Below are 57,671 nucleotides of genomic sequence, written 5' to 3'. Positions count from 1 at the left end.
TGGAGATGAAAAATTGGGCTCGTTACAGGAATTTGTAGATGCTACGCAGGATGCGCAGGGAATGATTTTCCAATATGGAGTCGAATATTTAAGAAGACATAAGCCTAACTTAAGTGGCATTTCACTTTGCCACTGGATTACTTACTGGCCCGATATGAAGTGGGGCATTATCGATAACTATCAACAGCCTAAGCGTTCGTATGAGTTTGTGAAACGTTCGTACCAGCCATTATTGGTGAACCTGAACTTCGAAAAACGACGTTGGCACAAAGAGGAATCCTTTCAAGCTGAGATTTGGGTGGTAAATGATTTGTATAAAACTTTCGATAAGAGTACGGTTGAGTTAGAAATCAATGATGAAAAGGGGAATGTTATCAAGTCATCAAAATATGATGTTAGTGAAGTAACTGAAAACAGTGCTAAAAAGTTCTTTGATGTGGAGGCTGATGTATTGTCGAAAGTGGAGAAGCAGTTTATGGTTCATTTAAAAATGAAAGATAAGTCAGGAAAAACCATTTCTGCCAACGAGTATCTGTTTTTAATTGGCGACCAGAAAAAAGCATCGGCTCAATTCAAAGAAATGGGCGAAGAGTCACGTAAGCGAACTGGTGAATTTACCTATGGTAACTACTTCCGCTTCTTCGAAGATATGGGACGCAAAAATGGGAAAGATTACGAAAGTGATACAGAACACCCAAGAGCGACGGAGTATGAGAAAAAGTAGTTTCTAAAAGAATATGTTAAATTAAAAGCACCCATGAAGTAAATACCTTATGGGTGCTTATTTGTATGGCACTATATCTTTTCTGTAACTTGTGATATGCGTTTATAGTAAGTGCCTTCAATGCTTTGTTATGTATATTTCATGCTTACTTATTTTTAATTTCATGCGTTAAACCCATGAGTTGATGACAGCTACATATGAAGCTGTTCTTTTGTGAATCGCTAATTCAGCAATACATATTTTTCCAAATGAAAAGAAACTAAAATTTACAGATATTCATTTAACTGTGTTGGTTTCCTGTTAGATGGACGTTTGGGTTATCGGATGGCACCATATAGAATCCATTTTGCCCCCTGTAATAGTATTTATGATTGTATAGTTTTATAACGCAAATTTTAAGCGAGATAATACTTCAGGGAGGAAATGATCATGATAAAAACTACATTAAAAAAAATTACTGTTGGCTTAATGTTTATTTGTTTTTCGGGTATAACCTTAGCCCAGGATTGGAACGATATCCCGGTGCCTGCAGATGCCGGAGAAGGTAACCGGTGGCAGGTTCAGGATGAAGTTTCCGATGATTTTAACTACACTTTTGAGGCAGCAAGTTCCCTAACTACCATCAATAACAAGTGGACCAACTTCTATCATAACAGCTGGGATGGTCCAGGGACAACCTACTGGCAATACGACCATGTTTCGGTGGATGGCAGTGACCTCGTGGTTCGGGCATCCAGAAACCCAAGCACTGCCAAGATGGGAGTTCCTGGAATAAACGCAGCTTGTATCACCTCAACCAACCGGGTAAAATATCCTGTTTTTGTAGAGGCCAGTATTAGCGTGGCAGATATCGTGTTGGCTTCGGATGTTTGGTTGCTAAGTGCCGATGATACACAGGAAATAGATATTATAGAATGTTATGGTGGTGCCGATGAGGGTAATGGTTTCTTTGCTAAATTTATTCATATGAGCCATCATTCTTTTATCCGAAATCCTTTCACGGATTATCAACCCACCGATAACAACAGTTGGTGGCAAAAAGATGGAGTTACCAGTTGGGGCGAATACTGTTGGAACAGCGGTACAAGAAAATATGTACGGGTTGGGGTTAACTGGATCAGTCCGTTCCATTTTGAGTATTATGTGGATGGTGAACTGCAAAGGGTATTATACGATAAGGCCTTTGCTACAAAAAAAGCAGGCACTTGGTATTATACCTATCCAACCATGACCAACGGGGTATTGGATAAAGATGGAGGGTATCAAAAAGTCATTCAGCATTCAACCAGCACAAACTATGAGTTTAGCAGATTAGAAGCTGCCAGTAACACATCGTCAGTTAGTGTCATTGATCCATATGAGTACCAAAACGGTAACGGTTTCACCAAGGAGTTGGATATTATCATTAACGTAGAATCGCAGGACTGGCATGTAAATGCCGGCAGAACACCCACAGATGCGCAATTGAACAACCCGGCCAAAAATACCATGAAAGTGGATTGGATTCGGGTCTGCAAACCTGTACAGAAAACAGGGGTAAAACTTACCAAAAAGAACAGCCTGCGTTTATTTCCCAATCCGGTAAAAAACGATTTATTTATAGAGAAAGAGAGCGGTGACAAATTTGAGAAAGTTCAGGTTTTATCAATGACAGGAACAGTTTTGTATGAAGAAGCAGTAAACCCTGATCAAAACAATTACCGGATTGATGTTAGCTTTCTATTGCCGGGTATGTATATTATCAATCTGGAAGGTAAGATAAGGGCAACGCAGGTTTTTGTGAAGGTTTGAGTGTGTTTTGGGAAATGAAAATACCTGAAATTCTTGTGGGTTTCATACTTTCACCGATATTAATACGTGTGCAATCATGGTAATTAAAGCTGAACAATTTGATTGGCATAATGCAGTACATTTTGTTTTCGTGAAACCATAAAAACGATATCAACTTTATTTTTACTTTTGGCGATAATATATTTGATATCTTCTTCATCTAATGAAGAGAAAACTTCATCCAGGATTAAAATTTTAGGTTGGTAGATAAAAGCTCTCAGGAAAGCTACTTTTTGTTTCTGCCCATCAGAAAGGTTGATGCCGTCTTTACCAATAACCCAGTCCAGGTGCGATGTATCTTTTAAGCCAATAAACTGAATAAATTCTTTCTCTAAATTCGGGGAAATTGTGCAGCCGCTGTATTCTATGTTTTGACGGATACTGCCGTTAACCATTAAGCTGTCGGTACCCAGGTACAAACAAAGTTTCCTTTTTTGCGCAAGGTTCAAATCGCTCTTGCCATTAAATAGTATTTGCCCTTGGGTAGGCGCATAAAACTGGGGAATAAGGTTTAATAAGCTTGTTTTCCCCGAACCCGTTTTCCCTCTGACGCCAACGATATCACCTTTTTTAAATTCGTAGTTTAAGTTTTTAAATACCGACCTTTCGTCATCGGGGTATGAAAAACTTACGTTTTGAAAGCTGACATTTTCTATTTGATCAGCCTTATCTTTTATCTCCTGTTCTGATCCAACTTCTTCATCTTCATCAAGCAAATGGAATATTTTTTTAGTGCTCACCAAAGCAACATGCAGTTGCCCCCAAGCCTGAGCTACCTTTTTTACAGGTTTGTATGCGGTTTTAACCAGGTATAAAAAGAATACGATGTCGCCTAAAGTACTATCGCCCTGCGCTAATTTATAGGTGTAAAAAATGTAAACCACGGACAAAACAATCATACCCAGAAAATCGCTGCCGGGATTCAAGGCAAACTTTAGTTTAATAAGCTTAAGGTTGTGTTTGTAATTTTCTACTACCAAATTATTAAAGGCTTCCACTTCCTTGTCTTCCTTTTTATAAGACTTGACTAGTTTTATTCTGTTAATTTTTTCTTCTAAGTAAGCCGTATAATCACCAACGTTATCTGTTATTTTCTTACTTACCTTTTTTATATGTTTTGTTATTCTGTCTATCAGGATTAGTGAAAGCGGGAAATAAATGATGGTGAACAACGACAATTCCCAGCTCATATAAAACATAACCGGAATAAATATGAGCAGGTATATGGATACCCGGGCTACTTCAATCAATAAATCAATAATTTCGTTTAATGTTGCAACATCATAGGTTATTCTGGAGACAACATCGCCTGTTTTATTTTTATGAAAGAAAAAATAGGGTAGACGTACTACTTTAGCATAGATATCGGACTTAAAATGAAGAAGTATTTTCTGTGTGGCAGCATTCATAAATACCCTTCGCAAATAGTTAAACAAAGACAATAAAAAATACAGCCCTACAAATATCAGGCATAACATTAACATGCCCTCTAATATTTCATCCTGACCTTTAAGAGTTTTATTAAATATTTTTATTTTTTCATCGGTAATTGGGTTTTTAATACTGTATTTTGCCGGTAGTTTCATGTTTTTAAGAACACCATCAGCAAACGTTCCCGAGAATTTGTCAATCAAATCAATCAGGAATTTAAGCATCGAACCAGTAAACAATTCCACAATTCCCATTAAAAGCGTAGCAAGTACCCCAAGGGAAATAAGTTTTTTTTGTTTTGCTATATATTTAAATAGTCTTCGAGAATTGCTTTGCATTTTTTAGTTATTTGTAAATACCGATTCTTGTTGCACAAATGTATATTCTTTTTTGATAGAGATAGTTTGCCAGGTTTCGTTACCTGAAGCCATTACAGGAACAACTAGTCTCCTTGCCCATAAATGAGGGCGTAACGAATTTTGATTGTCAATTTTATGGTCATCAGGGATGAATTCAGCATGCCGGTTGACCGACATTATATGGATGCCTCTTTCGCGTAATTCACCAACCGTGGTTATTTGCGGTAAGTCCCTGATATCGGCATAATCGACTATTCTGCCCGACTCTCCCAAATGGGTTAAGCCTACTGCTGCTACAGCGCCAATTATTCCGTCATTGGTTCCTCCATGTCCGGAGAGATGAATGCCTTTGGCGGCTACCTTGGCTTCTGCCTGCGTGGTTTTTACTCCCGTACATTTTATGCCAAAACGAATTAAAGCACTTAAATCATCATCTTCAGAAGCCACACAGAAACCCGGGTCGCTGCCTTCAAAAAAATGATTAAGGATATGTGCTATTCCTCTTTGAATCAAAGTTTCCCGATACGTTTCATCTGGCGCTTCAATTACACAACATAGAGATGAGTTATGCGAAGTCATAGGTACATCTGGCGAATGCAATAACTGCTGTCGAACCACCATTTTTTGATTGCATTCGGAAGGTATTACATCGGCAAACCAGCGAGCCAGTTTGCCCGTTCCACGTCCACAATCTAAAGTATCTGTATCATCAAAAGCTACGTAAAATATCATGTTTTTTAGTATCAATTATTAAGATATAAGACTATCCCAAGCTGTATGTTACTTCATAAATATTGTGATCAAGATTCTATATTTTTAAAAATCCCATCCCTTCACTTTTGTCTCAGGACTAAAGGGAAGGGCCTTAGCCTCTTTGCTTGGGCCATGCCCTGGACTATGTTCTTTTCGGTCTACAGCCTGATTAAACAGGCTGTATAAAAACTGCCTACTGCCTGTACGCTAAAGAATGCCAACTAATTCTGAAGCTGTAAATCACCTTCTCCTTTTTATAAGGTAAAATTTAAACCAACTCTTATGTTACGTCCTACTATCTCCGATTCTTTAACCGCACCTTGTTTAATTACTACCTTTTCGTTAAACAAATTAACTGTGTTTACAAAAACACTTCCCCAAGGTTTAAAGAAGTATTTTAAGCGGGCATCCCATTGTGTATAGGGTTGGTACACCTGTCGGGCAACTAGAGTGCCTTCGTCGGTGCCTCCTGCAATATATCTATTACCAATGTGGTTAACCCCAACAGATACCTGCAATTTTAATTCGGAGTTGAAATAATCCAGAGATGAATTTGTTGTGTATTCTGGTTGTTCGTTAAGTCTGCGATGCTCACCAGTGCTGGCATCCCTAACCTCAGAACCTAACCAGGAAACATTACTGTTGAGGGTAAGCTCATTTTTTTTATAACGCAAAAGCCTTAAATGAAAATCTACATCAAAGCCCCATATTAAACCGCTATCTACATTCACCGATTGAATTACCTGGTAACCATAGTTGTCATCTATTCCCACGTTTTTCATTTCAATCACATCGCGCATGATACTGTAAAAACCGCGTAAGGTGATATAATTATTGTTTTTCGAATATTGTTCAATACCAGCGCTTATTGTATAAGCATCAGATGGTTGCAGGTCTTTGTTTCCTCTTTCAATAGTTGATTTTTTGTGTTTGATTTTGTCGATGGGTACCTGGGCATTAAATGGAGGTCGTGAAATTTGACGGGCGATGTCCGCTTTAAAAAAGAGCCTGTCGTTGCAATGGTATTTGGCATGTATAGAAGGGTTCAGTGATGTATAATTAAAATCTCCTTCTTCATCTAATGTTTTGTATGAACGTTTGTCGTAGTCTACACGAACAGAAGGAACAACCTGGAATTTGTTCCAACTTATTTCGTCTGTGGCGTACATACTGCCTCGGTACTCGTTCATCTTGTAGGAGCCATCCGTTATTTCGTCCCAGAATTTACGTTCGTATATTCTGGTGTAAACAAGTCTGGAATAATCGCGCCATAAACCTGACGCTCTTATTCCAAATTTAAGGGTATGGTTATTACGTGTGTTTTGGAAATCACTCTTAAAGATGGATTCTGTATTTTCCTGGTTCTCATCTTCCAGGCTTTCTGTAAGGCCTGAAGTTTTAGCGGTTAATCTCCAGCGTTCTTTTTCGTCATTATTCTGGGAGAAATTTAAGGAGTTGGCCCATTTCCAGTTTTCCCCTTTGGTTTCAAAACGTAAGGTTTGGGTATGTAACCTTCGTAACTTGCTGTCGGAAGCTGTATCCGATGTGAAGTTCAATGTTCCATCTGAACGGTGTTTGATGTCTGCCACAAAGTCAAGCGACTCGTCGTAATTACTGAAAAAGGTCTCGAACTTTAGTTTAGAATGCTGGCTTACATCATAGTTGAGGGTTCCCGTAAAACCATGAATTTCAACATCGATGTCCTCTAACTCCGTTCCTGAAATATCACCCTCGGTGAGTGTATTTACATTTGAACGGTTGAATTGGTTGTAACTATAGCTTGCAATAAATGATAGTTTTTTAAACGAATTTCCGTAGGTAACAGACATATCCGGGTTTAATCCGTCATGAGTAGAGGTATGGTCAAGTGCAATGTTGGCACTGAAATACTTTTCGTCGGGTGTGTCTTTAAGTTTTATGTTCACCACACCCATAGATGCATCGGCTCCCCATTCGGCAGGAGGATTATAGATAATTTCAATTTCCTCCACCATGTCAACAGGTATTCTGTCGAGTTTAAAATCTCTGTAATCTTCCCCTCCGGCAGGTCGGTTACCATTAATAAGTACGGATTGGAACTGCTTGTCCAAGCCGCCCATCATTATGTTTCGGTTGAAGGATGGTGGCCCCTGGATAAAAACACGTGGTAGACGTTTTAATAGATCACCAACGGTATGGTTTCCAAAATTATTTAACTCTTTGCTACTGATAACAATTGTAGCAGGGGTTGCTTTTTTTTGTTGCTCTATGGCATCGTTTTTTGCCCTGGCTTCAACAGTAACTTCTTTAATTTGATGAACTTTTTGAGCCTTTAAAAGAACCATTCCTAAAAGAGATATGAAAAGAAGTATTCGTTTTTTATTCATGTTTGAAGTGAGAGTTTATAGGAAGTTAGAAATTAATCCCCATCCCGACGCCCAAGGCGTGGCTCTTCCCATTAGCCTGAGGGCAAAAGGGAAGAGCCATTTACATGCTGTAAATTTTAATAAAAGGTAAAAACCTTGTTTGTTATTCTGCAATCTCGTATACCTTTAGTGCAAAGGTTCCGGGAATAGTATTCTTAATGTGGATTTTAAAATTATTCTCTGAGTCATCGGTTAAAATATATTTTATATCATCGGTATGACTCTTGTTTTTATCCAGGTAATCTTTCCCCTTAACAACATCCTTGTATGGAGTTGCACCGTCTGTATGCATTACCGAACCTGTAATGTCAGCGGTGTACCCGGTTTCAGGAGAATCAACCTCTTTCCAAACAATGGCTATGTTTTTTGCTCCGGTATATTTAACTTTAAATCCAAGTAATTCATCTTGTTTAATTGTAAAGTCTAACCAGGTATCAGCAATGGAGAAGTCAGCATAATCAACGGTTATTACACTTGCAGCATTGGCACGTATAGCAAATGTTCCAGGCGTATTAGTTTCGCCGACCGTAACTTTCACTAAAAACGAAATTTCGTTATTTTCAAGCCCAAACGATTTTGCTTTTTCGCCATATCCGTTGTCCTTGTCTAAGATATATGCGGTGATACCATCTAACTGATAGGCTGAAACCATTATATCCCCGGAGTAGTTTCTGTCTTCTCCTTGGCCACTAGCTTCTGCCCATTCCAGGTATGCAGTTGTAGAACCCGCATCGCAAGTCACCTTAAACCATAGCTCTTCGCCTTCTGCAATTTCATCTTCAACCCATTTGTTATCTGAAACCATATCGGTTGGTAGAACCTCAGGTGTTACTTTGTCATCATCCGAACAAGACGCAAAAGTGAGAACAATTGTCAGGAAAAATAGTCGTATAATTAAATTGTTAAGTTTCATCTTTGTTTATTATTTGTGGTTTATAGTTGTTTAAACTTAATAGCTAGCGTTTCGTCTTTCGTTGTTTGTTCCCTGCCTGTTCGGCAGACAGGCACCGCAAAGTCTTTGGGCATATCCGCAACCCTTGTGATGCTATGTTTTTTTTCTTTTATTTCTCCCGGCGTTGCCACCCCGGTTATTCATATTCAGCCCCTTCTGGGTTGTTGTTGTTGTTGTTTCATTTGATTTTTTTTTACTGCCTACTTAATACGGTTAACAGAATACTAATGACTATCCACGCTGTGAATCATCCTGAACGAATGCTCTATGGTTGGGATTATTTCATTTAAATATTCATTAACAGCTTTGGTGCTTCCGGGTAACACATATACCAGGGTAGCGTCTATTGTGCCAGCTACACTTCGGCTAACCAGGGCATTGGGTTTATGAGCGCCATATTTAATGCGTATATGCTCCATTATGCCAGGTATTTCTTTATCCAACATGGGTTTTACCACATCCGGCGTAATATCTCTTTTCCCAAGGCCAGTTCCACCGGTGGTGATAACGATATCGTAGTTTTTGGCTTCCAATAACGCTTCTTTAATTAAAGCTGCATCATCTGGTAAAATCTTTCGGTCAATGTTATAATGCCTTCCGCTGTTATCAAAAAACTCAGTCATCATTTTTTCAGCGAATGGCCCGCTTTTATCTTCATAAACTCCATTGTATGCCCTGTCGCTTAAAGTAAGCACCATCGTTTTAATGACTCTTGGCTGGTATTCAAAAGTATCGCCGGGCTTTAATTCACCCGCTTTAATAACCCTGCAAAAAATACCTTCAACTGGCATTACACAATCGCCTATTTGTTTCATGATATCGCAACCATGGTGGCATTTTTTTCCTATCTGTGTTACTTCAAGCTCTATCTGATCACCTACAAAACGGTCGAATACACTTGTTTTATGAAGCTCTAAGCCTTCGGTAGTAATGTTTTCGGCAAATACACCCATATCCAGTTTTACATCAGCCTTTTTGGCTTCCATCTTTCGGTAGCTCTCAATGCCTAACAGGCTGATTTGTCGGTGCCAATCACCGGCATGGGCATCTCCAACCATTCCATTGAAATCGATTGTAGCCTTTTCAATCGGCTTTTTAACGGTTCCTTTGCCTGCGGAGGTGTTTAGAGATATGACTTTTAGTTTGCTCATGATTTACTCTTTAATTTTACTGATAAGTTTAATTCCCCGCATCACCATGTTTTTGTCAACAGCCTTGCACATATCGTAAATAGTAAGCAATGCCACGTTAACAGCCGTTAATGCTTCCATTTCTACACCGGTTTTGCCAATGCATTTTGCCAATGCTGTAACCTCAATGCCATCTTCCAATATTCCTAACTCTACATCTACTTTCGAAAGTTGTAAAGGATGACAAAGCGGAATCAGGTTGGATGTTTGTTTGGCCCCCATTATACCTGCAATTCGGGCCGTAGATAATACATCCCCTTTTTTAAGCGTGTTGCTATTAACCTGCTCAAGTGTTTCTTTGTTAAGCTGGATAAAACCTTTCGCCTGAGCGGTCCTGGTTTGATCCGGTTTTGAAGAAACGTCCACCATGTTGGCTTCACCTTTTTCGTTTATGTGCGATAATTTTGTCATGCTCATCAATTTTATTATCCGCCAATATTATAGAATCCGTGATTCTGACTTTTCTTTCCCTTTTCGGGTTTGTTGCCTAGGGCAGCCGCGAATGCACCATCAATACCATTTTCTGTTATACTATAGGCTCTATTACTAAATAAACAAGGTTTTATATAACCATCGGCGCTCAAGCGTAGTCTATTGCAGATGGAGCAATTACCTCCATTACCTCCTTCTACTTGTGAGAAAGTCCCGGACTTGAGGTCCATCTGTCGGATATATTGAATTTTAAGGTCTTCCCTGATGCAAAACTCTTCCAGGTCTTCCAATTCATCTTTGTCGGATGATTCCATTTTAACTACATTGATTTTAATAGGAGTGAGGCCAGCGTTTTTGGCTGCCTGAATCCCATCAAACACATCCTGAATATTACCACCTCGGGTAATCTGGGCAAATTTTTCGCTTGAAAGGGTATCCAAACTTATGTTTACCCTGTTTAAGCCGGCACCTTTCAAGTCATTAGCGTATTTAGAAAGCAAGATACCATTGGTAGTCATGTTAATTTCATCAATGCCATCAATAGCTTTTAAAAGTTTAACCAGTGTAACCAAGCCCTTCCTGGCCAATGGTTCACCTCCCGTAAGACGAATTTTATTAATGCCGAAATTTTCAGCACCCACTTTGGCTACTTCCGCTATTCTTTCAAAAGAAAGTACATCTTCATGCCTCATTAACTGAATGCCTTCTGCAGGCATACAATAGGTGCAGCGCAGATTGCAACGGTCAGTTACCGATATCCTTAAGTAATTTATTTCCCTGTTAAAAGCGTCTAACATCTACTCTATCTCCCTTTTTAAATTCCATAACGCCCAAAGGCATTATGATCATACTGTTTGCATGCGTTAAAGCATTAATGTGTGCTGCTCCATGATATTCGACGGCATTCACGGTCTGCTCTTCATTTAAAAAAGCGGGTATAAATTTCAGACGATCTGTTTTTTTACGTGAATAGTCTTCGGTTAATTTGGCTTTTACCATTTTGGGTTCCAAATCATGACCCATCATTTTATACAAAAATGCTTTGATGTATAATTCAAACTGAATAAAAGAAGAGGCAGGGTTGCCCGCCAAGCCAAAGCAGAACTTATTACCATTCTTGGCAAATATTAAAGGTTTGCCGGGTTGAACCATCACGCGGGTAATCAACATTTCAAATCCCAATTCCTCAATAACAGAAGGAATAAAATCGAAATCGCCTTCCGATACTCCACCTGAAAGAATCACCACATCGCTTTTTTCAAAAGCGAAAGCAATTTTGTTCTTGGTTTCTTCAAAATCGTCGGTAATAATTCCGCCATATTTTCCTGAGATGCCTATTTCTTCCAGCTGTGCCATCATTTGGGAAGAGTTGGTGTTTCGTATCTGAAACGATAAAGGTTTTTCGCTGGGTTCAACCAACTCGCTACCTGTAGCAAAAACGGATACTCTTGGCTGACACTTTACTTCGGGCTCAATAATACCGGCTCCTGCTAATATTGGCATATGACAAGAAGTAAGCAGCGTGTTTTTAAGTAGAGCTGCATCTCCAACCTGAACATCTTCGCCCGTATAACAGATGTTGCTTTTTGTTTTTTCAGCTTGAATAATGATTTTGTTACGAGCACTCTCTTCAACGTACTCCTTCATAACAACACAATCAGCGCCTTCTGGAACAACTGCGCCTGTCATTATTTTTGCACATTGATTAGGGCCAATTTTATTTTCAGGTTTTTTGCCCGCATGTATAAGCTCCACTATTTCCAGCTCATTTTTAATATCCTGCATGCGACAAGCGTAACCATCCATTGCAGACTTATTAAATGGAGGCAGTGCTATATCGTAATATGTATCTTTAGCCAAAATACGTTGGCGCGCGTGCTTAAGTTTTACTGTTTCAGTTCCTAACTCAACTGCGTTGGAAAGTATAATGTGTAACGCATCTTTAAATTCAATCATTCTCAACATATCATTGCCACATGGAGGGCTGTTAAACGAATTGCAAAAATATGCAAATCGAATTAATAAATAATGGATTTGCAATAAAATGCCATTTGAAAATGTAATTTATATTTGAAATAAATTGCCCGTAAAATAAGGGATGTTGAGTTATTGTCTAGTTTGACAGTTAATCTTGTGTGGTTTTTTTTTATGGTAGAAAATGGAGTTGATTTCAAACTATATTTATAAATCATGTCTGTAAACCATTTTTCTATTTATTCAGTTCGTGGAAAAACTTTTTTGTCATATCGTGGATTGATTTGTCAAACTCCTCCCGAAGTTCTTTGTGGGCAGTTATCAGGTTTAATCCATCATTTGTCAACGAAGTTTTTCCTCCCTGGTTTCCTCCCCGTTGACGATTGAGCAGATTAAACCCTAATTGCTCTTCCATCTTTTGAATAATGCCCCACGCTTTTCGATAACTAATATTCAGGTGTTCGGCAGCTTCTTTTATCGACCCCATATTATGTATTGCATTTAAAAGTGAAAAATGAAGAGAAGTCATGATGCTACCTTTCTTGCGATGATTGAGCTGAATGGAATAGTCGAGAAAGATATCGTAATATTTTGAGCCTTTTGGACCAGCCATATTTTCTAGTTTTTATTAGTTATAAATGACCACAAACACTACAATTCTTGTTTTTTTCGATACTAATTTTCGAGAATTCTAATGTTATTGAATCTAAATATATTAAAGTATTTGAAATATCGTTTGTGCCAACAATATATTTAATGGTTTCCAATGCTTGCAAGGTTCCTGCTATTCCTGCAACAGCACCTAGCACTGGTTTTGGTTCTGTACTGTCCTTGGCGTCATCAAATAAGCAGTTGATACATGGTGTATGGGGAGGGTTTATGAGGGTTAATTGTGTATTCCAACCATCTATGCCGGCATGCATAATAGGAATGTTTTTTTTGATAGAGTACCGGTTCAATACCCTGCGGGTTAATATGTTATCTAAACAGTCAACCATTATATGCGCTGAATCAGCCATCTTAGCAATACTATTGTTGTCAATGGTTTCATTAAAGGGGACAATATTAATTTCAGGATTCAGGGTGTTTAATGTATCAAAAGCAGAATCGGACTTAGGTGTCCCTATTTTTTTTGTCGAGTGAAGTATTTGCCTGTTCAGATTGCTTAGTTCAACTTTGTCGCGATCACAAACAACCAAATGACCAACTCCAGCAGCTGCCAGATAGTAACAAACCGGAGCTCCTAAACCGCCGGCACCGGCAACAAATACTTTTGCATTTTTAAGTTTTTCCTGAGCTTCTGTCCCAAATTGAGGTAATATAAGTTGCCTTTGATATCTAATATGTTCTTTTTCGCTTAACATTACAATGGGTTGAAATGAAAAGGCAATTTAATAAAATGCGGTATAAATCAAGAATTATTTATTTCCCTCATTCATTGCCGCGTTATAGTGTTAGGTATATTCTGCAATTAAGGGGGGTATTTGATAAAATATGACTAGACAAAAACTCAATTGATACCAGCTAGCTCTTAGGGTAAAAACATAACTGTTTGTATATGTGACATGTACGATTTGCATATTATTGCCACTCGAAATCGTTAAAAATCAGGCAAATAAGTAAAAATACCCCTGCTTTATTTGTATAATAATTGTAATTTTATAATTGTGATTATTCTAATTTCTAATGAAAATATAATTTGAGATGGCATTTGGTTATAGAGACAAAATTTTAAGAATTAACCTAACAGATTCTTCTATAAAAATTGAAAGACCTGGAGAGGATTTTTTCAAGCAGTACATAGGTGGTACTAATATTATTGGGTATTTTTTAAATAAAGAGGTTGGAGGAGCTGTAGATCCTCTAAGTCCGGAAAATAAAATAATTGTAGCTCCTAGTGTTATAACCGGTTCTCCGGTTGCCGGTACTTCGAGGTTTTCGGTAGGTGCTAAAAGTCCATTGACAGAGGGTTTTGGAAAGTCAGAGGCTGGCGGGTTCTTTGGCCCGGAGCTAAAATTTGCTGGCTGGGACGCCATTATTGTTGAAGGAAAAGCCGCAGAACCTTGTTATATCTGTATTAAGGATGATAAGGTAGAGATTAAAAGTGCTAAGCATCTTTGGGGAAAGGATACAGGACCTGTACAGGAAATGATTCGTGAGGAAATGGGAGAGAAGAAGGCGCGTGTGCTTCAAACAGGTCCTGCAGGAGAAAACCTTGTGAGGTTTGCGGCTGTTTGTAATGAGCTAAAACACTGGAATGGAAGAGGAGGAATGGGCGCCGTATTTGGTTCTAAGAATTTGCGTGCAATCGCAGTAAAGGGTGACGATCGTGAGTTTATGAAAGAAGTAGTTAAGGTTAAAGAATATGCCCAATGGTTTGGTAAAAACTGGAAAAACCATGATAGCCTGGATGGCTTTGGTAAAGTAGGTACGATGGGTCTTCCCACTATTTTAAGTGGAATGGGAATTTTACCTACGCATAACTTCCAAATGGGTGAATTTGAGCATGCGGAAAAAATTGACAGAATCACCATTGAGAAGGAAATGGAGATGAAGCGAGAAGGTTGTTTTGCATGTCCTGTTCGTTGTAAGCAGGTAGTTAAAAAAGAGTCGAAAGACCCGGATAAAAATATTGATCCGGCATATGGAGCCCCTGAATATGAAACATTAGGTTCCATTGGTTCGAACTGTGGAATCCCCAATGCCGTAACCGTTTGTAAAGGTAACGAGATGACCGCGCGTTTTGGAATGGATTCCATTGGTTTAGGTATGACTATTGCTTTTGCTATGGAATGTTACGAAAAAGGCATTATCACCAAAGAAGATACCGACGGATTGGAATTGGTATTTGGTAACGAAGAGGCATTTTTGCGTATTATTGAAAAGATTGCTTTCCGTAAAGGTTTCGGTGATATTTTAGCAGAAGGCTCCTATAGGGCAGCACAAAAAATAGGAGGTGATGCCCCTAAGTATGCAATGACCGCTAAAAAAATGGAGTTTGCGGCTCATGAAGGCCGTGGTAAATGGAATGTAGCCCTTGGTTATGCAGTTTCTCCAAATGGTGGAGATCATGTGGTAGTTGAACATGACCATTGTTTTATGGGAGAACCAAACGAAGACCCTAAAGCTTTGGTTGATGGTAATGTTTTTTCTTTATTTAACTATGGAATTCGCAAACCTCTTGAACCTTGTTCTTTAGATCATGAAAAAGTACGTGCCTTTGTCATCCTGCAAAAGCTTTGGGGCGTGATGGATATGTTGGATATCTGTATTTTTCTTGCCGAGCCAAGTCGACGTATGATTTTGATGGAGCACCTGCCAGACCTTGTGAACCATGTTACGGGCTGGGATCTATCATTAAACGAACTCATAATAGCTGCTGAACGCAGTATTGTAATGGGACGTTTATTTAATGCCAAATGTGGGATTACGTCCAAGGATGAAGGATTGCCTGAGCGAGTATTTACACCTATGACCAACGGAGCAATAAAGGGTGTAGCTATTGACAAGAAAGAGTTTGAGGAAGCAAAAGAGCTTTATTATCATATGGCAGGTATGGATGAAAATGGAGCTCCACTGAAAGGAAAACTGGTGGAGCTGAGGCTGGAAGAATTGATGAGCTAATAGTGTGACCATATCGAATTAATATATAATAAATCAAGAAAAGAGGTAATGGTTCTTCCCTTTTGTCATGAGAGAAAGGGGAAGTACACCGCCAATGGCGGGGGATGGGGATTTAAAGCTTAACCACAAAGACGCCGAGTATACCAAGATTTATATTTTTATGTTTCTTTGTGCTTTTGAAGCTTGGTGGTAAAAGAAATAAATGCATTTATTTGGTACCTCAAAAAAAGTTGTACTATTAACATCAGCTATAAATATTTTTGTTGGGGCTGATTGTGTTTAATATTATGATATTAATGAAGAAAATAACTATATCGGCACTAGGGCATCTCAGAGAGAAGATACAAGAGGAGACCGTTCTTGAACTTGAAAATTCTATTTCGGCCTTTGAGTTGGTCGAGAAGTTTTTCAGTATTCCCAAAACAGAGGCTCGTATGGCCTTTGTGATCAATGGGAAAATGCGAAGCGGTACTTATATGGTTCAGGAGGGAGATAGCATCAAGGTGCTGAAAATGGGTGGTGCAGGGTAGAAAATATAGTATTATACCTTTTCCAACGTTTCAAACTATGGAAAAGGTATAATAACCAATGAGCAATCAACTATTGTTGGCAAACTCCGACGGACTAACCCCAAACTTCTCCTTAAATCGGGTTCTGAAAGTTTTTAAGTCATTATAACCTACCATCCAGGTTACTTCCGACACATTCATCTCACCTTGTTTTAGTAATTCGGCTGCATGTTTTAAGCGAATGTTACGAATAAACTGATTGGACGTTTCTCCTGTTAGTGCTTTTATTTTCCTGTTCAGATATATTCTGGATACGCCATATTTTTCAGCCATTTTTTCAACGGTAAACTCAGAGTCGGACAAGTGCTCCTCGATGATGGCCAATATTTTGTCCATGAATTTGGAGTCAGTAGAGTTATTGGCAATCAGGTTAGGAGAAATCTCTATTTCCTTCTGGAATTTATTACGCAGCTGCTCCCTGTTTTTTAGGATAGATAGGATGGATGCCTTGAGTACATCCATGTTAAAAGGTTTGTTTAAATAGCCATCGGCGCCAGTTTCGTAACCTTCAATTTGTGATTCCACAGTGTTCTTGGCTGTCAGTAAGATGACGGGGATATGGCTCGTTGATTCTGAGGTCTTAATTGTTTTACAAAGTTCTATACCATCAATATTGGGCATCATAATATCACTCACAATTAGATCAGGCATATTTTCTTCGCAGATATTCAGGGCAATTTGGCCATCTTCTGCTTCAAGGATTTCGAATTCATCCTTAAGGGATTGAACTACAAACATCCTTAAGTCGTGGTTGTCTTCCACTACCATTACCTTGGGCTTTATCTCCGGACTTTTAATGGTGTTTTCTTCAATATCGGGAATCGCATTAGCTCCTGTGCTCGGGCTATTAAACTGGTATTGGAATTCTCCTTCTTCAATTTCTTCGGTTTTATAGTGCGCTTTGCCCAAAGGTAAAGCTACAGTAAAAGTACTGCCTGTATTTTCTTCGCTCTCGAAGGAAATGGAACCATGGTGCAGTTCAACCATGGCTTTGGTTAAAGCTAAACCAATGCCAGTACCTCCAACGTTTTGTTGAAGCTGACTTCGGTCCCTGAAATACCGTTCAAAGATGTGCGCTTGAGCTTCACGTTTAATACCAATGCCCGTATCTTTTACATAAATAGATGCTTTTTCGGGCTCGCCTAAAACCCCCACTTCAATTGATCCTCCGTTAGGTGAGTACTTAAAGGCATTTGCCAAGAGGTTGTAGATTATTCTTTCCAGTTTTTCGGGATCGGCCCAAATCATAAGGGCTGTCTCCTTGAGCTTAAGTTGGTAATCGATTTGTTTTTGGACTGCTAATTCACTAAAAGAATTATAAATGGTTTTAACGAACTCCGAAAGATTGATATTTCTGACCTTTAAGCTTAGCTTCTCTTGCTCTAACTTTCTGAAATCCATCAGCTGATTTATCAGCCGCATCATAATTTTAATGTTCTGGTTCATCAGGTTAAACAAGGTCAGCCTTTCTTCACTGGAGGAACTGTTGTTGTTTTTTATCAGTTTATCCAATGGGGCCGAGATCAAGGTTAATGGTGTGCGGAATTCGTGCGAGATATTCGTAAAAAAACGGAGTTTCATTTGCGACATCTCTTCAGCCTTATCCTTTTCCATATTGGCAAATACCAATTCGTTTTTACGCTTGTTCTTTTGTACCGATAGGTATCGTTGCAATAATATAAACCCAATGATAATTAAGAAGTATAGGATAAATGCCTGGGTGCTTTGATAGAACGGTGGTGCAATAGTAATTTTAACCGAGGCAGGTTGGTCGCTCCAAACATTATCGCTATTTGATCCTAATACTTTAAAGATATACTCACCGGGCGGAACATTGGTGTATTTTGCTATCCTTGTTTCGGCACTGGCTTTGTACCATTGTTCGTCGAATCCCTGTAATATGTATTGATAATTGTTTTTTTGAGGGGTGTTATAATTTAAGCCTACAAAGCCGATGGAGAAACTATTGTCTTGAAACCTCAATTTGATTTCATCTGTAAATTGAATGGACCGCTCCAGAAAGGATTTTTCACCTGGCTTTACTTCCTGGTTTTTTATTAGAAGCTCGGTTAAGTACATGTGCGGTTTCTCATTGTCCGATTTGATATCTGAGGGGTAAAAAACATTAAACCCTTTAATTCCACCCAAAACGATCTGGCCGTTTTTTCTGATGACAGAACATATTTCAGAAAATTCATTGTCTTGCAATCCATCGGTAATATCATAGTTTATAACTTCATCGGATCTAGGATTAAATCGAGATAAGCCTTTGTTGGAAGTCAGCCATAGATATCCGGATTCATCTTCTGTTATAGATTTTATGGTATTGTTGGGCAGTCGGTTTTCGGTTGTGTAATTGGTAAATGAAACTTGTTCGTCGCCTAGGGGAGTATTGTATTTGAGCAAGCCACCCCCCATGGTTCCACACCAAATAGTACCGTCTTTTGCTTCGTAAATTTGCAAAACATAGTCGTGCGGAATGCTCCCAAGTTTACTATCTTGCGAGTATATCTCGAATTGAGGAACCTCTGATGCTGCCTGTTCCTTACTTAGTTTGTTGATGCCTTTATCCGTGCCAACCCAAATATTTCCGTTGCTGTCCTGAAGAATGCTTCTGACGATAAACGATGATATGGCGTTTGGGTTACCATCATCAGGTATCATATTTTTATATTGGGTAACCTCTCCATCTTTATTAAAGTTAACCCTAAAAAGACCAGCGCTATAGGTGCCAACCCAAATTGTAGAATCGTTTGTTGCCTCCAGCGCAAAAACAAACCCAAATTCATCAAAAAACTGAGGTCTGGGTTTAGTTTGCAATGTTTCACCATCGAATACAACAAGGCTGGTTGGATAACTGGTACCAACCCAAATTAAACTGTTGTGTTTGTCAGAATTGGGCAAGAATGTTTCCTCAATACAATACGCCCTGTTGGCATTGAGGTTTTCATTCACATTCATTTGTCGGAATCCATCGGCATAATCAGCATTCTTTGGCAAATAACTGATCCCTTGCTCTTCAGTGCCAATCCAAAGGTTCTGCTTATGGTCTTCAAACACGCTCCGGCATAGGTTATTACTTATACTTCCGGAGGTCAATGTGTGCTTGTAATGCTCAAAGCGTTTATTTTGTTCGGCAGCAATATTCACACCGCCACCTCTGGTTCCTACCCATACCTGTCCGTTAATATCAGCGCTGAGCCATGTAACCAGATTGCAGCTTAAACTATTATCTGTAAAGTTCTCGTTAAAAAAAAGGGTTTCATTCCATCGTTCATTGTCTTTCTCAAGCAAATATAATCCACTGCGGTTACCTACCCAAACCTTGTTGCTGTGATATAGAACGGTACTGCCTCTTAAACTGGAAATCTGATTGATGATGATATTTTCGTTATTGACAGAAGCCTCGCTTATACTATAGAATGCTCCGACAATAATTCCATTAGGGCCATCGCAAATGGATTCCACATTTAATTCATATTGCTTAAAATCAAAATGCTGAACTGGGGCATTGGGATTATTGATACAATATAAATGTAGGTTTGTGCCTATCCAAATGTTCTCGTCTTTATCCTGATGTAAACACTTTATGTTGTTAACAAAATCTGACTGCAAACGGGTATTGTTATCAATAATATCAACCTTAATTATTTTATTCATGGCAGCATTCATTTGAATGCGGTTAATGCCCAGCATGTTGGCTGACCAAATAATATTGTTGTTATCTACAATCAGAGTAGTAACATCATTACTGTTAAAAATAATATTGTCGGGCGTGTTGTAAAAGTTTGTAAATGTTTCCGTAAGCGGGTTGAATTTAGAAATTCCTTTATCATATGTACCTATCCAAATGTTTCCCAAGCTGTCTTCGTCAATACTTTTTATCAGATTACTTGAAATACTGTTCTTGCCTTCATTAGTGCGGTAGGTTTTATACGAGTAACCATCAAAGCGGTGCAAACCGTCCAGTGTGCCAATCCACATATAACCATGTTTATCTTGGTAGATATGATTTACATCGTTCTGAGGTTGATTCTTTAAATGTTTAATTCTGATAAAATCGCTACTGGTATTTGTTTGCGAAAAACCAAGACTTTGAACAAAAAATGTTGCTGCCAAAAATAATAAGTACAATAAGACTGAACGATTATAGTGTGTCATTTTCATGCTTTATTACCTATGTATACTCAAATTTAGTTCTTTTTACAAATAAAGAAAATCTTTTGCCAATTAATGTTTAAATGTTGTAATACAAAGGTTTTCAAATACACCCCAATGGTTTTCAAACACCCATTTAGTGTTCAAATACCCTCACTCAAACTGCTTTTTGCTCCCCTAAAACCAGACTTGTTCGGTTTACATTTGTTAACATGATTCAGCATTTATAAACAATTCTAAAATAAGCCTGAATCAAATTTGATGAATAGGAAATTAATTAAATCAAAATTCGAGTTTATGAAACAAATGCGAACAAAATCAAGAAAGCTGTTACTCTTGCTAGCATTCCTGATTACTTCTCTGGGTACGTTGTTGGCCCAGGAAAAACAAATAACAGGTGTGGTTACGGAAAAAGCAACAGCAGAACCCATTCCGGGTGTAAGTGTAGTTGTTAAAGGTACAACCAACGGAACGATTACCGATATTGATGGTAACTATAACTTGACGGTAAATCAAGGTGACGTTATTGTATTTTCTTTTATAGGATACACCAGTCAGGAAGTTACGGTAGCGGCATCCTCAACTATTTCGATAGAACTGGATGCAGATGTAGTTTCTTTAGACGAGATTGTGGCTGTAGGATACGGAGTTCAAAAGAAAAAAGAAATTACCGGAGCCGTTGCTCGAATCAAAACAGATGAAATGACAAGAGTTGTATCTTCTGATTTTACCAAAGCCTTGCAAGGGCAAATAGCCGGAGTAAGTGTTGTTGAGAGCAGCGGTCGCCCGGGTGAACAGGCTAATATTCAAATTCGTGGATTAGGATCTTTAAATGCTGATACCAACCCACTTTATGTTGTGGATGGAATTCCTTACGATGGAAACCCTAATATTGCGTCGGAAGATATTGAATCGGTAGATGTGCTTAAAGATGGAGCTGCGGCAGCTGTATACGGTACTCGTGCTTCTAATGGTGTTATCTTAATTACCACCAAAAGAGGTAAAGAAGGACAAATGAAAGTGAATTTCTCTTCTTATTATGGTGTACAGGATATTACTTCTGGTACTGAGCTGGCCAACACAAAAGAACATATCTACATTCAGGAAATGATGCAACGTTCGCAAGGTTCGCATACGCAATTAATTGATTATAGCCCCAATTTAATTGATTATGATACGGACTTTGTGGGTGCTATTACAGAAGATAATGCGACTATTCAGAGTTATAATCTTTCTCTTTCAGGAGGTAAAGATGGATTAACTTACAATGTAAACACAAACTATTTTGATCAGGAAGGTATTCTTCGTCAGTCCGGTTACGACCGATTTACTACCCGTTTGAATGGTAGCTTAAAAAAAGGAAAGTTTGATGCTTTTGTAAGTATGAGTATGATGCAGTCGAACAAAGAAAACGAGCCATGGGGATTGTATGATTATGCCATCTTTCAGCACCCTTCCCGACCGCCTTTGGGAACTTATGAATCAACAAACAACTCTATTCTGGTTGATAGTAACAACCCGGATCACGTGGGATTTTTGGCCAACTTATTAAGTAACGAAGACAATAGGAGAGAGAACAGTTATAATGTAACGGCAAACCTAAAATATGAATTCATCAAAGGTTTGACTTATCAGGCAAACCTGGGTATGGGTTACTGGAATTACAAACGTAAGCACTGGCAACCACAGTACTTAGTTTATGATAAGGATGGGGATGTAAATGAAATCGGTAGCCGAACCCAAGCTATTTTAGGAACCGATATATATAGCAGTACTAAATATACTATGGAGAATATACTTAGTTATTCTAAAAGTTTTGGTAATCATAGTATTGGGGCGGTGGCTGCATATACGATTGAAAAAACTGACAGAGAGGATATATCTATTGAAAAAAGAGATTTTTTAAGTAATTCTGTTCAGGTGTACGATGGAGCGAGTGAGTTGACAAAAATTTCAGGTTCTGATATTAACCGTAGAATCGTTGGTAAATTAGCCAGGATACAATATAATTTTAAAGACAGGTATTTCTTTAGTGCCAGCATTCGTCAGGATGGTTCTTCTGTGTTTGGTGAAGAAAACAGATATGGGGCATTCCCGGGAGCTTCAATAGGTTGGAATATTAGCGATGAGACCTTTATGGATCAGTTTGAATGGCTGGACAACCTGAAATTAAGAGCCAGTTACGGTGAGGTTGGTAACCAGGGAATTACACCTTACCTATATGATGCGTATGTCGAACCAAATATCGATTACGTATGGGGTCCGGAAGGTAGTGATGAGTTAGGTTCCGGCGCTATTCAAAGAACCTATGGTAATCCTTTTGTGCAATGGGAAACGAATATTTCAAGAAACATAGGTGTTGACTTATTGATGTTTAATGGTCAGTTTAGCTTTACCGCCGACCTGTATAAGAATGATAAAAAAGATATGCTAGCTAAGATTTATTTGCCAGCTTCTACAGGTACTACGGTAGCAGGTGATTGGGGAATCTATGATAACATTACTTCCAATATTGGTAACATGACCAATAAAGGTATTGAGTTGAGTTCGTACTTTAAACAGCGAACCAAGTTTGGTTTGAACTGGCAAATTACCGGTACGTTCACTAAAAATATTAACGAAATTGAGGATCTTGGGGAGTTAACAAGCCTTGCTAACGAAGACAGTAAACCGGGGGTGTGGCGTTCGGCATTTTTAGATGTAACTACCTATATGAAGCCGGGTTACGAGGCTGGATCCTTCTTTTTGATCCCAACAGACGGTATCTTCAATACGCAAGAAGAGTTAGACGCTCATATGTATACCAACAGTGAAACAGGCGAGGTTACTGCTATTCAGCCTAATGCACAACTTGGCGACCTAAAAATGATGGATACTAACAATGACGGAAAAATCGATGACCTGGATAGGGTTTATCAGGGATCAGGTATGCCTGACTTTGAAGCAAGTTTGATTTTTAATGCAGACTATAAAGGATTTGATTTTTCAACTCAGTTGTTTTATTCACAGGGGAACAAGGTGTTTAACGGAGCAAAATTATTTGCTTATAGCATGAAAAGACATAAGGACATGTATTATGCCTGGACTCCACAGAACAATACTTCTGATATTCCTGCCGCCAGAGCAAGTTCTGAGCATGAAAATTTCAGATCAAGAACAGACTACTTCCTTGAAGATGGTTCTTTCCTAAGAGTGAGAACGCTAACATTGGGTTATACTGTGCCAAAGAAAGTGTTTAATGGTAAAATTGATAGACTTAGGGTTTATGTGACAGGCCAAAACCCATTTACATTTACCAATTACGAAGGTTACGATCCGGAGATTGGTGGAAACGGAGTGTCAAACAGAGGTGTTGATAAAGGAAATTATCCAGTAACACGTAAGTTCTTATTTGGTGTAAACGTTGATTTTTAATCCCCATTTAATAGAAAATAATTATGAACAAAATATATAAATATAGCTTAATGTTCTTCTTGCTGCTTGGTGTGCTTACCAGTTGCGAGGACGAATTATTAGACCAGGCAAACCCGAATGCCATTACCACAGGTTCGTTCTGGCAGTCGGCTGACGATTTCGATAAAGCCGTTAACGCAATGTATAGTGCTTTGCAATTTCCGGCAGTTAGTGGAGGTGAAGTAACCAAAGCAATGTTGATTGGTGACATGGCTGGTACCGAAAGCTGGTACGGTAGCGCCTTAACATTTACCAATTTAACATGGAACGACGCAACGGCTTATGTAGTGGACCGCTGGTCGCAATTGTATGTAGGTATTTTAAGAGCAAACCAAGTGCTTCATTACGTTGAAGGAGCAAGTTTTTTTACTGAAGAAGAAAAAACTTCGATAAAAGCACAGGCACGTTTTCTTCGAGGATATAATTACTTTTTATTAGCAGTTACCTATAATCAGGCCATTATTCAGGATAAGCTAGCGTTCTCGTCAGATGATTTCCATAAACCAATGAGTACTCGCGAAGAAGTTATAAATGCCATGGTAATTCCTGATTTAACTTATGCCTATGAGCATTTGCCTAAAACATGGGACGGTAACCAAAATATAGGTCGTTTCACATGGGGGGCTGCTGCATCTATGTTAGGTAAAACTTATTTGTACGAGAAAGACTTTACCAATGCTGCTAAGTATTTTAAAGAAGTAATTGATGAGGCTGATGACAATGGTTTGTACCGTTTGGTTACTACTTACATGGATAACTTTACCTTGGAAGGAGAGTTTAATTCTGAATCTATTTTAGAGGTTGCTTTCTCCGATAATTACAAAGCAGGAGCTAGCGGAGCCCGACAAGATGATATTGGTTCTGTTCCCGGATCTGAGGCGCAAAATTATCCCAGTGCATTTGCAAGTATTGTTGGAGCAGGGGGGTATAATACGGTATTGCCAACTTATTGGTTGCAAGAGTTATTTGTTGCAGGTGATTCTATAGATGTTGGCAAAACTATCAATGCAGGTATGAGATATTCTCAACGTACCTATGCTTCTATTGTTGTTGAATATGGAGATGGGGAATATTACAATGCTCCCCTCACCGCAACGGATGATGAAAAGAGTAAAGCTAACTTTAACTACGGACAAGGTTCAAAAGTGAAGAAGTGGACAAACTGGTATTGGAAAGATACGGAAGATGCTAGTACAGGAGCTCGTTGTGGTATCAATATCCGTTTGATTCGTTTGGCCGATGTTTACTTGATGTATGCAGAATCTGTTTTAGAAAGAGATGGAGAGTCTGGCGTTGCGGAAGCATTAACTTATATCGAAAAAGTTAGGGAAAGAGCCGGTGTTTTAACGCTACAACAATATATGGACGAAAAAGGAGGAATGATGCCAAAATTAGACAAGCCTCGTTTCCCTCACGGTTTAGCAGAGCATGAATTGGTAAACCTAAATGCCGCTAACTTAATGACTCACTTAAGAATGGTAGAGCGTCCATTAGAGTTGGCTTTTGAAGGTTATCGCTGGTACGATTTAGTACGTTGGGGAATTGCTGCAGATGTTTTTTCGCAAAGATTAACAGAGCAGGGATTAATCTCTGATAAATTAATCGGTAACTATATTAATAAGGATGATGGTTCTGCCGATGAAAAGATTTTCCCATTATACTTAAACGAAAGGGTTAGACCTGACTGGACCGTGCCAACTGCCACATATAACAGTGCTACACACGATTATTTCCCGGTACCATCTATCGAAGCTCAAAGAAATAAATTGTTACAAGAATAAACTAAGTAGATTATGAACAAGAAATATATAAATATAGGAATCATTCTATCGTTGTTTGTGTTGCTGTTTACGGCATGTGACGATGATTATGAGGCTCCGGGAAGTGATGTCAACCACGCTTTTATCACTACTTCTTTCGGAAACAAAACAAACAGAACGCAAATTAACAATAGAGTTAATTTAATGGACTTCTCAAAAGGTGTTAAGTCCAGAACCTGGACTTTTGGTGACAATGTAGTTGATTTAGATTATAACCCCATTGCTTCATCCACAGAGGAGTATCCCAAAATTAGGTTTACAACACCTGGTCAGCATTCTGTAACTTTGACACAAACATATAATGGTAATGTGTGGATAGGTGAAACAGAAACCTCTTCAGCTAGTTATGATACTACCATTACCATTACTGTTGTGGATAGTATTAGAGCTGATTTTTCTGCAGTTAGGGTACAGGAAGGAACAACTTTAACTAATGCAGAAGGTGCACTAAATGTAATTGAAGGAGGTAGGGAAATTTCATTTACCGATTTAAGCACAGGTGAGCCTAACGACTTAAAATGGATTCTATCCAGACCCGATGGGTTTAGAAGAGAGGTTACCGAAGCTCCTTATACCACAAAGTTAAACAGTGTGGGTAACTATGATGTAACCTATATCGCTTCAAGTGCCTTTGGAAAGGATACGCTGGCATTTAAGGACTATATCAAAATTATTCCATCTACTGATCCAATGATTTTGGAATCAATCACAGCTGATAAAAAAATCAGATTAACATACAGTCGTGATGTAGAGTATCCGGCCTACTGTGATCCAGCATCCATTACATTAAATATTACAAATGATGGTAATCCCGTTAGTGGTATTACGGTAACTGGTTTTTCTCTTGATGCTAATATGCCAAACATTATCATTTTATCATTAAGTAATGAAATCTATAATACAGATGAAATTACTATTAGCTACGATGATGCTGTTGGTAATCTTGTATCTGCTGATGGTATGAAGATCGATTCATTTACCGATGAAGCAGTAACTTTCACCACCCGCAAAGATTTATTTGAGGTGACCGGATTTGATGGTACTGTTGAGAATTCTACAAATTACAACTGGGCTTATGCCTGGTGGGGTGGCGAATGGGGTAAGTACAATATCGGTAATAATGTAAGTACTGCTGAGGTTTATGAAGGTACACAAAGTTTATATTTTGATATGCAAACCAACGGCGGGGCCATATTGAACTTCAGAAATGACGCAGGTACTAACCTGAATACCGTTCCGGTAGAAGCTGGAAAACTTTATGAAGGGTCATTCTGGATTTATATTGAGGAACAAGGAACTGAAGCTTCTAATCTCTTGTGGATGTTACCAAACAACGGTTGGGCAACCATGATGGGAGTTTACTTAGGAGGAACAGAAACAACCGGAGAGTGGTACAAAGTGTCAACCAGGTACGAAGCTACAGCTACAGAAGACTTGAGTTTTGTTATTCGCGGTCATAACCCTACAGCAACTGGTCCTTTGAAAATCTATATTGATAATATGAAGTTTGAAGAGCTTGAAAGAAGACCATAATAATTTGATTTAAGGACGAGAGGGTGTCCGAAACTGAGTTTTTGAAAATTATAGACTTACGATTTGTAAGTGCCATGCAACTGGCTCTTCCCCCTGGCTTTGAAGCTAGGGGGAAGTACCGCATCGTAGATGCGGGGATGGGGGTTATTGAATATCTCAGCTTATCATCTGAAAGTTACTTTGTTAAGTTAAAACCGTTTGAGGGAACCTTCTTGCCTAATAATTTAAAACCTATTTAATCTGCCTTAGCTTAACTTTTAAAACGCAAATTTATCTGCCAATGCAAAAGTTAGCCATGTATATTGTATCATCATTTGTTTTTATTGGGAGTTTGTGCGCTCAAACAAAGGTAACAGTCGACGTCAATCTGGATGTAAAACGTAAGATAGCGGATATCACTTTAACGGACAGAAACAAGTTTATTACCATTCATGCCGACGTGGACGAAAGAGAATGGGATGGTGATAATTTTATTTCCGACTTAAAGGATGAATTCCTGAACGGTTTGTAATATTGGCAGTATTAAATGGAAAATGAACTGTGTTGATACAGAAGACCGAGACAGAGGTGGTTATATAATCCTGAGGGAATTGTTTAGAATGGACAAAGTAATATGATTAACTATTCAAACAGTGAATACAAAGCACAATATGATTAAAAAATAAAGCCATGATCCAAAATATATCCATATCCCTTTTGTTATTGATAACCCTTGCATGCCAACCTAAAGTAAGCATGCAAAGGAATTTCGATTTTAATACCGGTTGGCAGTTTTATGTAACGCAGGATAGTACTGCCCACAATATAGATTTGAGTGCCTTAGAATGGAAAACGGTACAATTGCCTCACGACTGGAGCGTGGAGTTTCCTTTCGATTCTGTTAAAGGAGAGGGTTGTACTGGTTATTTGCCTGGCGGAATAGGCTGGTACAAAAAAGAGTTTAATATGGATGTGTCCGATGATGAAAAGGTTTATGTTTGGTTCGACGGCGTTTATAATAATTCGGAATACTGGTTGAATGGACAAAAACTGGGTGAGCACCCCTATGGTTATTCTCCTTTTTATTTCGATTTAAGCAATCATTTGAACACTAATGGTAGAAGTAATGAGTTAGTGGTAAAAGTAGACCGCAGTAGATATGCCGATAGCCGTTGGTACTCGGGTTCAGGAATCTATAGGAATGTAAAGTTGGTGAAGGTTAATAAGCTGCATATACCTATTTGGGGTACTTTTGTTAAAACACCTTCGGTATCAGAGGATCAAGCCGTGGTTGAGATTGAAATCTCCGTAAATAATACAAAGGAGGAACACGAAACATGCGACGTCGTAACTGAAATTATTGATCCTGAAGGAACCGTTGTAGGCAGAATGGTAAATGAGGGTTGTTTCTCTAAATCTGGATCGTCGACTATTACCCATAAATTATCCCTGAAAAAACCTCGGTTGTGGGATATAAAAAAACCACAGTTGTATATTGCAAAAACTTCCATTATACGCAAAGGTGAACTCATCGATCAATATAGTACACCCTTTGGAATCCGTTCGTTTAGGTTCGATAAGGATAAGGGTTTCTTCTTGAATAATGAAAATATGAAGATTAAAGGCGTGTGTTTGCACCATGATGCCGGATTGGTTGGCGCTGCCGTTCCTAAAGGCGTATGGAGACGAAGATTACAATTGTTAAAAGATGCGGGATGTAATGCCATCCGTGTGTCACATAACCCTGCCTCTGATGAGTTTCTTGAATTGTGCGACGAAATGGGATTCCTGGTTCAGGACGAGTTTTTCGACGAGTGGGATTATCCTAAAGACAAGCGTTTTAATATGAACGAGCGTCACGATGATTATATTACCCGGGGTTATACCGAGCATTTTCAACAATGGGCCAAATTCGACTTAACCAACACCATGTTGGCTCACCGAAATCACCCATGTGTTTTTCAGTGGAGTATAGGTAACGAGATTGAGTGGACTTATCCTCGAAACGCGAAAGCAACAGGTTTCTTCGGCAACATGAACTGGGATGGAAATTACTTCTGGTCGCCACCGCCCTTTTCACCCGAAAGAATTAAAAAGGAATACGAAAGCTTACCAAAGCAGAAGTACGAGATTGGTAAAACAGCGCATAAACTGGCCAAATGGACAAGGGAACTGGATACCACACGACCTGTGATTGCCAACTGTATCCTTCCATCGGCCAGTTTGGAAAGTGGTTATGCCGATGCGCTTGATGTGGTGGGATATAGCTATCGCAGGGTAATGTACGATTATGCCAGGGGGAATTATCCTGATAAAACAGTGATGGGAACTGAAAACGTGCCCCAGTGGCACGAATGGAAAGCCATCGAAGATCGTCCATATATTTCAGGGACATTCCTTTGGACTGGTTTCGATTATATGGGAGAATCTAATGGTCATTGGCCCCAAAAAGCTACGCCTAGTGGATTGTTGGATCTGGCAGGATTCCCTAAACCACCTTATCATATGTATAAAACGTTATGGAACCATGAACCTCATATTTACATGTGTACCAATACCGCTGCGAAGTCTCAATACCATGTTGTGGACGGCAAGTTGCTCGAAAAGAAACCTGGTGCCTGGGAGCAATTCTTGTGGTTTTGGTACGACGTAAACGAGCATTGGAATTACAAAAAGGGGGAGGAGGTTATTGTAGAGGTGATTTCTAATGCTTCAAAGGTTGAGTTGTTGCTTAATGAAAAGTCTCTAGGAGTAAAAGAACTGGCTCAATTTCCAGATAGGATATATAAATGGTCGGTTCCTTTTGTGGCGGGTAAACTGGTAGCTAAAGCTGTGGAATCAGAAGCGATGACCGAGATTCAAACATCAGGTAACCCCGCAGCTCTTAATGTGGAGGTTGATCATAACAGCCTATTAGCTAATGGTGCGGATGTTGCCCATATCGTTGTTCAGGTTGTGGACGAAAATAATAATCCTGTTAGGGATATGGAGCTAGAACTAATGTTTGAGGTTGCAGGCCCGATAATAAGTTTAGGGGTTGATAATGGATGCGAGCGAAATGTGCAGGCTTTTCAGTCCAACAAAATAAAAACACATCAAGGAAGAGCTATGATGATTGTGCAAGCCCGGGACAAAACAGGAAGTGGTACGATCATAATAAAATCGGACAACTTAAAACCTGTTGAAACTGTTTTAAGGGTTCAGTAAGTTGATAGATATTTAATGGCTAAATGCATTTGTTAAAATTGGCACTAGTGGTAAATGATAAACTCAACAAATACTATACATGCGTTATAGTTCTTTGACGTTTAGAGACATAATAGGTGCGAAAAAATGTAATTACCGATTGTATTTTAAGAATTTACACCCCTTAAGTTTAGAATAATAACCCTACGTTTGGTATGAAATAAAACAATCAAGTAACAATTTATATAAATACATATGAAATCATCATTATACGAAGGAAACAAGACCTTCACAGTAGTAGAAAAAGAAAAAGAAGAGCCAAAGGCTGGCGAGGTGCGCGTTAAAGTAGCATATTGTGGTGTTTGTGGAACCGATATGCATATCTTTCACGGGATGATGGACCAAAGGGTAAACATCCCGGAAACCATCGGTCACGAAATGTCAGGAACTATAGATGCAGTTGGCGAAGGAGTATCTGAATTTAAAGTTGGTGATAAGATTACCGTTCGCCCGTTGGATAACAGATTAGAAGAGGCTTCTGACAAGGGACACGGACACATAGCCAAAAAACTTAAGTTTATCGGTATCGATAGCTCCGGTGCTTTCCAACAATATTGGAATGTTCCTGCTTTTACACTTCACAAATTACAGGATGCTACAGATTTAAAACTGGCTGCCTTAATAGAGCCTTTGGCGGTTGCCTGTCACGATGTTCGCAGAGGTGGGCTAAAAGCTGGAGAAACTGCTGTTGTTTCAGGTGGGGGTCCTATTGGTTTATTGGTAGCTATGGTGGCCAAAAGTAAAGGTGCTAAGGTTATCCTTTCGGAGGTGAACGATGTACGTGTTAAGATGGCCGAGAAAATGGGATTCGAAGTGGTTAACCCGGCTAAAACCGATTTGGTTGAGTACGTTGACAAGAAAACCAACGGTGGTTTGGCCGATGTAGTTTTCGAAGTAGCGGGTGTTCAGCCATCTCTTGATGTAACTACTGAAGTAGCTGGTATTCGCGGTCGTATTGTAATGGTTGCTATCTACGGTGAACCAAAACCAGTAAATCTTTTCAAATATTTTTGGAAAGAATTGACTTTAATCGGAGCGCGTGTATACGAAAAAGAAGATTTCGATGAGGCTATCGATTTAATTACCAAAAACGAATATCCATTTGAAAATATCATTACCGATACGAAGCCATTGGAGAAAATTCAGGAGCTTTTCGAAAGCATTGATGCTAACCCAGAGGGTATGAAATTTTTGGTGGATTGCCAATAAAAGCCGTTGGCTTTTTATCAGTATTCAGTTGGAGCGAAGCGACATCCCGACACCTTAAAATTAATTTTGGCGGGAAAGCAGTCATTTACAGCTTGCTTGAATAACCCTGGGTTTTAATCCAGGGAATAATAAACAAAAAATTACTGTCGCATTACTTGGTTGGCAGATATACTAGCAAACTTTGCGACGGGATTGATAGCAGGTGTTGAGGTATTCACCATCAATTCTCCATCTTGGAAAACAAACATTTAAACAACTATACAAATAATAAAAAAATGATAAACGTAAACGAATTATTCGATTTATCCGGAAAGGTTGCATTGGTAACCGGAGGTACTCATGGTATTGGTATGGCATGTGGTAAAGCATTAGCTGCCGCAGGAGCAAAATTATGTGTGAATGATATAGATGATGCTAAGCTGACGGAATGTAAAGCTGAGTATGCTAAAGACGGCATTGATGTGTATACCATTAACTTTAATGTATGTAGCGAAGAAGGCGTAGATGCTGGTGTTTCTCAAATTGAAAAAGAAGTAGGACCGATTGATATTCTTGTAAATAATGCAGGTATCATTAAGCGTATTCCTATTTTAGATATGCCAGTTAAAGAGTTCGAACAAGTGATTAATGTCGACCTTGTTGCTCCATTAATTGTAGCTAAAAGAATTGCTCCGGGAATGATCGAGCGTCGTCAGGGAAAAATCATCAACATGTGTTCAATGATGAGTGTTTATGGTCGTCAGAACGTATCAGCTTATGCAGCGGCTAAAGGTGGTTTAAAATTATTGACAGAGAACATGACTTGTGAATGGGCTAAATATGGTCTTCAAATCAATGGAATCGGACCTGGTTATATTGCTACTGCTCAAACAGCTCCTATCCGTGTAGGTGGTCACCCATTTAACGATTTGGTTATGACTCGTACGCCTGCTAACCGTTGGGGAGAGCCAGAAGATGTAGGTAATGCAGCATTATTCTTAGCTTCTAAAGCAGCTGAATTTGTTAATGGTCATATATTATATGTAGACGGTGGTATCCTTGCTAACTTTGGATACGTTAAAGGAGAAAACGAAGTAGAATAATCTTACCCCCTGGAAATAAACAAACTAATCATATTGTAAACCTGAGTTGGATAAGGAACCTATCTAAAACTCAGGTTTTAACCTAAATAAGAAAATGTAATGGGGGCAGAAATATTGAAATTTGATCATTATATAAATGGTCAATGGCTTAAGCCGGATAACGGTGAAACCCTGGAGGTTTTAAATCCATCCAATGATGAAGTGGTGGGTTTAATTGCTAAAGGAAATAAAAAAGATGCTGAGGTAGCTTTAAAAGCTGCCGAAACTGCTCAAAAAGATTGGGCTAAAGTGCCGGCGCGAAAACGTGCTGAATTACTTTATGCTTTAATAGACCAAATAAAAGCCAACAGAGAAGAAATTGCAACAGTGTTAACGAAGGAGCAGGGTAAGCTTTTTAAAGTAGCCCAGTTTGAGGTGGATGTATGTTGTAGTTTTATTCAGTATGCTTGTGAATGGGCACGTAGAATTGAAGGTGATATTGTTCCGTCGGATAACGAAAACGAGCAAATCTGGATTCAGAAAGTGCCTCGCGGAGTTATTGTTGCCATAACAGCGTGGAATTTTCCATTGGCTTTGGCAGGTCGTAAGTTAGGTCCTGCTTTGGTGGCGGGTAATTCAATAGTTATAAAGGCTACCGACGAAACACCAATGTCGACCTTGATGTTGGGAGAGTTGGCTAAAAAAGCCGGTATTCCTGATGGACTGATCAATATCGTTACCGGTCCGGGAAGAGAAATTGGAGATGCCTTGGTGCGTAACCCCATAACCAAGATGGTTACCATGACAGGTAGTACGCCTACCGGGCAGGCTATCATTAAAGCAGCATCTGATAATATGGCGCATGTTCAATTGGAATTGGGAGGTAAAGCACCTTTTATTGCTTTTGAAGATGCAGATATCGATGAGGCTGTGGAAGGAGCACTTCATTCTCGATTCGACAACTGTGGCCAGGTTTGTACTTGTAACGAGCGTATGTATATCCACGAGGATATATATGATGAGTTTATGGAGAAATTCATGGCAAAAGTAAAAGGCATCAAAGTAGGAGATCCATTTGACCCAACGTCCGATATGGGAGCGAAGGTAAATAAATCGGAGCTGAAACACATGCAGGAGCTGGTGGATGTAGCCGTAAAAGAAGGAGCTACCTTGGCTTACGGTGGTAAAAAACCCGAAGGAGCCGGGTTCGAAAAAGGAAACTGGTTTATGCCAACCGTACTTACTGATGTAAAGCAGGATATGACCATCGTTCACGAAGAAGCATTCGGACCTATTTTGCCGGTTCTTAAATTTAAGGACTTTGATGAGGTAGTGGGATATGCCAACGATTGTGAATTTGGCTTGGCAGCTATGGTATATACCAACGATATGAACCGTATTATGAAACTGAACCAGGAGCTTGAGTTTGGTGAAATATACATCAACCGAGGCCATGGAGAGTTACACCAAGGTTTCCACAACGGTTACAAAATGTCTGGTACAGGTGGTGAAGACGGAAAATATGGCTTTGAGCAGTATCTGGAAAAGAAGACTTTCTACGTACGTTTCAAAGTCTAGAAAAAGGACTAACAAAGACTCGGAGACACGGTTTTTTATAATTCCTGTTTCCTGAGAAGAGGTGTTAAGTAAGCCGATTGAAAATCAAGCACTAAAGTGTAAGATATAATAGCCCAGGGCATCGCCCTGGGAAATTAACAAAGAAAAGGTGCAATCATTTGGTTGTTGGAAATACAAACTTGTTTTGTGCCGAAATTGTACGAAGATTCAATAACCTATGTTTTGGTCTTTATAAATCAACATCGAGATAAAAAGAAAACTCTGTGCCTTTGCATCTCTGTGTTCATAAATCCATTTGGAAACCATGACAAAAATTAAAAACATTAACACCCGCATTTTTAAAGTGCCTTTAGCTGAGGTTCTTTCAGATGCTAAACACGGTGACCATTATCATTTTGAGTTGATTACTTCTACAGTGACTCTTGAGGATGGTAGTGAAGGGACAGGTTATACCTATACGGGAGGTAAAGGCGGTCATGCCATCAAGGCGATGATCGATCATGACTTTGCACCTGTGCTTTTGGGTAAAAATGGTGACGAAATAGAAGAGATTCACGATTTTATGTGGTGGCATATCCACTATGTGGGTCGAGGTGGTATCGATGCTTTTGCTATGGCGGCCGTAGATATTGCACTTTGGGATATCCGCTGTAAAAAAGCGGGAGAGCCTCTTTGGAAAGTAGCAGGAGGTAATGATAATACCTGTAAGGCTTACTGCGGAGGAATCGACCTTCAGTTTCCTTTGCCAAAGTTATTGAATAGTATTCAAGGTTACCTGGATAGAGGATATAATGCGGTAAAAATAAAAATCGGGCGAGATAACATGGATGAAGATATCGAGCGTATCAAGGCAGTGCGAGAATATGTTGGCCCTGATGTGACATTTATGGTAGATGCCAACTATTCTATGAGTGTTGATCAAGCCATTGAGTGTGCGAACCGTTTCAAAGAATATAATATTTACTGGTTCGAAGAGCCAACTATTCCTGACGACTATAAAGGATTTGGTAAGATTGCCGATGCTACAGGTGTGCCATTGGCAATGGGAGAGAACTTACATACCATTCACGAGTTTGAATACGCCATGGCAGATGCCAGGTTATCCTTTGTTCAGCCGGATGCATCTAACTGTGCCGGTATTACAGGATGGTTGAAAGCAGCAAAGTTGGCGGCAGAAAACAATATCCCTGTTTGTTCGCACGGAATGCAAGAGTTACACGTAAGTCTTGTTTCGTCGCAACCTAATGCCGGTTGGATTGAAGTGCACAGTTTCCCTATTGATGAATATACAAAACGACCATTGGTGGTTGAGAATCATAGGGCAGTAGCTCCTGATACACCAGGTATTGGTGTGGAGTTCGACTGGGATAAACTGGCAGAATACGAGGAGAAATAGAAATCAGCTTACAGTTATTGGCAAGTAGCTAAAAGCGAAAAGCGAAAATATGAAATCTACAAAAAACAGTTTTGGAAATTATAACGGTCAGGAAGTAACCCAGTTCGTTTTAGAAAACAACAATGGGATGACTGTAAAGATTTTAGATTTAGGGGCTACCATCAGTTCCATAACAATTCCAGGGAAGGGCAACAAACCCACCTCTATAGTATGTGGGTTTGATACCCTGGATGGGTATTTTTCAGAGGAATACAAAGCCAATGCACCGTATTTCGGTTGCACCGTAGGTCGGTACTGCTCGCAAATAAAAGATGCCAAGTTCGATTTAGACGGACAGACATACCAGCTGGCAAAAAATTGTGGAGAGAACAACTTACATGGAGGAACCGTAGGTTTCGACAAGAGAATGTGGGATGCTACTTCGGTAGAATCAAATGGTAAGATTGGTGTTCAATTTCAATTGAAGAGTAAGGATAAAGAAGAAGGATTCCCTGGAGATGTGGAGGCCCAGGTTGTTATGCTGCTCAGCAACGATAACGAGTTGATTTTAAATTATAGTGCGACTACCAATAAAACAACTCCGCTTTCCATGACCAATCATAGCTACTTCAATCTTTCGGGATTTAAAAGAAATGTGGAAGGATTTAAGTTGCAGGTGAATACCGATAAACTGCAAGAAATGGATGAAACAGGGGCTGGTACAGGAAAGATATTAGATGTAACAGGAACAGCCAATGATTTAAGGAAAGGAAAGGTAATAAAAGAGGTTCATGATGAATTGGGCGACGGTTTTGAGCATTTTTATGTGTTTGATAATGCGAGTGAGGATTTAATACAGACAGCTAAAATAGAAGATTCGGAATCGGGAAGAAGCCTTGAGGTATATTCAACCGAGCCATGCATGCTTTTCTATACGGCCAAATACATGAGCAATGAACTCAAAAGAACCGAAGAGGAAAAATATGGTAAATACCGTGCTTTTGCCTGCGAAACACACCGTTGGCAAAACGGACCAAACATCGAAGGTTCTCCAAAGACGTTTACTAAGGCAGGTGAGGAGTTTAAAAGTAAAACTGTATTTAAGCTTAGTTGGTAGCAGGAAGTCAACTGTTATACGCCTTTACAAAGGTTGGTAAATAGAATATAATATTAACAAAAATAATAGCGATTACTTAGTGTTTTTTTCGGATGCACTTTGTAGTCAGTCATCTAAAATAAATCTAAATTTATGATTGGAGTTTTATTAGCAATATCAGCAGGGGTAATGCTTGGGTTTTGGGCAATGCCCGAAAAGTATATTAAAAACTATGCATTTGAAAATGCATGGGGACTTTGTTATGTGTTTATGCTATGGTTAATACCCTGCATCGTTGCATTTTCTATGATCAACGACTTTGGTCAGGTTTTATCAGATGTAGGCACACCTGTGTTACTAAAAATGTTAATACCTGGTTTCTTATGGGGTATGGGTATGATGTTATGGGGTAAAGCCATTAATTACATCGGTATGTCCTTAGGTTTCTCCATATTTATTGGAACAATTATTTGTGTAGGCTCTTTGTTGCCTTGGGTGTTGTCGGCATTACCAGAAATGAGCAAGATGGTAACCATTCTTATTGGAATTGCGGTGATATTGGCGGGAATAGTATTTAATGGTCGTGCTGGAATCTTGCGTTCCGAGTCCAAAAGTGCTGGAGATACAGCTGCCGGTTCCTCCATGTTAACCGGTATTGTAATAGCTATTATTGGTGGTGTTTTGTGCACAGGATTTAACGTTGCATTAGAAATTACCTCCAATGGTGAAGCTGCCAAGAATATTATTGGCGAAATGATTGTAAAAAACAACAATGAACCCTGGTTAGCTTCTGTTGCATCCATGTTTATCGTATATGTTTCGGGTGGTATATTTGTTGTTCCTTATTTTATTGTTATGCTCACAAAGAATAAATTATGGGGTAGCTTTAATGTTGCGGGAGCGGGAAAGAATGTTTCCTTAACCGGTTTGATGGCAGTGTTGAACTTTACAGCTTCGATTATTTTTGCGTATTCTTCTTTTGTATTAGGAAAAGTAGGTGGTTCTGTAGGGTATGCCATTTTCAACACACTTTCAGTAGTAACTGCGGTAATAGCCGGTGTTATAACAAAAGAGTGGGCGGGAGCTCCAAATGTTGCGAAAACATCATTGTATATTGGATTGGCTGCTATGGTCGGTGGTGTAATGGTGATTGCATTTGGTTAATTTATCGTATTCTTATTTAAAGCTATAACGAGGACAGGCCAAAAACAAATTTTGTTTTTGGCCTGTCCTCGTTAGTTGCCAACATAATATTAATATCTTTGTTCCATTGGGCAAAGTTCAAGCAAGCTTGGCTTTACACTCATTTGTTACAAAGATTGATGAATGCATATGTTTATTTGGCATTATAAAGCCTTTCGCCTTTCATTGTTAAATAACAATGCATTTAATTTTATTACATACGTTATCCGAAATTCTGTCAGAATAAGATGTCGGCGCTTGTGGCCATAATAGTAGGTGCTTAAGTTTAACTCATTAGTCCTTCGTAAAAATCGATGTTCTCAGCATTTAATATATTCACGGGCAATAGGTTTAGTGGGTTTGTTTTTTCTTTTCGGAACAATGAATTGAATAATAACATGACAGCATTAAAGCCTTGCGATTTAGATTGCTGACCAATTATAATATTGATATAACCTTCGTGCATATAGCATATATTTTCTCTTAGGGTATCGAATCCGATTACAACGATGTCTTTGCGGTGGTGTTTCTTTAAAATAGATGCGATTTTATAGGCCCTGGAGTTAGGTACGTATATGATTTGAATATTACCCTTGTTCTGTAAAAAATGTATTAATTGTTTGTCGTATTCCGATTCGTCGTTACTTATTTTAATATCTAAATGGTATATAAGCGATGGATTGAATTTTATATTTTCAAAGTATTCCATAAATCCATTAATTCTATCGTGAAGGTGCGAATATTCCTGCGTTTCTTTTGAAATGTATGCAATTAGAATGTTATTGTTCTTTTTCAATGCCAAATGGCATAAACTGGCAGCTGTTCTGCCAGCAGCAATTGGGTCTTGACCAACAAAGGATAACGGGTTGATTTCTGAATGTTGAATATTGATATGAACAAATGGGATACTGTTATTGTGAAGCAGTTTGGCAAAACGTGAAGATTCTTCAAAAAACATTGGCACATACACAACACCATCGGGATTTAATTGTAGAACTTGATCGCAGGCGGTCTTAAAATTTTCCTTTCTGGGCAAATACAGAATAGTTTCAATCTTGACTTTAAATGAAGCCAACTCCGTCATCGCACTTTCAATTCCGGCAAATGGTCGTTCCCAATATTTTGTGTCGGAAGGATTAGGAATGAGACAAACGATATGTAGTTCTTTTTTTAAAGCCAGGTTCCGGGCCATGATGTCAGGTGCGTAACCCAGATCCTGGATAGCTTTTTCTACTTTTACTTTCGATTTTTCTGAATACCTGCCGCGCTGGTGGATGACGCGGTCTACGGTTCCCGCAGAAACTCCTGCTTTCTTTGCAATATCTATTATTCTTATCTTCATGCGAATCAAGAAAGTCAGCGTCGGTCATAATTAACCGAAGCTGCAGTTGTTATAAATCAGTTTTTTTAAATCAAAATTTGAATAGGCAAACAGCTAAAATAGATTTTATCATGATGAGCTATCTCATTGGGTTGTTAAAAATTCCCGCTGATAATTGTTTGCATCTTTTTAATATTTATAAGGTTACCCCACTTTTGAAAATGGCAATTTCCTTGAATTTTGTGATCTCGTGTTTTAGTTTTTTCCCGTTGGCAATATCAATAAGGTAAGATGTAAATTCTTTTCTTAATTCATCCATTGTTTTATCGCCGTCAACCAATCCTCCGGCATTAAAATCCATCCAGTTGCTTTTATGATTAAATAGGGTTGTGTTGGTGGCAATTTTCATGGTGGGAACAAAGCTGCCAAATGGCGTTCCTCGTCCTGTGGTGAAAAGTACCATCTGACATCCTGCAAACCCAAGGGCAGAAGATGCTACAAGGTCGTTGCCTGGAGACCACAGCAGGTTTAAACCCGGCGTTTTGATCTGCTCTCCGTAATTCAACACATCGTTAACAATGGCGTCGCCACCTTTTTGCACGCAACCTAACGACTTTTCTTCCAGCGTGGTGATACCTCCGTTTTTGTTACCCGGAGAGGGGTTTTCGTAAATCGGTTGATTACTGGTTCTAAAATAATCTTTAAAACCGTTGATTAAGTCTACTGTCTTGCAGAAGATATTTTCCGATTGGGCACGTTCCATCAATATGGATTCTGCCCCAAACATCTCCGGTACTTCAGTTAGCACAGTTGTTCCTCCCTGTGCCACCAACCAATCCGAAAAGCGACCTAAAAGAGGGTTAGCGGTGATCCCGGAGAAACCATCGCTGCCACCACACTTTAAACCAATTTTAAGTTTAGATATTGGGACTTCAGTGCGTCGGTCGCACTTCATTATTTCGCACAGCGATTTCATGATTTTCAGTCCCTCTTCCACTTCATCTTCCACTTCCTGGGATACTAAGAATTTAACTCTTTCGTCATCCCATTCACCGATCATTTCCTTTAATTGCGAAATTTGATTATTCTCACAACCCAATCCCAATACCAAAACGCCTCCGGCATTAGGGTGTTTGATGGCTGAAGCTAAAGCCTTTTGGGTGTTTGTATGGTCGCCACCCAGTTGCGAACAGCCATATTGATGTCCAAGCACCAATACGTCATCGATATGACTAGTGTCTACTTCAGTTTTTAGTTGTTCCGCCATGAGTTTGGCCTGACCGTTCACACATCCAACGGTAGGGATAACCCATAGTTCGTTTCTAATGCCAACATCTCCGTTTTTGCGTTTGTAGCCCTTAAACGTTAATTCTTCCTTGCCTATGGTAAGAGGTTTTCCTTTTGGAGTGTATTTGTATTCCAGGTTTTCGTCTAGACCGGTGCGTACGTTATGGGTATGAACATGCTGTCCAATTGCTATATCCTCTTTAGCAATTCCGATGGAATACCCATATTTGATGATATGTTCTTCTTTTTTGATAGGAGAAACAGCAATTTTATGTCCTTGCGGTATATCCTTGGCAACAATAATGCTTCCGCGAACGAGTTCAACCGCAGTACCTTCAGCAATTGGCTCAAGCGCTACAATTACATTATCGATGGGATGTATTTGTAAAAATTTGCTCATGATTACATAATTATATCAATTTAACTAATGCTGTTTTAATACCATTTGTGATGATATCTTCTATGTTATCGGCTACACTTTCTGTCAATCCATGGATAGCGGTTAGGTCTGCATTCCATATTTGTTGATTTGACAGAATATTAGAAGTAAGTGAAAAGTATGATTCCTTGTTTTTCCAGGCATCTTGTATAAAAGCAACATGCTTTGCATTGTCGTTGATGTCAAATTCGATACCGTTGTAATCGCCTCTATAAAGAATCAGTAGTGCAGCCAATGAGAAGGTCAGTTTTTCAGGCACTTTGGCCTTACTCTCATAAAAATCCAATAACGAAGGATAATCGCGCGTCATCCATTTCGATAATGAATTAAGTGAGATGTCCTTTAAGAAATGACGTATATAAGGATTGTAGAATCTTTCAAGGATTTCCGCCGCAAATTGTTTTAGTTCTTCGTTGCCTCCTTCGATGTTCGGGATTACTTCTGTTTCTACCATGCCATTGATAAATTTAGAGATGTCTTTGTCATCGAAAGCTTCTTTTACGGTTTCATAACCACTTAACAATCCAACAGGAACCAACGCCGTATGAGAACCATTTAAAATACGGACTTTTTTATCCCTGAATTTGGTCATGTCTTCAAGCCAAACCACATTTAAACCAGCTTTGTCGAAAGGGTACTTTTCCCTGACATGGCGCGGTGCCTCTATGGCCCATAAATGAAAATATTCACCCATTACTACTAGGTTATCTGCATAACCCAACTCTTGTTGGATTTCTTTGATATTGTCTCTTGGGAAACCGGGTACGATTCTGTCCACCAGCGAGCTGCAGAAAGTGCAGTAGTTGTTGACCCAGGCAATAAAGTCGTCTTCTAATTTGTTGCTGACAGCAAGTTCAAGTACAATTTTTTTTAAGATTTTTGCGTTTTTGTCAATCAGTTCGCAGCATATAAAATCAAGCGCTTTACCAGTATCACCTTTAAAATGCAAATAACGTTGGTATAGTAACTGGCATACCTTTCCGGGGAATGACGTAGGGGGAGCCGCATGAATGTCTTCGTTATCGACTCTGCTAATTCCTGCTTCGGTGGTGTTTGAAACAATTAATTCCAAATCGGGGTGCAGAAAGTATTGTTTGTACAAATCATAATCGCTATAAGGATTAACAGAGTCAATAATGCAATCAACGAGTTCTTTTTCTTCAACCGGTATTCCATCTTTGATGCCTTGAAGAATAACGTGATAAAGATGGTCTTGCTTTTTTAGCATGTCAACCATCCCTTTGTCCAACGGTTGAACCACGACGACACCATTTTGCATATCCAGCTCCCGGTTCATTTGGTGAATCATCCAATCCACAAAGGCTCGTAAAAAGTTGCCCTCACCAAACTGAAGAATTTTAAATCGATAATCCTTATTGATTTTGTAGTTGGTTCTGTTCAATAAATCCATGATGATATCCTTTTATTCTCAAAATAAATAATCTTGTTTTGCAAATATATACAAAAAAGTGTGCGCACACGCAACTTTTCGAAAATCAAAGGTAATCTTTATTTTTTAACTGGATTTAATATTGGGTAGAGTTGATCTTTGGGCTATTTCATCCGATTAAAGAAGAAGGAAATAACTAATCTGATTATGTTGGCGATAATGGACAGAAATGTCGGTATGGGTATGAACATGTTGAAAAGCGGAGTGTTTTCACACAAAGTTCATGTGTTGGCTTTGTTTCAGATTTGCGAAGAGCTTGATAAATATAAGGATTTAAGTGAAAGAGTGGGAGAGTAATAGGGAAATATAGAGAAAACACATGGCTTGAAAATCTGAAGTTTTGCGAATGTTGAATAAAGGAGAAATAAATATATGAATTATTGAGGGGATGGAGTCACGCAACTATTGATGAGCTTACAGATTATAATAGAAGGATAATTCAAGATGTAGATTGCGAAATATTAGATGGGTATAACATTTAATAGCTAGTTAGAGATACAATGTACAACCTGCTCCTAAGCAATAAGAGCTTAAGACGGTAGGCGCTTTGTTGAAAAACTCCATGCCCAATTCCATCTGTGTTCATACTCTTGGAACATCCGTTTCATTACATTATTTTTGCAATGTGCATTTGTTGAAGGAGGATTAAACAGATTGCAGTTTTAAGTATTAAAATTTCTCCGTTGAAACTTACTTCGGCATGATGCCGAAGTGTTTATATTATAATGATGGCTTCATGTCCGAACTATCCACAAAAGAGATAACATATTTGCCCGGTGTTGGCCCTAAAAAAGCAGAAGTGCTCAAGAGCGAACTTAAAATTCAATCTTATGAGGACTTGTTATATCATTTTCCTTACAAATATGTCGACAGAAGCCGGACGTATAAAATTAGGGAAATAAGCAGTACCTCTTCGCATATTCAACTACAAGGTAAAGTTATTGCCTTAAACACGGTGGGCTCAGGAAAGTCACAGCGTTTGGTAGCTCGGTTCGCGGACGAAACAGGGGTGATAGAACTGGTTTGGTTTAAGTATATAAAGCAGATAAAGTCAGGTCTTGACGCGAATGCCGAATACATCATTTTTGGCAAACCCAGTATCTTCAACCGGACTTATAACATCGTTCATCCCGAAATGGAAAAGGTGGATGCCAACAAACCTGCAATTGCATCAGGATTGCAGGCCTTTTACAACACCACCGAAAAAATGAAGAAGGGTTATCTGAATTCCAAAGCTATTCAGAAAATGCAGCAAAATATCTTCCGGTCGTTTCAGGGAGCAATCTCTGAAACATTACCGTCTTATATCATTCAGCAATATAAGCTGATGTTACTCGATCAGGCATTAAGGATCGTTCATTTTCCACCTGATTCTCAAAGCTTGCAACAAGCTCAGTTCAGGTTAAAGTTTGAGGAGTTGTTCTACATACAACTGAACATTTTAAAACTTAAAAAACAGCGAAACCAAAATATACAGGGACATATTTTTTCGACGGTGGGAGATTATTTTAATCACTTTTTCTATAATAATCTGCCTTTTGAGCTAACAGGTGCGCAAAAGAGGGTAATACGCGAAATCAGACACGATATCGGTTCGGGCAGGCAGATGAACCGGCTTTTACAAGGTGATGTGGGTAGCGGAAAGACCATGGTAGCATTAATGGTGATGTTAATTGCTTTAGATAACAGTTTCCAGGCTTGCCTGATGGCACCTACAGAAATACTGGCCACACAGCACTTTGAGTCTATCCTAGGTTTGCTCAAGGGAATGGATTTAAATGTAAAGCTGTTGACAGGCTCGAGCAAGAAGAGGGAACGCGCGCAGATTCATGCCGAACTCAAATCGGGTGAACTGCAAATCCTTATCGGCACGCATGCATTGTTGGAGGACATTGTTGAGTTCAAGAATTTGGGAATGGTCATCATCGACGAGCAACACCGTTTTGGCGTGGCACAGCGTGCCAAACTCTGGAAAAAGAACCATATTCCTCCCCATATATTGGTGATGACGGCAACACCCATACCTCGCACCCTCGCCATGACGGTGTATGGCGATTTGGATGTGTCGGTCATCGATGAGCTTCCCCCTGGTCGTAAACCAATCGAAACCAGGCATTATTTTCACAACCGACGCAACAACCTCAATCATTTTATTAAAGCCGAGATTGAAAAAGGGAGACAGGTGTATGTAGTGTATCCGTTGATTGAGGAATCGGAAAAGCTGGATTTTAAGAACCTGGCCGAAGGGCTGGAGTATATGCGGTCTGCTTTTCCTGTATATAAAACCACTATGGTGCATGGTAAGATGAAACCCGCAGAAAAAGATGCTGCAATGCAGGAATTCGCTAGTGGTGAGGCTCAGATATTGGTATCCACCACCGTTATTGAGGTTGGCGTAAATGTACCCAATGCTTCGGTAATGATTATCGAAAGTGCGGAGCGTTTTGGCTTGTCTCAGCTCCATCAGTTACGCGGACGGGTGGGACGTGGCGCGGAGCAAAGTTTTTGTATCCTAATGACTGGTTATAAATTAGGGGAAGACACCAAGAAACGAATGAATATTATGGTGGATTCAAACGATGGCTTTGAAATTGCCGAAGCCGACATGAAACTGCGCGGCCCGGGCGACCTGGAAGGCACCCAGCAAAGCGGTCTGCCCTTTGAACTAAAGATAGCCAACCTTACCCGTGATTCTCAATTATTACATCATGCCCGTAATGTGGCCAATACCATCCTGGATAATGACCCGATATTGGAAAAACCGGAAAATCAGGTACTCAACAAACAACTCACCAAGCTGGCCCGGCAAAAGATGAACTGGAGTTTGATATCCTAGGCCTTGCGGTGGCAGAAAATACAATAATAAAGCCATTAATTTCAGGAATGAACACAAAACAAATATGATAAACGTGTAAATTCGTGTCGTTTACGGTCCGTTTTTTTGTGGATTGATTACGAATTGTTATTGCCCCTCCAAAATCACCCATTCAATTAAAGAAAAATTTCTTTATAATCTCCATTATGTCAATACTTAACCTAACAAATGACAGTTTTGAGAAATTGCAAAAAAAAATTATACCCACATTTTATAAATTGCAATCTCTACTTTGCACTATTTACAAGGGTTTTGTAATGTCTGGATAGCAATTCTGTTTATTTATACCAATTCCAAATAGCAAAATGGCGTTTTCCGTAATAACTGATTAATTACATTTGTTCGGAAATTTCCCTTAAAATCATGACGGAATTAAAGTTTGTAGAGCATACAGGATACGTTGAAGAGGTCAATTCAGGTCAGGTCAAAGTTCGTATAATAAGCGAATCGGCATGTGCATCTTGTCATGCAAAAGGGGCCTGTACGGCATCTGATATGAAAGAAAAGATAATCGACGTTAACACATATGGTGTTGGTAATTTGGCTGTTGGTCAACAGGTAGTTATTAAGGGGCAGAAGTCGCTGGGCTTAAAAGCATCGCTAATTGCATACATTTTCCCATTTATATTGGTGTTCATCACCTTATTTGTGGTATACGGAATCACTAAGAACGAGGGTATAGCAGGTATTGCCTCCTTGGTGGTATTGGTTCCGTATTTTATCGGGGTTAAGATGTATACGCCTAAACTGGAGAAAACATTTGTATTTACAATTAAAAAAATAATCGGTTAGATAAAATTAATAAAAAATGAACGTAGTAGTAATAACTGTTTTAACGCTTGGAATACTTGGAACCGTGGCGGCTTTGGTGCTCTACTTTGTGGCTCAAAAGTTTAAAGTGTTCGAAGATCCAAGAATCGATCAGGTCGAAGAAGTATTGCCCGCCGCCAACTGCGGTGGTTGTGGTTTTCCGGGCTGCAGGGCTTTTGCTGAAGCCCTGGTGAAGAGTGACGATATTTCTTCATTAAACTGTCCGGTGGGAGGTGCTGAAACCATGAGTGCGGCAGCAAGCATCCTGGGTAAAGAGGTGAAGGCTGCCGACCCAATGATAGCGGTTGTTCGGTGTAATGGAACCTGTGAAAACCGTCCTAAAACCAACCAATACGACGGAGCCACATCGTGTGCTGTTGCAGCTTCACTTTATGGGGGTGATACCGGTTGTAGTTATGGATGCTTAGGATGTGGCGACTGTGTTGAAGCTTGTAATTTCGATGCCATGTATATGGACGAAAAAACCGGGTTACCGGTTGTTAAAGACAACTGTGTGGCATGTGGCGCTTGTGTGGATGCATGTCCAAAAGACATTATCGAACTGAGAAAACGGGGTCCCAAGGAACGCAGGATTTTTGTTTCGTGCGTAAATAAAGACAAAGGTGGAGTAGCTAAAAAGGCATGTTCCACGGCTTGTATCGGATGTAGAAAGTGCGAAAAGGAATGTCCTTTTGATGCGATAACTGTGGAGAACAATCTGGCGTACATCGATTACCACAAATGTAAATTGTGTAGAAAGTGTGTGGTTGTATGTCCTACGCATGCCATTCATGAAATCAACTTCCCTTTGCGAAAAGCAAAACCGGAGGCTAAGCCCGCAGCAGCCAAGACAGCTGAAGGCCCGGTTGCCGCGAAACCTGCAGCTTCTACACCAAGCAATGCTGTAAAAAACGATAACAATACATCTTCGGATAATAAAAACAAGGAGGAATAAACGTGTTAAAAACTTTTTCACTTGGAGGTATTCATCCTCCCGAAAACAAATTTTCGGCCGGTAAAAAAATTGAGACCTTGCCGGTTCCTTCGCAAGTAGCCATCCCGGTTGCTCAGCATATAGGTGCTCCGGCTGCCCCGGTGGTTAAAAAGGGCGATGTGGTTAAAGTGGGTACTTTAATTGCCAAGTCAGCAGGGTTTGTATCAACCAATATCCACTCTCCGGTATCTGGTACCGTTTTTAAAATAGACGATATTGTGGATGCCAGCGGATACCGTAAGCCTGCCATCATCATTAATGTTGAAGGTGACGAATGGGAAGAAAGCATTGATAGAAGTACAGAACTCAAAAAAGATATCACTGCCACTCCAGAGGAAATAGTTAAAGCAGTAGCCGAAGCAGGTATCGTTGGGCTGGGAGGCGCAACTTTTCCTTCGCATGTTAAGTTATCTGTTCCTCCGGGAAAAAAATGCGATATTCTGATTCTTAATGCCGTAGAGTGTGAGCCTTATTTGACCGCCGACCACCAGTTGATGATGGAAAAGGGTGACGAGATCATGGTGGGAACGCAAATCATCATGAAAGCCCTTAAGGTAGACAAGGCCATCATCGGTATCGAAAACAACAAACCGGATGCTATTCAGCATATGCAATCGTTAGCTTCTTCTTATCCCGGTATCACCATAGAACCGTTAAAAGTTCAGTATCCGCAAGGTGGAGAAAAGCAGTTGATAGATGCTTGTATCAAACGTCAGATTCCTTCCGGGAAATTGCCCATTGAGGTAGGTGCCGTGGTTCAAAACGTGGGAACTACGTTGGCCGTTTACGAAGCGGTTCAAAAAAATAAGCCTTTGTTTGAGCGAGTGGTTACCATCACCGGAAAGTCCGTTTCAAAACCATCTAATTTCCTGACCAGAATAGGAACCCCGATTAATATTTTGATTGAAGCCGCTGGTGGTCTTCCGGAAGATACCGGTAAAGTGGTAGGTGGCGGCCCAATGATGGGTAAAGCACTTGTAAACACAGACGTGCCTGTTACCAAGGGCAGTTCGGGAGTCCTTATTATCAAGGATGAAGAAGCGAAACGTCAGCCCATGCAAAACTGCATCAGGTGTGCCAAATGTACGCAGGTGTGTCCTATGGGACTGGAACCGTTCTTGTTGATGACCGTTAGCGATAAGGCTGTATGGGACAGGGCAGAAGAGGAACATATCATGGATTGTATCGAATGTGGTTCGTGCAGTTACACTTGCCCTGCCAATCGACCATTGTTGGATTATATCCGACTGGGCAAGGGAAAAGTGGGACAGATTATGCGCAGTCGCACCAGATAAGTATACATGAGGATTATTCGTAATGACTAAATAAAAATTAAGAGTTAGTTAAATAATTAAAATATGAGCACATTAACTATTTCACCTTCCCCGCACATTCACAGTGGCGATAGCGTGAAAAAAAATATGTACGGAGTTATCATTGCCCTTGTTCCGGCTCTGTTGATTTCCTTCTACAACTTTGGTTTAGGCGCTGTGGTTGTATCTGTAACAGCTGTTGTGGCTTGCATGGTTTTTGAGCATGTCATCCAGGTGTTCTTAATGAAGCGGGAAACTACCGTTTGGGATGGGTCGGCCATGATAACAGGTTTGTTATTGGCATTTAACATTCCGAGTAACCTGCCCATTCACATTATCATTATTGGTGCGTTGGTATCTATTGGTATTGGAAAAATGTCGTTTGGTGGATTGGGTAACAATCCCTTTAACCCCGCTTTGGTGGGAAGGGTTTTCTTGTTGATTTCCTATCCGGTACAAATGACCTCTTGGCCCGTGCCTAAAAGGATTCCATTTACCTATACGGATGTAACTACTGGAGCAACACCTTTATCGGTGATGAAGGAAGCATTGGCCAAAGGCGAGCTTCCAACAAACGTGTTAAACGAGATACCAAGTTATCGCGATATGTTTTTAGGGCTGCAGGGAGGTAGTGCCGGAGAAATGGCTGGTCTGGCTATTTTGATAGGACTGGGAATTATGATTTGGCGTAAGATTGTAACCCCACATATTCCGGCTGCTATCATCGTCACGGTGTTTGTTTTTACCGGCATCTTGCACTGGTTGAACCCTATGATGTACGCACCGCCAATGTTCCACATATTATCAGGAGGTCTGTTCCTGGGAGCTGTGTTTATGGCAACCGATTATTCAAGTTCGCCCATGAGCAATAAGGGCGCAGTAATATTTGGAATTGGAATAGGTGTGATTACGGTAGCCATCAGGACATATGGGGCCTATCCCGAAGGGATTTCCTTTGCGATCCTGATCATGAACGCTTTTGTTCCCTTAATCGATAAATACATTAAACCAAAGCGTTTCGGAGAGAAACCGGTGGTTGCTAAATAATTTGAATCATGGCAAAAACAGAATCAACATTAGTAAACATGGTGGTTGCCTTGCTGGTTATTACGGCGATAGCTGGGGGCACGCTTGGTATGGTTTACAAAGTAACCAAAGAACCTATTGCCACAGCTAAATTGGCCAAACAACAAAAGGCAATTGAAGAAGTAGTTCCCGGGTTCGATAATAACCCCACCGACGAAGCGTATGAACTGACTTCGAAAGAAGGTTTTTTACTTCGGGTGTTCCCCTGCAAAAAAGGCGATGAACTTTTAGGTGTGGCCATCTCCACCAAAACTGAAAAAGGGTTTAGTGGCGAGTTTAAAGTCATGCTTGGCCTAAAACCCGATGGAACAATTATTAATTATTCAGTCTTGGAACATAAAGAAACGCCTGGGCTGGGGTCTAAGATGCAAGAGTGGTTTAGGGTTGAAAACACCAAACAAAACGTTTTAGGCTTGGATCCTGCCGAAACCAGGATGGTCGTTTCTAAGGACGGTGGAGATATCGATGCCATCACCGCGGCTACCATCAGTTCAAGAGCATTTTTAGATGCGATTATGATAGCTTACGATACCTATAAAACAGAAGGAGGCGAACAATGAATCAGTTACAGAATTTTACAAAAGGCTTCTTTAAAGAGAATGCTGTTTTTACCTTATTGTTGGGAATGTGTCCCACGTTGGGTGTAACATCTTCCGCTATAAACGGTCTGGGGATGGGGTTGGCTACAACTTTTGTGCTTATTATGAGTAATATTGTGGTTTCCCTGGTAAAAGATCTTATTCCGGACAAAGTGCGTATACCATCATTTATCGTGATTATCGCTTCCTTTGTAACCGTGGTGGAGCTATTAATGCAAGCCTACTTGCCAGCCCTTTTTGAATCGTTAGGCCTGTTTATTCCACTTATTGTGGTTAACTGTGTGGTACTTGGTCGAGCAGAGGCTTTTGCCTCTAAAAACGGCTTTGCATCATCTTTAATTGATGGTGCAGGTATGGGGCTGGGTTTTGCCATGGCCTTGACAATGCTGGGTGCGGTGAGAGAGTTTCTCGGAAGCGGTAAAATGTTCGACATGGTCATCTTCCCAGAGGAATACGGAATGCTGGTATTTGTGCTGGCTCCCGGCGCATTTATCGCCTTGGGATATTTAATTGCAGTTATTGACAGACTTAAAAAAGCCTAAAAATGGAATACGTTTTAATATTTATATCTGCCATATTTGTTAATAACATTGTATTGGCTCAATTCCTGGGGATTTGTCCATTCCTTGGAGTTTCTAAAAAGATTTCCACCGGTATTGGTATGACGGGGGCAGTAACCTTTGTAATGGTGCTGGCTACTATTATTACTTATCTGGTACAAAAGTTTGTGTTGGATGCCTTTGGTTTAGGGTATTTGCAAACCATCACGTTTATTTTGGTAATTGCTTCCCTGGTGCAATTGGTTGAGATTATCCTTAAAAAAGTAAGTCCTCCTTTGTATCAGGCGTTAGGGGTGTTCTTACCATTGATTACCACCAACTGTGCTATCTTAGGTGTTGCTATCCTTACCATCCAAAAAGATTATGATCTGTTGGAAGCCGTGGTCTTTTCAACTGCAACTGCCATCGGTTTTGGTTTGGCGCTGATCATCTTTGCAGGTATCCGCGAGCAATTGGATTTGGTTGACCTACCCAAAGGTATGAAAGGTACGCCTATTGCTCTGTTGGTAGCAGGAATCCTCGCACTGGCCTTTATGGGATTTGCGGGACTCGTATAGAGAATGCCGAAATGTATCTTAAAATTGACTAATCGATGATAGAGTAAAGAGTGTTCGTAATGGACACTCTTTTTTTTGTGTATCCAACTGAAAAAATGTTGTTAGCATAATTCCAAAATTGTCGTAAGACTTTATATAAATGACCCGAAACTATTTGAGAAACTAGAAGGTGAAATTTGGTATTTCAGGACAAAGTTTCTGTCGCTTCACTATCGTGTATTTGCATTTTGGGAAAAGACCGATAATGTTAACACGTTTGTAGTGGCAAAACATGGTGACGTGAAGAAATCAAATAAGATTCCAAAATCAGAAAATGAAAAAGCCGAAAGGAGGATACATTTGCGCTTTGCAATGCGCCCCCTTTTTTTACCGTAAAAGTGTGCTAATTAAAAAAGACCATTTGCAGGGTAGCATCTTCGAAAGGCAAAAGTATTGGGGTACAACCAAAGGGTTGTTGAAAATTGTAAATGATTTATTTATAACATGTTTATTCCAGACTATTTACCTCATGATTTGTAAATGATTTTTGACGGCATCTAATTTAACGGAGGGGCAGGCACGGATGGCCGTACCCCTATTGGGGACTGTCGTAGGTTGGGTCTACGGCATTACGGTAGTAGTCGCGAAAACCGAGTACAGCATTGGCGAGTTCGGGGACGCCAAGCATTACGTCGCCCTCGGTGTAGTAGTCACGGGAATAATAGGTCTGAGTCGAACCTTCAACAAACTTAACAATTGACATGCCGGGAGCGCTAAAAGGAGCTCCGTTAAATACACCGGACATGGTCCAAGTCGCCATATAAATATCGTCTGTCATGGTCTCATCCTCGACGGTGGTGTACAAGTTCGAAGATCCGGCAAACAGACGGCCCAGAAACTGGGACATCGTGTCGGGACCATAGATGTCGACGATAGGGTCGTGGTACTCGTAGTCACTGGCCAGGAAGGGGATCACGTTCGTCCAGTTTCCTGCATTGATCTCGACCAGTTGACGACCGACCACTAGTTGATCGCTGCTTATCTGTTGCTGCGAACGCAGTTGGTTATTTTCTGTGCTTATAGAGGAAAGGGTGAGTGGGCAGACGAAGGTAGGATCCACAGCGCACCTGTAGTATGTCCTGAAGCCCCCGATGGCCTCATCCAGACCCGGGATCGTGGCCATGATGTCACCCTCGGAATAGTAGTCCCGCTGGTAGTACACCAGAGAAGAGTTGGGCCGGAACTTAAAGATAGAGATGCCCTTGGCCTGATATGGAACACTGAGGAAATCTCCGGACATGGTCCACGTTGCCGAATAGATGTCGTCGGAGAGGGTCTCGTCCTCGATAGTTGTGACCAGATTGGGCGAGGCACCTATGATGAGCTGATTGAGGAAAGCAGTCATATCTTGAATTCCGTAGATGTCCACGATGGGGTCGTGGTACTCAATGTTGTCTGTGTAGTACGGCAGGACTTCAGCTACGTTAGGCGCCTGTACTTCCAGCAGGGCGCGTCCGATATCGAGTCGATCCTGATGGAGCTGGTGCAAATCTTCGTTTGAACAGGCCTGGCTAATCAGAGTAATGGCGATGCCGGCGAGCATTGTGAATGTTTGTGTAAACTTTCTCATGTATGACCTCCGAATTAGATTTTTTATTAGAAACTAAAAAATACGGATTCCTAAAATACTGCAAGCTTAATTGTATGTAATTTAACACAAATATTCATAAAGTACAAAGTCAAAATTGTTGGATTTGCTCAAGGAACAAATAAGATTAGAACATGATAGGCTTAAGAATCGAAAAAACTTACACTATATTTAAACGAGATCTGTCATTAGAAATTTGAAAAATTATTTAATGTCAGCAGGTAATAGCCTTATCGAGGTAATCCTGATGTTGAAAATTTTTGCATTAAATCACAGGACTGTTTTGTCTTTTATTGATATAATTTATGTTTGTATTCTCTTTAAAAAAAGTAATGTAAAATTTGTCAAGCGATTTTAGGGTATAACAATGATTGCTTAACTATGGGTTACCGTTCATATAGCTCCTACTACGTTTATAATTTTTAACAGGGCACAAACAAGCTTATTTACCATGCAATATTTACTTTTCCCCCTAATGAATATTCCACCCCGATTCAATCTGGATTATTTACTGTTTTTTTTGTCCATTTTATGGCTTATCCCTAACTTGACTTATTTTATCATAAAAGGGAAAAATAATAAGAATTTTGGCCTGCATACGTTTATTTCTGATAATTTTGATACTGCTTTTGTTGATTACTTAGATTAATTGTTCAGCAAAAATGGTTAATATTGTTACACTTGCAATAAACGATATGTAAATATCAATGAGAAATATTCCTGAAATAAAATTTAATAACCGTAGAGTAGAGCACATCAATGGATTTGAACTCAAAGTGCTGGAAGAATTTATTTCTAATTTAAAGAAACCTACAGACCATGATCCATTTCAAGCCCATCGATTGAGCTTTAATATTATACTTATTATTACCGATGGAATGGTTCGACATTCTGTTGATTTTGAAACACATGATTTACAAGAAGGAGATGTAATGGTGATTTCAAAAGGTCAGATACATGCTTTTGATGTACACTCTAGGTATAAAGGTTATATGATACTTTTTACTGAAGAGTTCATGCAGAAATACATAGCAAGCTCTACGATAGCACAGATTAACCATTTGTATAATTATTTCCTGGGGCAAAAAAAAATAAATAATCCCGACCATAACCAAACACTGATTCGTTCGTTAAAAAAAGAGTTGCAAAGGAATTCTTCAACTTTACCTAATGTTATTGGAGCCTTACTCAGTATTTACCTCTTGAAGATGAATGACGAAAATGACCGTTCATCAAATTTTATTGTAAATAAATATTTGGACTGCTTTAACCATTTTAAATTATTGGTAGAAAAAAATTTTTCAAAAAGCCGTGATGCCAAAACCTATGCCGCTGAAATGTCGGTTTCATATAAATTCCTAAACCAGGTATGTAAGGAAATTGTAAAAACAACAGCAAAAGCATTTATTGATAGTTACGTGATTTTAGAAGCTAAAAGAATATTGGTGACCACTTCTCTTTCCGTAAAAGAAACTGCCTATGCTTTAGGTTTTGATGAGCCCACCAATTTTCTTAAATATTTCAAGAAACACACAAGTTGCACTCCGGCTGGATTTCGCAAGCTTTAGTTTAGTTGCAACTTGGCCACTCCTCATCTCTTTATGCCATCGGAATAAGTTAAAGCCGGATTAGTGTTAGTGAAACGCAATGAGCATTCACAATACCGTAAAACAAGGCGTTGCTGAAATGAGGCATGACGCCGTTTTGGTGAGTTGAAGCAACATGGTGAAACGCCTTGTTTTGAAGTAGTTTAATTGTGTAACAGGATTTTGATGCATATTGCGGGTTATAGCCTGTTATTTTGGTCCGCCGTATTTTCCAACCACATAATCTCCCCAATCGGCAATAGATCTTAAAAGTGGTATAAGCGTTTTTCCCAGCTCAGTTAACGAATATTCAACTTTTAAAGGTGGCTTTGTTGTATGTACCGTTCTTTGAATAATGCCATCCTCTTCCAGGCTTTTCAGCTGTAAACTTAACGTTCGTTCGGTAACTGTGGGCATTTCTTTCCGCAGTTCATGGTAACGCATTTTTCCATCTATTAAATGATAAAGAATTACAGTTTTCCATTTACCACCGATAACCCCCATCGTAAGACTGGCACAGCAAGGATATTCCCTTCCCTTGAATGTGTACATTTTATGTTCTTCCTTTTGCATAATCCTATACTATCCTTTTTGACCGTTATTGACTGGTAACAAAACTATATATAATTTTGTAACTATAAAAAATATAGTAAACATTTAAAAACACAAATATGAAAGCAATTGGATTTAGAAAATCATTACCTATTACAGAAAAAGAAAGTCTTGTTGAATTTGAAATGGAAAAACCAACACCAACAGGATTTGATTTGTTGGTGAAAATAGCAGCAATTTCGGTAAATCCTGTTGATTTTAAAATTCGTCAAACCGCAGCTGCAGCTGCAGTCCTGGATATGCCAAAAGTTATTGGATGGGATGCAGTGGGTATTGTTGAGGCAGTGGGCGAAGCAACATCAAAATTTAAAGTGGGTGACCAGGTATATTATGCCGGGGATCTCACCCGCAGTGGCAGTAACGCGGAATACCAGTTAACGGATGAACGTATTGTTGGTTTTAAACCCAAAAACCTAAGTATTGCTGAGGCAGCAGCTATTCCACTTACCGGGTTAACGGCCTGGGAATCCATATTCGACCGCATTAAAGTAAATCCTGAAACCGATAAAGGAAAAACGGTATTGATTTTAGCGGGTGCAGGTGGTGTTGGTTCTATTGCCATACAAATTGCCAAAAAAGTGGCGGGACTCACGGTGATTGCTAGTGCTTCACGTCCTGACTCCATCAAATGGTGCAAAGATTTAGGTGCTGATTTTGTCGTAAATCATCATGATTTAAAAACAGAATTGGAAGAAATTGGTCATGGACAAGTGAATTACATTTTGGATTTTGTGGATTTGGAGGGCTATTGGGAAACCATTGCTGAAATCATCAAACCACAAGGCCATATTGTTTCCATTACCGGCAGTAGCAAACCATTAAACCTGGATTTACTCAAAACCAAGAGTGTTACTTTTTCCTGGGAATTAATGTACACCCGTTCGATGTTTACTACCGACGATATAGAAAAACAACATGATATTTTAAACCAGATAGCTGATTTGCTGGATAACGGAATACTAAAATCAACGCTCACAACAACTTTAAATGGATTTACGGTTGAAAATCTGAAAGAAGCGCACAAAATGCAGGAATCAGGGAAAACGATCGGAAAAACCGTGATTCAGTTTTAGAAAAACAAACATTACTGGCGGACTAAGCATTATTTAGTCTATCGTATCCATTAGAACAGCAAGAGTTTTAAACGAGTAAGCATGCTGTATGGGTGATTAATCCGCCTAAAATAAAAGTTGTTGATATATATAAAGATAGGCGAACTAAGAATGTAAAGCCCTTCGGCTTGAGACAAAGGAGTTTTTGGTTTTTAGGAGCGCGTTTTTGTTGGACACTCGTGAAAAACAAATCATAAATTGAGATGAATAAATTGCAAACAAATTACTTGTTTGCAATGGCATTTTTGCAATGTCCTGCACAGATACAAAAAAGGAGTCAAATACAAGGTACTTGTAACCCGGCTCTATTTTAAAAAATTAAATAAAATAGGAAATGAAAAAAAACATATTAATTACAGTAGTACCGATGGTTTCGGATAATTAGCTGTTATCAGGTAACCTGCCGAAGGGCATACAGTTTATCTTCATGTTAGAAACAGGAAACGATAAATACGGTAAAGGCAGAGGTAAAATCTAAGTCAAACAACGAAAATATTCGTGGTTTTGAGGCAGATTTTTCCAATTTGGGTGCAGTGAAAATGAAACAGCAAGTTGACCATATTGATGTACTCATCAACAATGAGGGTGTTTTAAAAAGTACGGCAAATCAGAACAAAGATGGGTTGGATATTCGGTTTGTGGTAAACTATTTAGCACCCTGTCTGTTGATGAAAGGGTGGCGCACCTGTTCGAAAAAAGCACCAATACCCGTATTATCAATCTGAGTTCTTCAGCTCAATCGGATATTTTGTATAAAGCCGTGATGGGCAAAGAATCGATTAGTGTTAATGCGCTTTACGCACAAGGCAAACTGGGCATAACCATGTGGAGCGTCTATATGGATTTGCAATGAAAGGGTGCAACATTATTGCTGTCAACGCCGGTTCGCTATCGAATACAAGGATGGTCAAAGAAGATTTAGGGAAGTACTGGGCACGGGCGTAAAAAAGTGCGGAGCCATTGTTTGATTTAACTTTGTGTGACGAACATAAAGCCCATACCGGAGAATATTTCGGCAACGATACCGGTACTTATGGCAATATGCAAATCCACAAATTTAAGATAGATCCACCATTGGTGAACTGATTTATTTTACATCTGATCTTATCAAATAACAATTAATTATAAAAGGACGATTTATCGACCACCTTGTAAGGAAATATACTATTGTTACGAGTATCAGTTGGATGTACGTATAACATGTGCACTTTTTGTACCATGTGCCGCGGTGTTCGGATTTCGGTTGATGACGTTGAGCAAACTGAAATATATCAGGCTGGAAACACCTTTGCGAAGGTTACACATTTACCATTCATGCTCCTTTATTAACCTTTTTCTTTATTTGTTTTTACCACAACTTTGTATTGGTTAAACCCGCAATATGCATTAGAAATTCTATTACACGTTGAAATTACTTTAAAACAAGACACTTGGTTGCATCACTTCAACTCACCAGAACGATGCTCCCGAAAGTAATCGGGACAAGTGATGCCTCGTTTCAGTAATGCCT

The 57,671-nt window shown here is 39.5% G+C and carries 45 protein-coding genes (1 of these 45 running past the window's edge); 29 read left to right on the top strand and 16 right to left on the bottom strand.

Annotation, left to right across the window (positions count from 1 at the left end; translation table 11 throughout):
- Window positions 1-724, top strand: partial view of a beta-mannosidase gene (locus tag ACT29I_RS06480; RefSeq protein WP_444792983.1) — the end only. The gene continues 1,793 nt to the left of window position 1, outside the view; only the last 724 of its 2,517 coding nucleotides appear in the window; the start codon falls outside the window, past its left edge; it ends in the stop codon at window positions 722-724.
- A gap of 429 nt (window positions 725-1,153) precedes the next feature.
- Window positions 1,154-2,515, top strand: coding sequence for a T9SS type A sorting domain-containing protein (locus ACT29I_RS06475; protein ID WP_444792982.1), 1,362 nt, complete (start codon window positions 1,154-1,156; stop codon window positions 2,513-2,515).
- Window positions 2,516-2,598: 83 nt separating this feature from the next.
- Here the strand turns inward: ACT29I_RS06475 and ACT29I_RS06470 are convergent, their stop codons facing one another.
- From ACT29I_RS06470 to ACT29I_RS06425, 10 genes are all read right to left on the bottom strand, one after another.
- Window positions 2,599-4,323 (bottom strand): ABC transporter ATP-binding protein, encoded by a 1,725-nt coding sequence (locus ACT29I_RS06470; RefSeq protein WP_444792981.1) that lies wholly within the window; start codon window positions 4,321-4,323, stop codon window positions 2,599-2,601.
- A 3-nt stretch (window positions 4,324-4,326) separates the two neighbouring features.
- Window positions 4,327-5,076: a hypothetical protein gene (locus tag ACT29I_RS06465; RefSeq protein ID WP_444792980.1), complete on the bottom strand. Its 750-nt coding sequence runs from the start codon at window positions 5,074-5,076 to the stop codon at window positions 4,327-4,329.
- Between the two features lie 275 nt (window positions 5,077-5,351).
- Entirely contained in the window at window positions 5,352-7,463 is a 2,112-nt protein-coding gene (locus ACT29I_RS06460) for a TonB-dependent receptor plug domain-containing protein (RefSeq protein ID WP_444792979.1), read from the bottom strand.
- Between the two features lie 142 nt (window positions 7,464-7,605).
- Window positions 7,606-8,415: a hypothetical protein gene (locus ACT29I_RS06455; protein ID WP_444792978.1), complete on the bottom strand. Its 810-nt coding sequence runs from the start codon at window positions 8,413-8,415 to the stop codon at window positions 7,606-7,608.
- Between the two features lie 263 nt (window positions 8,416-8,678).
- Window positions 8,679-9,605 (bottom strand): molybdenum cofactor synthesis domain-containing protein, encoded by a 927-nt coding sequence (locus ACT29I_RS06450; RefSeq protein WP_444792977.1) that lies wholly within the window; start codon window positions 9,603-9,605, stop codon window positions 8,679-8,681.
- A 3-nt stretch (window positions 9,606-9,608) separates the two neighbouring features.
- The gene (gene moaC / locus ACT29I_RS06445) at window positions 9,609-10,055 is read right to left on the bottom strand and encodes a cyclic pyranopterin monophosphate synthase MoaC (protein ID WP_430934195.1); all 447 of its coding nucleotides are present in this window, start codon (window positions 10,053-10,055) and stop codon (window positions 9,609-9,611) included.
- A 14-nt stretch (window positions 10,056-10,069) separates the two neighbouring features.
- The gene (locus tag ACT29I_RS06440; RefSeq protein WP_444792976.1) at window positions 10,070-10,873 is read right to left on the bottom strand and encodes a GTP 3',8-cyclase MoaA; all 804 of its coding nucleotides are present in this window, start codon (window positions 10,871-10,873) and stop codon (window positions 10,070-10,072) included.
- Complete coding sequence (locus ACT29I_RS06435) at window positions 10,857-12,032, bottom strand: molybdopterin molybdotransferase MoeA (RefSeq protein WP_444792975.1); 1,176 nt, start codon at window positions 12,030-12,032, stop codon at window positions 10,857-10,859. The genes ACT29I_RS06440 and ACT29I_RS06435 overlap by 17 nt, the downstream gene beginning before the upstream one ends.
- 253 nt (window positions 12,033-12,285) lie before the next feature.
- The gene (locus tag ACT29I_RS06430) at window positions 12,286-12,663 is read right to left on the bottom strand and encodes a winged helix-turn-helix domain-containing protein (protein WP_430934198.1); all 378 of its coding nucleotides are present in this window, start codon (window positions 12,661-12,663) and stop codon (window positions 12,286-12,288) included.
- Window positions 12,664-12,682: 19 nt separating this feature from the next.
- Window positions 12,683-13,414 carry a HesA/MoeB/ThiF family protein gene (locus tag ACT29I_RS06425; protein WP_444792974.1) on the bottom strand — a complete coding sequence of 244 codons (732 nt, stop codon included), beginning with the start codon at window positions 13,412-13,414 and terminating at the stop codon, window positions 12,683-12,685.
- Between the two features lie 340 nt (window positions 13,415-13,754).
- Here ACT29I_RS06425 and ACT29I_RS06420 point away from each other — a divergent pair, with 340 nt between their 5' ends.
- Window positions 13,755-15,674, top strand: a complete 1,920-nt coding sequence (locus tag ACT29I_RS06420; RefSeq protein ID WP_444792973.1) for an aldehyde ferredoxin oxidoreductase family protein — start codon at window positions 13,755-13,757, stop codon at window positions 15,672-15,674.
- A gap of 296 nt (window positions 15,675-15,970) precedes the next feature.
- Window positions 15,971-16,204, top strand: a complete 234-nt coding sequence (locus tag ACT29I_RS06415) for a hypothetical protein (protein WP_444792972.1) — start codon at window positions 15,971-15,973, stop codon at window positions 16,202-16,204.
- A gap of 66 nt (window positions 16,205-16,270) precedes the next feature.
- On the opposite strand, the gene ACT29I_RS06410 is transcribed toward ACT29I_RS06415, so the two are convergent.
- Entirely contained in the window at window positions 16,271-20,404 is a 4,134-nt protein-coding gene (locus ACT29I_RS06410) for a hybrid sensor histidine kinase/response regulator (RefSeq protein ID WP_444792971.1), read from the bottom strand.
- Window positions 20,405-20,698: 294 nt separating this feature from the next.
- On the opposite strand from ACT29I_RS06410, the gene ACT29I_RS06405 reads away from it, so the two are divergent.
- The 12 genes from ACT29I_RS06405 to ACT29I_RS06350 all read left to right on the top strand — a co-directional run bounded on the left by ACT29I_RS06405 (window position 20,699) and on the right by ACT29I_RS06350 (window position 37,915).
- Window positions 20,699-23,815, top strand: a complete 3,117-nt coding sequence (locus ACT29I_RS06405; RefSeq protein WP_444792970.1) for a SusC/RagA family TonB-linked outer membrane protein — start codon at window positions 20,699-20,701, stop codon at window positions 23,813-23,815.
- A 23-nt stretch (window positions 23,816-23,838) separates the two neighbouring features.
- Window positions 23,839-25,635: a RagB/SusD family nutrient uptake outer membrane protein gene (locus ACT29I_RS06400; RefSeq protein WP_430934204.1), complete on the top strand. Its 1,797-nt coding sequence runs from the start codon at window positions 23,839-23,841 to the stop codon at window positions 25,633-25,635.
- Between the two features lie 12 nt (window positions 25,636-25,647).
- Window positions 25,648-27,207 (top strand): hypothetical protein, encoded by a 1,560-nt coding sequence (locus ACT29I_RS06395; protein WP_444792969.1) that lies wholly within the window; start codon window positions 25,648-25,650, stop codon window positions 27,205-27,207.
- A 41-nt stretch (window positions 27,208-27,248) separates the two neighbouring features.
- Entirely contained in the window at window positions 27,249-27,446 is a 198-nt protein-coding gene (locus tag ACT29I_RS06390) for a hypothetical protein (protein WP_444792968.1), read from the top strand.
- 41 nt (window positions 27,447-27,487) lie between these two features.
- Entirely contained in the window at window positions 27,488-27,718 is a 231-nt protein-coding gene (locus ACT29I_RS06385) for a hypothetical protein (protein WP_430934206.1), read from the top strand.
- A gap of 158 nt (window positions 27,719-27,876) precedes the next feature.
- Window positions 27,877-30,393, top strand: a complete 2,517-nt coding sequence (locus ACT29I_RS06380) for a glycoside hydrolase family 2 TIM barrel-domain containing protein (RefSeq protein ID WP_444792967.1) — start codon at window positions 27,877-27,879, stop codon at window positions 30,391-30,393.
- Window positions 30,394-30,627: 234 nt separating this feature from the next.
- The gene (locus tag ACT29I_RS06375; protein ID WP_430934208.1) at window positions 30,628-31,641 is read left to right on the top strand and encodes a zinc-dependent alcohol dehydrogenase; all 1,014 of its coding nucleotides are present in this window, start codon (window positions 30,628-30,630) and stop codon (window positions 31,639-31,641) included.
- A gap of 233 nt (window positions 31,642-31,874) precedes the next feature.
- Window positions 31,875-32,723, top strand: a complete 849-nt coding sequence (locus ACT29I_RS06370) for a gluconate 5-dehydrogenase (protein ID WP_430934209.1) — start codon at window positions 31,875-31,877, stop codon at window positions 32,721-32,723.
- 99 nt (window positions 32,724-32,822) lie between these two features.
- The gene (aldA, locus tag ACT29I_RS06365) at window positions 32,823-34,280 is read left to right on the top strand and encodes an aldehyde dehydrogenase (RefSeq protein ID WP_430934210.1); all 1,458 of its coding nucleotides are present in this window, start codon (window positions 32,823-32,825) and stop codon (window positions 34,278-34,280) included.
- Between the two features lie 304 nt (window positions 34,281-34,584).
- Window positions 34,585-35,676 (top strand): mandelate racemase/muconate lactonizing enzyme family protein, encoded by a 1,092-nt coding sequence (locus tag ACT29I_RS06360; protein WP_430934211.1) that lies wholly within the window; start codon window positions 34,585-34,587, stop codon window positions 35,674-35,676.
- A 49-nt stretch (window positions 35,677-35,725) separates the two neighbouring features.
- Window positions 35,726-36,772, top strand: coding sequence for an aldose epimerase family protein (locus ACT29I_RS06355; protein WP_430934212.1), 1,047 nt, complete (start codon window positions 35,726-35,728; stop codon window positions 36,770-36,772).
- Between the two features lie 132 nt (window positions 36,773-36,904).
- Window positions 36,905-37,915: an L-rhamnose/proton symporter RhaT gene (locus ACT29I_RS06350; RefSeq protein ID WP_430934213.1), complete on the top strand. Its 1,011-nt coding sequence runs from the start codon at window positions 36,905-36,907 to the stop codon at window positions 37,913-37,915.
- A gap of 304 nt (window positions 37,916-38,219) precedes the next feature.
- On the opposite strand, the gene ACT29I_RS06345 is transcribed toward ACT29I_RS06350, so the two are convergent.
- The 3 genes from ACT29I_RS06345 to ACT29I_RS06335 form a co-directional block, all read right to left on the bottom strand.
- A complete protein-coding gene (locus ACT29I_RS06345) occupies window positions 38,220-39,275 on the bottom strand; it encodes a substrate-binding domain-containing protein (RefSeq protein WP_444792966.1) in 1,056 nt (351 codons plus the stop codon).
- A 175-nt stretch (window positions 39,276-39,450) separates the two neighbouring features.
- Window positions 39,451-40,941 carry a UxaA family hydrolase gene (locus ACT29I_RS06340; protein ID WP_444792965.1) on the bottom strand — a complete coding sequence of 497 codons (1,491 nt, stop codon included), beginning with the start codon at window positions 40,939-40,941 and terminating at the stop codon, window positions 39,451-39,453.
- Between the two features lie 10 nt (window positions 40,942-40,951).
- Window positions 40,952-42,391, bottom strand: coding sequence for a tagaturonate reductase (locus ACT29I_RS06335; RefSeq protein WP_444792964.1), 1,440 nt, complete (start codon window positions 42,389-42,391; stop codon window positions 40,952-40,954).
- Between the two features lie 186 nt (window positions 42,392-42,577).
- Between ACT29I_RS06335 and ACT29I_RS06330 the strand changes: the two genes are divergently transcribed.
- The 10 genes from ACT29I_RS06330 to ACT29I_RS06285 all read left to right on the top strand — a co-directional run bounded on the left by ACT29I_RS06330 (window position 42,578) and on the right by ACT29I_RS06285 (window position 51,599).
- The gene (locus ACT29I_RS06330; protein WP_430934217.1) at window positions 42,578-42,727 is read left to right on the top strand and encodes a hypothetical protein; all 150 of its coding nucleotides are present in this window, start codon (window positions 42,578-42,580) and stop codon (window positions 42,725-42,727) included.
- A 439-nt stretch (window positions 42,728-43,166) separates the two neighbouring features.
- The gene (gene recG, locus ACT29I_RS06325; RefSeq protein WP_444792963.1) at window positions 43,167-45,266 is read left to right on the top strand and encodes an ATP-dependent DNA helicase RecG; all 2,100 of its coding nucleotides are present in this window, start codon (window positions 43,167-43,169) and stop codon (window positions 45,264-45,266) included.
- Between the two features lie 402 nt (window positions 45,267-45,668).
- Complete coding sequence (locus ACT29I_RS06320; protein ID WP_430934219.1) at window positions 45,669-46,097, top strand: SoxR reducing system RseC family protein; 429 nt, start codon at window positions 45,669-45,671, stop codon at window positions 46,095-46,097.
- Window positions 46,098-46,113: 16 nt separating this feature from the next.
- Window positions 46,114-47,070 (top strand): Fe-S cluster domain-containing protein, encoded by a 957-nt coding sequence (locus ACT29I_RS06315; RefSeq protein WP_430934220.1) that lies wholly within the window; start codon window positions 46,114-46,116, stop codon window positions 47,068-47,070.
- Window positions 47,071-47,072: 2 nt separating this feature from the next.
- Window positions 47,073-48,404: an electron transport complex subunit RsxC gene (gene rsxC, locus ACT29I_RS06310; protein ID WP_430934221.1), complete on the top strand. Its 1,332-nt coding sequence runs from the start codon at window positions 47,073-47,075 to the stop codon at window positions 48,402-48,404.
- 63 nt (window positions 48,405-48,467) lie between these two features.
- A complete protein-coding gene (locus tag ACT29I_RS06305) occupies window positions 48,468-49,469 on the top strand; it encodes an RnfABCDGE type electron transport complex subunit D (protein ID WP_430934222.1) in 1,002 nt (333 codons plus the stop codon).
- A gap of 8 nt (window positions 49,470-49,477) precedes the next feature.
- The gene (locus tag ACT29I_RS06300; protein WP_430934223.1) at window positions 49,478-50,068 is read left to right on the top strand and encodes an RnfABCDGE type electron transport complex subunit G; all 591 of its coding nucleotides are present in this window, start codon (window positions 49,478-49,480) and stop codon (window positions 50,066-50,068) included.
- Window positions 50,065-50,649, top strand: a complete 585-nt coding sequence (locus ACT29I_RS06295; protein WP_430934224.1) for an RnfABCDGE type electron transport complex subunit E — start codon at window positions 50,065-50,067, stop codon at window positions 50,647-50,649. Before ACT29I_RS06300 ends, ACT29I_RS06295 begins: the two co-directional genes overlap by 4 nt.
- 2 nt (window positions 50,650-50,651) lie before the next feature.
- Window positions 50,652-51,224, top strand: a complete 573-nt coding sequence (gene rsxA / locus ACT29I_RS06290) for an electron transport complex subunit RsxA (RefSeq protein WP_430934225.1) — start codon at window positions 50,652-50,654, stop codon at window positions 51,222-51,224.
- Window positions 51,225-51,341: 117 nt separating this feature from the next.
- Window positions 51,342-51,599, top strand: a complete 258-nt coding sequence (locus ACT29I_RS06285; RefSeq protein ID WP_444793096.1) for a type II toxin-antitoxin system RelE/ParE family toxin — start codon at window positions 51,342-51,344, stop codon at window positions 51,597-51,599.
- Window positions 51,600-51,798: 199 nt separating this feature from the next.
- Here ACT29I_RS06285 and ACT29I_RS06280 read toward each other — a convergent pair whose 3' ends face one another.
- Window positions 51,799-52,833 (bottom strand): nuclear transport factor 2 family protein, encoded by a 1,035-nt coding sequence (locus ACT29I_RS06280; protein ID WP_444792962.1) that lies wholly within the window; start codon window positions 52,831-52,833, stop codon window positions 51,799-51,801.
- A 725-nt stretch (window positions 52,834-53,558) separates the two neighbouring features.
- Here ACT29I_RS06280 and ACT29I_RS06275 point away from each other — a divergent pair.
- Complete coding sequence (locus ACT29I_RS06275; RefSeq protein ID WP_444792961.1) at window positions 53,559-54,419, top strand: AraC family transcriptional regulator; 861 nt, start codon at window positions 53,559-53,561, stop codon at window positions 54,417-54,419.
- A 228-nt stretch (window positions 54,420-54,647) separates the two neighbouring features.
- Here ACT29I_RS06275 and ACT29I_RS06270 read toward each other — a convergent pair whose 3' ends face one another.
- On the bottom strand, window positions 54,648-55,010 hold the full coding sequence (locus tag ACT29I_RS06270) for a winged helix-turn-helix transcriptional regulator (RefSeq protein WP_444792960.1): 363 nt from the start codon (window positions 55,008-55,010) through the stop codon (window positions 54,648-54,650).
- 98 nt (window positions 55,011-55,108) lie between these two features.
- Between ACT29I_RS06270 and ACT29I_RS06265 the strand changes: the two genes are divergently transcribed.
- A complete protein-coding gene (locus ACT29I_RS06265) occupies window positions 55,109-56,122 on the top strand; it encodes a zinc-binding alcohol dehydrogenase family protein (protein ID WP_444792959.1) in 1,014 nt (337 codons plus the stop codon).
- A 578-nt stretch (window positions 56,123-56,700) separates the two neighbouring features.
- A complete protein-coding gene (locus ACT29I_RS06260) occupies window positions 56,701-56,886 on the top strand; it encodes a hypothetical protein (RefSeq protein WP_444792958.1) in 186 nt (61 codons plus the stop codon).
- Window positions 56,887-57,671: the final 785 nt, after the last annotated feature.

The organism is Saccharicrinis sp. GN24d3 (assembly GCF_052400645.1).
GTDB lineage: Bacteria > Bacteroidota > Bacteroidia > Bacteroidales > Marinilabiliaceae > Saccharicrinis.
Note: the sequence above shows the minus strand (reverse complement) of the source record. Positions and strands in the feature narration are given on the sequence as shown.

Coding starts and splice junctions, on each gene's coding strand:
- ACT29I_RS06450 (WP_444792977.1), bottom strand. CDS start 9,605: ATGAGCAAACTAAAAGTCATATCTCTAAACACCTCCGCAGGCAAAGGA.
- ACT29I_RS06475 (WP_444792982.1), top strand. CDS start 1,154: ATGATAAAAACTACATTAAAAAAAATTACTGTTGGCTTAATGTTTATT.
- ACT29I_RS06380 (WP_444792967.1), top strand. CDS start 27,877: ATGATCCAAAATATATCCATATCCCTTTTGTTATTGATAACCCTTGCA.
- ACT29I_RS06275 (WP_444792961.1), top strand. CDS start 53,559: ATGAGAAATATTCCTGAAATAAAATTTAATAACCGTAGAGTAGAGCAC.
- ACT29I_RS06395 (WP_444792969.1), top strand. CDS start 25,648: ATGAACAAGAAATATATAAATATAGGAATCATTCTATCGTTGTTTGTG.
- recG (WP_444792963.1), top strand. CDS start 43,167: ATGTCCGAACTATCCACAAAAGAGATAACATATTTGCCCGGTGTTGGC.
- moaC (WP_430934195.1), bottom strand. CDS start 10,055: ATGACAAAATTATCGCACATAAACGAAAAAGGTGAAGCCAACATGGTG.
- ACT29I_RS06455 (WP_444792978.1), bottom strand. CDS start 8,415: ATGAAACTTAACAATTTAATTATACGACTATTTTTCCTGACAATTGTT.
- ACT29I_RS06350 (WP_430934213.1), top strand. CDS start 36,905: ATGATTGGAGTTTTATTAGCAATATCAGCAGGGGTAATGCTTGGGTTT.
- ACT29I_RS06330 (WP_430934217.1), top strand. CDS start 42,578: ATGTTGGCGATAATGGACAGAAATGTCGGTATGGGTATGAACATGTTG.
- ACT29I_RS06415 (WP_444792972.1), top strand. CDS start 15,971: ATGAAGAAAATAACTATATCGGCACTAGGGCATCTCAGAGAGAAGATA.
- ACT29I_RS06270 (WP_444792960.1), bottom strand. CDS start 55,010: ATGCAAAAGGAAGAACATAAAATGTACACATTCAAGGGAAGGGAATAT.
- ACT29I_RS06470 (WP_444792981.1), bottom strand. CDS start 4,323: ATGCAAAGCAATTCTCGAAGACTATTTAAATATATAGCAAAACAAAAA.
- ACT29I_RS06360 (WP_430934211.1), top strand. CDS start 34,585: ATGACAAAAATTAAAAACATTAACACCCGCATTTTTAAAGTGCCTTTA.
- ACT29I_RS06355 (WP_430934212.1), top strand. CDS start 35,726: ATGAAATCTACAAAAAACAGTTTTGGAAATTATAACGGTCAGGAAGTA.
- ACT29I_RS06345 (WP_444792966.1), bottom strand. CDS start 39,275: ATGAAGATAAGAATAATAGATATTGCAAAGAAAGCAGGAGTTTCTGCG.
- ACT29I_RS06430 (WP_430934198.1), bottom strand. CDS start 12,663: ATGGCTGGTCCAAAAGGCTCAAAATATTACGATATCTTTCTCGACTAT.
- ACT29I_RS06375 (WP_430934208.1), top strand. CDS start 30,628: ATGAAATCATCATTATACGAAGGAAACAAGACCTTCACAGTAGTAGAA.
- ACT29I_RS06295 (WP_430934224.1), top strand. CDS start 50,065: ATGAATCAGTTACAGAATTTTACAAAAGGCTTCTTTAAAGAGAATGCT.
- aldA (WP_430934210.1), top strand. CDS start 32,823: ATGGGGGCAGAAATATTGAAATTTGATCATTATATAAATGGTCAATGG.
- ACT29I_RS06300 (WP_430934223.1), top strand. CDS start 49,478: ATGGCAAAAACAGAATCAACATTAGTAAACATGGTGGTTGCCTTGCTG.
- ACT29I_RS06435 (WP_444792975.1), bottom strand. CDS start 12,032: ATGATTGAATTTAAAGATGCGTTACACATTATACTTTCCAACGCAGTT.
- ACT29I_RS06265 (WP_444792959.1), top strand. CDS start 55,109: ATGAAAGCAATTGGATTTAGAAAATCATTACCTATTACAGAAAAAGAA.
- ACT29I_RS06315 (WP_430934220.1), top strand. CDS start 46,114: ATGAACGTAGTAGTAATAACTGTTTTAACGCTTGGAATACTTGGAACC.
- ACT29I_RS06440 (WP_444792976.1), bottom strand. CDS start 10,873: ATGTTAGACGCTTTTAACAGGGAAATAAATTACTTAAGGATATCGGTA.
- ACT29I_RS06420 (WP_444792973.1), top strand. CDS start 13,755: ATGGCATTTGGTTATAGAGACAAAATTTTAAGAATTAACCTAACAGAT.
- ACT29I_RS06340 (WP_444792965.1), bottom strand. CDS start 40,941: ATGAGCAAATTTTTACAAATACATCCCATCGATAATGTAATTGTAGCG.
- ACT29I_RS06410 (WP_444792971.1), bottom strand. CDS start 20,404: ATGACACACTATAATCGTTCAGTCTTATTGTACTTATTATTTTTGGCA.
- ACT29I_RS06385 (WP_430934206.1), top strand. CDS start 27,488: ATGCAAAAGTTAGCCATGTATATTGTATCATCATTTGTTTTTATTGGG.
- ACT29I_RS06320 (WP_430934219.1), top strand. CDS start 45,669: ATGACGGAATTAAAGTTTGTAGAGCATACAGGATACGTTGAAGAGGTC.
- ACT29I_RS06460 (WP_444792979.1), bottom strand. CDS start 7,463: ATGAATAAAAAACGAATACTTCTTTTCATATCTCTTTTAGGAATGGTT.
- ACT29I_RS06305 (WP_430934222.1), top strand. CDS start 48,468: ATGAGCACATTAACTATTTCACCTTCCCCGCACATTCACAGTGGCGAT.
- ACT29I_RS06335 (WP_444792964.1), bottom strand. CDS start 42,391: ATGGATTTATTGAACAGAACCAACTACAAAATCAATAAGGATTATCGA.
- ACT29I_RS06280 (WP_444792962.1), bottom strand. CDS start 52,833: ATGAGAAAGTTTACACAAACATTCACAATGCTCGCCGGCATCGCCATT.
- ACT29I_RS06425 (WP_444792974.1), bottom strand. CDS start 13,414: ATGTTAAGCGAAAAAGAACATATTAGATATCAAAGGCAACTTATATTA.
- ACT29I_RS06400 (WP_430934204.1), top strand. CDS start 23,839: ATGAACAAAATATATAAATATAGCTTAATGTTCTTCTTGCTGCTTGGT.
- ACT29I_RS06465 (WP_444792980.1), bottom strand. CDS start 5,076: ATGATATTTTACGTAGCTTTTGATGATACAGATACTTTAGATTGTGGA.
- ACT29I_RS06405 (WP_444792970.1), top strand. CDS start 20,699: ATGAAACAAATGCGAACAAAATCAAGAAAGCTGTTACTCTTGCTAGCA.
- rsxA (WP_430934225.1), top strand. CDS start 50,652: ATGGAATACGTTTTAATATTTATATCTGCCATATTTGTTAATAACATT.
- ACT29I_RS06260 (WP_444792958.1), top strand. CDS start 56,701: ATGAAACAGCAAGTTGACCATATTGATGTACTCATCAACAATGAGGGT.